General features: G+C 70.3%; 50 protein-coding genes and 1 tRNA gene (2 of these 51 running past the window's edge). 25 read left to right on the top strand and 26 right to left on the bottom strand.

From position 1 onward, the window contains the following. Together V5E28_RS26545 and V5E28_RS26540 are read right to left on the bottom strand one after the other, a co-directional pair. Positions 1-649: the 5' portion of an ABC transporter permease gene (locus V5E28_RS26545; protein WP_336210194.1), read on the bottom strand. Its footprint begins 89 nt before the window's first position; only the first 649 of its 738 coding nucleotides appear in the window; the start codon lies at positions 647-649; the stop codon falls past the left edge of the window. Next, entirely contained in the window at positions 646-1359 is a 714-nt protein-coding gene (locus V5E28_RS26540) for an ABC transporter ATP-binding protein (protein WP_336210193.1), read from the bottom strand. The genes V5E28_RS26545 and V5E28_RS26540 overlap by 4 nt, the downstream gene beginning before the upstream one ends. Before the next feature lie 183 nt (positions 1360-1542). Between V5E28_RS26540 and V5E28_RS26535 the strand changes: the two genes are divergently transcribed. From V5E28_RS26535 to V5E28_RS26525, 3 genes are all read left to right on the top strand, one after another. After that, positions 1543-2691 carry a sensor histidine kinase gene (locus V5E28_RS26535; protein ID WP_336210190.1) on the top strand — a complete coding sequence of 383 codons (1149 nt, stop codon included), beginning with the start codon at positions 1543-1545 and terminating at the stop codon, positions 2689-2691. Between the two features lie 3 nt (positions 2692-2694). Beyond that, entirely contained in the window at positions 2695-3333 is a 639-nt protein-coding gene (locus V5E28_RS26530; RefSeq protein ID WP_336210189.1) for a response regulator transcription factor, read from the top strand. 479 nt (positions 3334-3812) lie between these two features. Continuing rightward, the gene (locus tag V5E28_RS26525) at positions 3813-4595 is read left to right on the top strand and encodes an integrase core domain-containing protein (protein WP_336210186.1); all 783 of its coding nucleotides are present in this window, start codon (positions 3813-3815) and stop codon (positions 4593-4595) included. Positions 4596-4831: 236 nt separating this feature from the next. Here the strand turns inward: V5E28_RS26525 and V5E28_RS26520 are convergent. Beyond that, positions 4832-4905, bottom strand: a tRNA-Arg gene (locus V5E28_RS26520). Between the two features lie 205 nt (positions 4906-5110). Here V5E28_RS26520 and V5E28_RS26515 point away from each other — a divergent pair. From V5E28_RS26515 to V5E28_RS26500, 4 genes are all read left to right on the top strand, one after another. Next, the gene (locus tag V5E28_RS26515; protein ID WP_336210183.1) at positions 5111-5893 is read left to right on the top strand and encodes an aminoglycoside phosphotransferase family protein; all 783 of its coding nucleotides are present in this window, start codon (positions 5111-5113) and stop codon (positions 5891-5893) included. A gap of 12 nt (positions 5894-5905) precedes the next feature. After that, the gene (locus tag V5E28_RS26510; protein WP_336210180.1) at positions 5906-6868 is read left to right on the top strand and encodes a cobalamin biosynthesis protein; all 963 of its coding nucleotides are present in this window, start codon (positions 5906-5908) and stop codon (positions 6866-6868) included. Between the two features lie 285 nt (positions 6869-7153). Then, on the top strand, positions 7154-7768 hold the full coding sequence (locus V5E28_RS26505) for a dTDP-4-dehydrorhamnose 3,5-epimerase family protein (RefSeq protein WP_336210177.1): 615 nt from the start codon (positions 7154-7156) through the stop codon (positions 7766-7768). Positions 7769-8050: 282 nt separating this feature from the next. Beyond that, positions 8051-8584, top strand: coding sequence for a flavin reductase family protein (locus tag V5E28_RS26500; RefSeq protein ID WP_336210176.1), 534 nt, complete (start codon positions 8051-8053; stop codon positions 8582-8584). Between the two features lie 34 nt (positions 8585-8618). On the opposite strand, the gene V5E28_RS26495 is transcribed toward V5E28_RS26500, so the two are convergent. Genes V5E28_RS26495 through aztA form a run of 3 tightly spaced genes read right to left on the bottom strand, consistent with a single transcriptional unit; the run spans position 8619 to position 10086 of the window. After that, positions 8619-8804, bottom strand: a complete 186-nt coding sequence (locus V5E28_RS26495) for a hypothetical protein (RefSeq protein WP_336210173.1) — start codon at positions 8802-8804, stop codon at positions 8619-8621. A gap of 18 nt (positions 8805-8822) precedes the next feature. After that, entirely contained in the window at positions 8823-9410 is a 588-nt protein-coding gene (locus V5E28_RS26490; protein WP_336210171.1) for an ArsR/SmtB family transcription factor, read from the bottom strand. 4 nt (positions 9411-9414) lie between these two features. Continuing rightward, entirely contained in the window at positions 9415-10086 is a 672-nt protein-coding gene (aztA, locus tag V5E28_RS26485; RefSeq protein ID WP_336210169.1) for a zinc ABC transporter ATP-binding protein AztA, read from the bottom strand. Positions 10087-10138: 52 nt separating this feature from the next. Between aztA and aztB the strand changes: the two genes are divergently transcribed. The 4 genes from aztB to aztD are packed head-to-tail and all read left to right on the top strand — an operon-like array spanning position 10139 to position 14098. Further along, positions 10139-10954, top strand: coding sequence for a zinc ABC transporter permease AztB (gene aztB / locus V5E28_RS26480; protein WP_336210168.1), 816 nt, complete (start codon positions 10139-10141; stop codon positions 10952-10954). After that, positions 10954-12051, top strand: coding sequence for a hypothetical protein (locus V5E28_RS26475; protein ID WP_336210166.1), 1098 nt, complete (start codon positions 10954-10956; stop codon positions 12049-12051). The genes aztB and V5E28_RS26475 overlap by 1 nt, the downstream gene beginning before the upstream one ends. After that, the gene (gene aztC / locus V5E28_RS26470; RefSeq protein ID WP_442945869.1) at positions 12048-12938 is read left to right on the top strand and encodes a zinc ABC transporter substrate-binding protein AztC; all 891 of its coding nucleotides are present in this window, start codon (positions 12048-12050) and stop codon (positions 12936-12938) included. The genes V5E28_RS26475 and aztC overlap by 4 nt, the downstream gene beginning before the upstream one ends. An 11-nt stretch (positions 12939-12949) precedes the next feature. Continuing rightward, positions 12950-14098 (top strand): zinc metallochaperone AztD, encoded by a 1149-nt coding sequence (gene aztD / locus V5E28_RS26465; protein ID WP_336210163.1) that lies wholly within the window; start codon positions 12950-12952, stop codon positions 14096-14098. Between the two features lie 64 nt (positions 14099-14162). On the opposite strand, the gene V5E28_RS26460 is transcribed toward aztD, so the two are convergent. After that, positions 14163-15524: an MFS transporter gene (locus V5E28_RS26460; RefSeq protein ID WP_336210162.1), complete on the bottom strand. Its 1362-nt coding sequence runs from the start codon at positions 15522-15524 to the stop codon at positions 14163-14165. Positions 15525-15666: 142 nt separating this feature from the next. Here V5E28_RS26460 and V5E28_RS26455 point away from each other — a divergent pair, with 142 nt between their 5' ends. Then, complete coding sequence (locus V5E28_RS26455) at positions 15667-17160, top strand: cobyric acid synthase (RefSeq protein WP_336210160.1); 1494 nt, start codon at positions 15667-15669, stop codon at positions 17158-17160. On the opposite strand, the gene V5E28_RS26450 is transcribed toward V5E28_RS26455, so the two are convergent. The 3 genes from V5E28_RS26450 to V5E28_RS26440 are packed head-to-tail and all read right to left on the bottom strand — an operon-like array spanning position 17093 to position 19449. Beyond that, the gene (locus V5E28_RS26450) at positions 17093-18130 is read right to left on the bottom strand and encodes a 1-acyl-sn-glycerol-3-phosphate acyltransferase (RefSeq protein ID WP_336210157.1); all 1038 of its coding nucleotides are present in this window, start codon (positions 18128-18130) and stop codon (positions 17093-17095) included. The genes V5E28_RS26455 and V5E28_RS26450 overlap by 68 nt on opposite strands. Before the next feature lie 16 nt (positions 18131-18146). Then, positions 18147-18977, bottom strand: a complete 831-nt coding sequence (locus V5E28_RS26445; protein WP_336210154.1) for a patatin-like phospholipase family protein — start codon at positions 18975-18977, stop codon at positions 18147-18149. Positions 18978-18990: 13 nt separating this feature from the next. Further along, a complete protein-coding gene (locus V5E28_RS26440; RefSeq protein WP_336210152.1) occupies positions 18991-19449 on the bottom strand; it encodes an ArsR/SmtB family transcription factor in 459 nt (152 codons plus the stop codon). Positions 19450-19576: 127 nt separating this feature from the next. Between V5E28_RS26440 and V5E28_RS26435 the strand changes: the two genes are divergently transcribed. The 3 genes from V5E28_RS26435 (at position 19577) to V5E28_RS26425 (ending at position 22377) form a co-directional block, all read left to right on the top strand. Further along, positions 19577-20488: an ABC transporter ATP-binding protein gene (locus V5E28_RS26435; RefSeq protein WP_336210149.1), complete on the top strand. Its 912-nt coding sequence runs from the start codon at positions 19577-19579 to the stop codon at positions 20486-20488. Then, entirely contained in the window at positions 20466-21257 is a 792-nt protein-coding gene (locus V5E28_RS26430) for an ABC transporter permease subunit (RefSeq protein WP_336210148.1), read from the top strand. Before V5E28_RS26435 ends, V5E28_RS26430 begins: the two co-directional genes overlap by 23 nt. Positions 21258-21363: 106 nt before the next feature. Continuing rightward, complete coding sequence (locus tag V5E28_RS26425; protein WP_336210145.1) at positions 21364-22377, top strand: PucR family transcriptional regulator; 1014 nt, start codon at positions 21364-21366, stop codon at positions 22375-22377. Between the two features lie 3 nt (positions 22378-22380). Here V5E28_RS26425 and V5E28_RS26420 read toward each other — a convergent pair whose 3' ends face one another. The 4 genes from V5E28_RS26420 to V5E28_RS26405 form a co-directional block, all read right to left on the bottom strand. Continuing rightward, entirely contained in the window at positions 22381-22998 is a 618-nt protein-coding gene (locus V5E28_RS26420; protein WP_336210143.1) for a LysE family translocator, read from the bottom strand. Positions 22999-23016: 18 nt separating this feature from the next. Continuing rightward, positions 23017-23964, bottom strand: coding sequence for a quinone oxidoreductase family protein (locus V5E28_RS26415; RefSeq protein ID WP_336210141.1), 948 nt, complete (start codon positions 23962-23964; stop codon positions 23017-23019). A gap of 122 nt (positions 23965-24086) precedes the next feature. Beyond that, complete coding sequence (locus tag V5E28_RS26410) at positions 24087-25139, bottom strand: virginiamycin B lyase family protein (RefSeq protein ID WP_336210138.1); 1053 nt, start codon at positions 25137-25139, stop codon at positions 24087-24089. Beyond that, positions 25133-26779 (bottom strand): ABC-F family ATP-binding cassette domain-containing protein, encoded by a 1647-nt coding sequence (locus V5E28_RS26405; protein ID WP_336210255.1) that lies wholly within the window; start codon positions 26777-26779, stop codon positions 25133-25135. Before V5E28_RS26405 ends, V5E28_RS26410 begins: the two co-directional genes overlap by 7 nt. A gap of 136 nt (positions 26780-26915) precedes the next feature. Between V5E28_RS26405 and V5E28_RS26400 the strand changes: the two genes are divergently transcribed. From V5E28_RS26400 to V5E28_RS26390, 3 genes are all read left to right on the top strand, one after another. Further along, positions 26916-27503, top strand: a complete 588-nt coding sequence (locus V5E28_RS26400) for a TetR/AcrR family transcriptional regulator (protein ID WP_336210135.1) — start codon at positions 26916-26918, stop codon at positions 27501-27503. 369 nt (positions 27504-27872) lie between these two features. After that, positions 27873-35672 (top strand): polymorphic toxin-type HINT domain-containing protein, encoded by a 7800-nt coding sequence (locus tag V5E28_RS26395; RefSeq protein WP_336210134.1) that lies wholly within the window; start codon positions 27873-27875, stop codon positions 35670-35672. Continuing rightward, the gene (locus V5E28_RS26390) at positions 35657-36532 is read left to right on the top strand and encodes a hypothetical protein (protein WP_336210131.1); all 876 of its coding nucleotides are present in this window, start codon (positions 35657-35659) and stop codon (positions 36530-36532) included. The genes V5E28_RS26395 and V5E28_RS26390 overlap by 16 nt, the downstream gene beginning before the upstream one ends. Before the next feature lie 651 nt (positions 36533-37183). Here V5E28_RS26390 and V5E28_RS26385 read toward each other — a convergent pair. From V5E28_RS26385 to V5E28_RS26350, 8 genes are all read right to left on the bottom strand, one after another. Then, the gene (locus tag V5E28_RS26385) at positions 37184-38809 is read right to left on the bottom strand and encodes a serine/threonine-protein kinase (protein ID WP_336210129.1); all 1626 of its coding nucleotides are present in this window, start codon (positions 38807-38809) and stop codon (positions 37184-37186) included. A gap of 11 nt (positions 38810-38820) precedes the next feature. Next, positions 38821-39333 (bottom strand): RloB family protein, encoded by a 513-nt coding sequence (locus V5E28_RS26380; protein ID WP_336210128.1) that lies wholly within the window; start codon positions 39331-39333, stop codon positions 38821-38823. Beyond that, entirely contained in the window at positions 39317-40606 is a 1290-nt protein-coding gene (locus V5E28_RS26375) for an AAA family ATPase (protein WP_336210127.1), read from the bottom strand. Before V5E28_RS26375 ends, V5E28_RS26380 begins: the two co-directional genes overlap by 17 nt. A 106-nt stretch (positions 40607-40712) precedes the next feature. Further along, entirely contained in the window at positions 40713-41342 is a 630-nt protein-coding gene (locus V5E28_RS26370; protein WP_336210125.1) for an HAD family hydrolase, read from the bottom strand. Continuing rightward, positions 41332-42411, bottom strand: a complete 1080-nt coding sequence (locus V5E28_RS26365; protein WP_336210122.1) for an ABC transporter ATP-binding protein — start codon at positions 42409-42411, stop codon at positions 41332-41334. Before V5E28_RS26365 ends, V5E28_RS26370 begins: the two co-directional genes overlap by 11 nt. After that, complete coding sequence (locus V5E28_RS26360; protein WP_336210120.1) at positions 42408-43259, bottom strand: ABC transporter permease; 852 nt, start codon at positions 43257-43259, stop codon at positions 42408-42410. The genes V5E28_RS26365 and V5E28_RS26360 overlap by 4 nt, the downstream gene beginning before the upstream one ends. After that, positions 43247-44068, bottom strand: a complete 822-nt coding sequence (locus V5E28_RS26355; RefSeq protein WP_336210118.1) for an ABC transporter permease — start codon at positions 44066-44068, stop codon at positions 43247-43249. Before V5E28_RS26355 ends, V5E28_RS26360 begins: the two co-directional genes overlap by 13 nt. Further along, positions 44065-45216, bottom strand: a complete 1152-nt coding sequence (locus V5E28_RS26350; RefSeq protein WP_336210117.1) for an ABC transporter substrate-binding protein — start codon at positions 45214-45216, stop codon at positions 44065-44067. Before V5E28_RS26350 ends, V5E28_RS26355 begins: the two co-directional genes overlap by 4 nt. Before the next feature lie 109 nt (positions 45217-45325). On the opposite strand from V5E28_RS26350, the gene V5E28_RS26345 reads away from it, so the two are divergent. The 3 genes from V5E28_RS26345 to V5E28_RS26335 all read left to right on the top strand — a co-directional run bounded on the left by V5E28_RS26345 (position 45326) and on the right by V5E28_RS26335 (position 50049). After that, a complete protein-coding gene (locus V5E28_RS26345) occupies positions 45326-46072 on the top strand; it encodes a GntR family transcriptional regulator (RefSeq protein WP_336210116.1) in 747 nt (248 codons plus the stop codon). A gap of 78 nt (positions 46073-46150) precedes the next feature. Further along, positions 46151-46417, top strand: a complete 267-nt coding sequence (locus V5E28_RS26340; protein WP_336210113.1) for a DUF6504 family protein — start codon at positions 46151-46153, stop codon at positions 46415-46417. After that, positions 46417-50049, top strand: coding sequence for a DNA polymerase III subunit alpha (locus V5E28_RS26335; RefSeq protein WP_336210253.1), 3633 nt, complete (start codon positions 46417-46419; stop codon positions 50047-50049). Before V5E28_RS26340 ends, V5E28_RS26335 begins: the two co-directional genes overlap by 1 nt. A 7-nt stretch (positions 50050-50056) precedes the next feature. Here the strand turns inward: V5E28_RS26335 and V5E28_RS26330 are convergent, their stop codons facing one another. Both V5E28_RS26330 and V5E28_RS26325 read right to left on the bottom strand, forming a co-directional pair. Continuing rightward, a complete protein-coding gene (locus V5E28_RS26330) occupies positions 50057-50761 on the bottom strand; it encodes a DUF4328 domain-containing protein (RefSeq protein WP_336210110.1) in 705 nt (234 codons plus the stop codon). 67 nt (positions 50762-50828) lie between these two features. Continuing rightward, entirely contained in the window at positions 50829-51476 is a 648-nt protein-coding gene (locus V5E28_RS26325) for a response regulator transcription factor (protein ID WP_336210109.1), read from the bottom strand. Positions 51477-51566: 90 nt separating this feature from the next. Between V5E28_RS26325 and V5E28_RS26320 the strand changes: the two genes are divergently transcribed. Further along, on the top strand, positions 51567-52244 hold the full coding sequence (locus V5E28_RS26320; protein ID WP_336210106.1) for an ABC transporter ATP-binding protein: 678 nt from the start codon (positions 51567-51569) through the stop codon (positions 52242-52244). After that, positions 52241-54178 (top strand): FtsX-like permease family protein, encoded by a 1938-nt coding sequence (locus V5E28_RS26315; RefSeq protein WP_336210103.1) that lies wholly within the window; start codon positions 52241-52243, stop codon positions 54176-54178. The genes V5E28_RS26320 and V5E28_RS26315 overlap by 4 nt, the downstream gene beginning before the upstream one ends. Positions 54179-54187: 9 nt before the next feature. Here the strand turns inward: V5E28_RS26315 and V5E28_RS26310 are convergent, their stop codons facing one another. After that, complete coding sequence (locus V5E28_RS26310) at positions 54188-55189, bottom strand: LLM class F420-dependent oxidoreductase (RefSeq protein ID WP_336210101.1); 1002 nt, start codon at positions 55187-55189, stop codon at positions 54188-54190. Positions 55190-55260: 71 nt separating this feature from the next. Here V5E28_RS26310 and V5E28_RS26305 point away from each other — a divergent pair, with 71 nt between their 5' ends. Then, positions 55261-56700: a sulfatase family protein gene (locus tag V5E28_RS26305; RefSeq protein WP_336210099.1), complete on the top strand. Its 1440-nt coding sequence runs from the start codon at positions 55261-55263 to the stop codon at positions 56698-56700. A gap of 4 nt (positions 56701-56704) precedes the next feature. Here V5E28_RS26305 and V5E28_RS26300 read toward each other — a convergent pair whose 3' ends face one another. Next, positions 56705-57412 (bottom strand): FadR/GntR family transcriptional regulator, encoded by a 708-nt coding sequence (locus tag V5E28_RS26300; protein WP_336210097.1) that lies wholly within the window; start codon positions 57410-57412, stop codon positions 56705-56707. Between the two features lie 94 nt (positions 57413-57506). Between V5E28_RS26300 and V5E28_RS26295 the strand changes: the two genes are divergently transcribed. Further along, positions 57507-57671: the start of a (Fe-S)-binding protein gene (locus V5E28_RS26295; RefSeq protein ID WP_336210094.1), read on the top strand. Its footprint extends 567 nt past the window's final position; the window shows 165 of its 732 coding nt (coding positions 1-165); the start codon lies at positions 57507-57509; its stop codon lies beyond the right edge, outside the window.

Below are 57671 nucleotides of genomic sequence, written 5' to 3'. Positions count from 1 at the left end.
CGGCGTCGCCGGTGAACCCGCCGTTCATCAGGGGGTTGGTAGTGAGGTTGAGGTCGAGCCAGCCCGCCAGGATCGCGCCCATGTCACCGAGCCGGGCGACAGCGCTCCACAGGGCCGTGCCGGCCAGACAGATCACGATCGCCGCCGGCGCGTTCAACAACACCAGACCCATGCCGAGGCCCTGGCCGGTCACCAGCACCATCGTCGCGATCCAGCCCAACACCTTGGCGGGCGCGACGGTCCACGTGGCCTCGACGCCGTGAACCGCAGCGGCGACGGCGGTCATGGGCAGGGCCGCCAGCAGTGCGAACACGCAGGCCGCCACGGTGACCGCCAGCGGCGGCAGGCACTTGGCCGCCAGCACCCGCCCGCGCCGGGGCTCCAGGGCGAACGTGGTCAGCGCGGTGCGATGCCGCCATTCACCGGTCACCGTGAGAATGGCCAGCACGGGCAGAAGCGTCCCGAGCGGGATGGCGGCGGTCCCGGCCAGGGTGAACCAGCGCGGCTCCGACGTGAGGCTCCGGGCGACGACGGCCACGAGCGCCAGCCCGATCGCGCTCACCGCGAGGATGAGACCGCTGCGCGTGTCGAACAGCTTGCGGGTCTCGACCCGCAGCAGCCTGGTGAACGGAATGTCGGTAGGGGTCATGCGGCGCTCCTGTCGGCTTGCGCGGTCAGTTCGAGGAAGGTCCGCTCCAGGCCGCCACCGCGGGCGAGCTCGGCGACGGTGCCCCGGGCGAGCACGCGGCCGCGTCCGATCATCACGATCTGGTCGGCGACCTGCTCCACCTCGTGCAGCAGGTGTGAGCTGAGCAGCACCGCGCATCCGGAGTCGGCCAGGCTGCGCAGCAGCCCGCGCATCCACTGGATGCCCTGCGGGTCGAGGCCGTTGGCGGGCTCGTCCAGGACGAGCGCCTCGGGCCGGCCGAGCAGCGCGTGGGCGATGCCGAGCCGCTGCCGCATGCCCAGCGAATAGCCGCCGACGGCCCGCCTGCCCTCCTGGCCGGTCAGCCCGACCAGCTCCAGGCTCTCTCCGACGCGCGAGCGGGGCAGGCCCAGCATCATCGCCCCCAGCGTCAGGACCTCCCGCCCGCTGCGCCCCGGATGCAGGGCACCGACGTCGAGCAGCGTGCCGACGCGGCGGCCAGGACAGGCGAGTTCGGTGTACGGTCGCCCGAACACGGTGGCCGACCCCGACGTCGGTCGCGAGAGCCCGATCAGGATGCGCAGAGCCGTCGATTTTCCCGCGCCGTTGGGTCCGAGGAACCCGGTGACGCTGCCTGCCCCGACGGTGAAGGACACCTCGTCGAGGGCTTGCACTCCTCTGTATGTCTTGCTGACGTCATGAAATTCGATCACGGGCCCAGTTCACCGGATTCCTCGTCGCAGGTCATCGGACCCAGGTCGACGGCCACCGCAGGAGAAATGGACTCAGGGCTACCCGTTTTAGCCCCTGGTCGTTAGGAGCGGTCCCGGCGCATCCCTAGGCTGTCGGGCGTGAATGAGCCAGGGGTGGATGAGTGGGGTGTCGATGAGTCGGGCGTGAAAGGAAAGAGCCGGGGCGAGGCTCTGCGTTACCTCTGCGCCACTGTGCCTGCGCTGTTCGTCGGCGGGATCTCGATCCTGTCAGCCGTGAACCGCGAGGTCGCCCCCGGCCTCGCCCAGACTGCGCTGGACTTGGCCCTGTTCGGGGTCGGTCTGGGGTTGATGCGATGGCGGCACCGCTTCCCCTGGCAGGTCGCGCTGGCGACCGCACTCCTGACCCTCTACTCGACCACCGCGGCCGGCCCCGCCTACGTCACCTACGTCTCTGTGTGCACGCATCGCCGTTGGCGCCAGATCGTCCCGGTCGCTCTCGCCGCGTGGCTGTGCCCGGCGGCGCAGATCCTGTGGTCGGACGCCGACCGGCTCAGGGTCGCCTCCGTCACGAGCGTCACCATCGTGACCGGCAGCGTGATCGTCGGCGGGCTGACCCTCTTCGGCCTCTACCTGCGCGCGCGGCGCGACCTGGCCGCCTCGCGGCGACAGGCCGCGCTCGAGGCGCAGGCGCACCGCGTCGAGCAGGCCAGACTGACCGAACGGGTCAAGATCGCCCACGAGATGCACGACGTGCTGGCACACCGGATCTCTCTGCTGGCCATGCTCGCGGGCGGCCTGTCGCACCGCACCGACCTCACCGCTGAGCAGACTCGCGAGGCGGCCCAGGCGATTCAGGAGAACGCACACCAGTCGCTCAACGAGCTGCGCGCCGTACTCGGCACGCTGCGGCGCGACGGCGGCGTCGAGGACCCGCAGCCGAACCTGGCCGACCTCGACGCCCTGTTCGACGAAGTACGCGTGGCCGGGCAGCAGGTCGAGGTGGCCGATACTGTCGAGGGGCGCGAGCTGCTGCCGGCGCAGACAGGGCGGCACGCGTACCGGATCGTGCAGGAGGCGCTGACCAACGCGCGCAAGCACGCGCCGGGCACCCGAGCGAGAGCCGAGCTCGGCGGACGGCCTGGCCAAGGGTTACGGATCCGGATGAGCAACCCGGCTCCATACGCCGGATCGTCCGGCCCCGGCCCCGGCCCCGGCGGGCGGCTGGGCCTGGTCGGGCTGGCCGAGCGTGCCCGGATGGCCGGGGGCACCCTGAGCCATGCGGTCCAGGACGGACACTTCGTTCTTGACGTACGACTGCCGTGGGAGGCTTGATCCGTGATCAGAGTGGTGATCGTGGACGACGACCCGATGGTACGCACGGGGCTGCGCCTCATCCTCGGCGGCGAGCCCGACCTGGACCTCGTCGGCGACGCCGGAGACGGCAGGCAGGCCATGACCGTGGTCCGCGATATGCGGCCCGACGTCGTCCTGATGGATATCCGGATGCCGGGCCAGGATGGGCTCATGACCACCGAGCTGCTGCTCGATCGGCCGTCGCCGCCGCGTATTTTGGTGCTGACCACGTTTGACGCCGACGACATGGTGCTGCGCGCGCTGCGGCTCGGCGCGCACGGCTTCCTGCTGAAGGACACGCCGCCGGCGAAGATGATCGAGGCTGTGCGCGCGGTGGCCAGGGGCGAGCCGGTCCTGTCGCCGAGCGTCGCCCACCAGGTGATCGCGGCGGCCACCGGCCGGTACAAGCCGCAGGCCGTCAAGGAGCTGGACCAGCTTACCGAGCGCGAGCGCGAGGTGGCGATCGAGGTGGCCAAGGGCAGCTCGAACCCCGAGATCGCCACGAACCTGTCGGTGAGCGTGGCCACGGTGAAGGCCAACATCACCCGCATCTTCGCCAAACTCGGCACCGACAGCCGCGTGGACGTGGCGAACAGGGTACGCGACGCTGGCCTCCTGTAGTCCGAAATCAGTCGGTGGCTGAGCAGGCAGCAGTGCACCCCGGCGTACGGCAGTGCGTCGAGGTTAGTGATCAGGCCGCCTCGGTCAGCTGATGGGTTCGAGGATGACGCGATAGCTGGTGTCTGAGAACCGCCTTGCCTGCTGTCCGTATCGCCGCAGGTCAGCACCAAATCCGTTGGATCTTTTGATCAGACTACTGGGACCCCGAACAGCGAAGACGTGATCCGCTTCGAACGCCCACCATCCGTTTGTGCTTTCCCTGACCGTCCAGCAGCATTTCCGATGACCGTCTGGCCACCTCCTGATGTCCGCCCATCCACAGATCATCCTGTCCGTCCACACCAATGACCGATCGCGACAAAGAGATCGAGATCCTCGCGCTCTGGCATCAGCTGATGGTCTTACAGCGGCAGGTGGCCAAATCCATATTCACTCCGGAGGACCGATTACTGCTCTCAGGACTGCTCCACCATCTGCCGATGGACAAGCTGCGGCGGTTGGTGCTGCTGGTCCGCCCGGACACCCTCATGCGCTGGCATCGCGACCTGCTCAGGCGCCGGCACGCGGTGGCGAGCGCACCTCGGCGGCCGGGGCGTCCACGCACCGTCCGATCCATCCGGGCTCTGGTGTGGCGGCTCGCACGGGAGAACCCCTCCTGGGGCTACCGGCGTATCCACGGCGAACTGGCCGCACTTGGTATCAAGATCGCCGCCTCCACCGTGTGGGAGATCTTGAAAGAGCAGGGCATCGCTCCGTCCCCACAACGCTCCCACACCGGTTGGGCCGACTTCCTACGCGACCAAGCCGACGCACTCCTGGCATGTGACTTCTTCGAGGTCCGCACCCTGACCGGGGCGCGACTCTACGCCTTCGCCGTCATCGAGCACGCCACCCGCCGCATCCGAATCCTCGGCACCACCGCCCACCCCACCGGCCAATGGGTCACCCAACTCGGCCGCAACCTCCTGATGGACCTGCACGAGGCGGGCACCACCGCTAGGTTCCTCATCCGCGACCGGGACGCCAAGTTCACCGCGGCCTTCGACGCCGTACTGACCGACGCCGCAATACAGGTCGTCACCACAGGTATCCGCATCCCGCGCATGAACTCGATCATGGAGCGCTGGATCCAGACCTGCCGTCGCGAACTGCTGGACCGCACCCTGATCTGGAACCAACCTCATCTACTCCACGCCCTGCGAGAGTTTGAGACGTTCTACAACGAACATCGACCACACCGGACCCTCGGACAGCGCCACTGAGATCAAATTCGCTTGCTGTGCACGCCGACTCGGAGCGAGGTAGTCACGGTCATGGTGACACCCCCCACGGCAAGCCAGCCCTCCACGTGATCCGGAGCAGGCGCGGAAGCGTGGGGAGGCATTGGGGAGACAGATCCGCAAACGATCACCGTCAGCCGTGGACAGCCGGACATAGCAAACCCCCGCTCGACCACAAAACTGCAGGTCAGGCGGAGGCTGCCCCTGGTCACGGCAAGCGCGCCCTGCAGGATTCGAACCTGCGACCGTCGGATTAGAAGTCCGGTGCTCTATCCAGCTGAGCTAAGGGCGCTCCCGCCTTATTGTGCATGATCCGGCGACTTGTCATGCACACGTTTCGCCCGTGTCAGCCAACGAGCCTGATCGTGTCGCGTCCGGGGGACGTCTCGGTGATCTTGGCTTGGGGCGTGCGGGGCCGGATGGCGTCGGTCACCGAGACGGATCTGTGAGCTAAAAGGCCAGGCGGGAGGGGGCGGTTAGGTCTAATCTGTCATGTCATGTTCGCGACGCTCCTGCATGAAATACCTCTGCAGGGCGGGGATGTGACGGACGGGGTGGTGCGTGTCGGTGACACGGTGCGCAGGCCGGCCGGTCAGTCGACGCCCGCCGTGCACGCCCTGCTCCGCCATCTTGAGGCGGCCGGATTCACGGGGGCGCCGCGGGTCGTCGGGATGGATTCGCTGGGCCGGGAGATCCTGACGTTCGTACCGGGGTCTGCCGGGGTGAGCGTGGCGAGTGTCACGGGTGAGGCTCTGGCTGGGGTGGCGGGGCTGTTGCGGGGGTTCCATGACGCCACCGCGGGGTTCCCGCTGGTGGGGCATCAGTGGGCGAGCGGGTCGAACGATGACGCGCCACCTCAGGTGATCGGGCATTGTGATCTGACGCCGGACAACGTGGTTTTTCGCGACGGGGTGCCGCTGGCGATGATCGACTTCGATCTGGCCCGGCCGACGACGCGGCTGTTCGACGTCGTCACCACGCTGAGGCACTGGGCGCCCATCGCCGACCCGGTCGATCGGCATCCGCTGCTGCGCGACGTTCCGGTGGGGGAGCGGCTGCGGTTGTTCTGCGACGAGTACGGGGTTCCGCCCCGGGATCGGCGTCGGCTGCTCGAGCTGGCGAGGCTCCGGTTCCACCGGTCGTACGAGGTCATGCGCGCGAGGGCGGCGACCGGAGGCAACTGGGCGAGAATGTGGGCGGGCGGCGCCGGGGAGCGCATTCGCCGGGCTTCGGCCTGGCTCGACGCCCACGAGGACCGGCTGCACGGTCATCTGGTGTGAGGAGCGGCTGGTTTGCGTAAGCGGGGGTTGACGGTGAAGGGCTGGTCCGAGCGTGCCGCCGGGATCGCGCTCGGGGTGGCGCTGGACGCCGCCGTGGGCGATCCCCGCAGAGGGCATCCGGTCGCGCTGTTCGGGAGCGCCGCGGTCAGGCTGGAGAACCGGCTCTACGGCGACGCGAAGGCGAACGGGGTCGCGCACGTGGCGATCTGCGTGGCGGGTGCGGTGGGCGCCGGCGTCCTGGCCGGACGGGCCCCGGGAGCCGCCGTCCGTACGGCGCTGACAGCGGCCGCGACCTGGGCCGTGCTCGGGGGCACCACGCTGGCCCGGGAGGGCACCCGCATGGCGGAGGCGCTGGAGGCGGGCGATCTGGATGCGGCGCGGAGGCGGCTGCCGCACCTGTGCGGGCGCGACCCTTCGATGCTGGAGGCTCCGGAGCTGGCCAGGGCGACGGTGGAGTCGCTGGCGGAGAACACCTCCGACGCGGTCGTGGCCCCGCTGTTCTGGGGAGTGGTGGCGGGCGTGCCCGGGCTGCTCGCCTATCGGGTGGTGAACACGCTGGACGCCATGGTGGGGCACCGGTCACCGCGCTATCTGCGGTTCGGGTGGGGGGCGGCCCGGCTGGACGATGTGGCCAACTACCTGCCGGCCAGGGTCACCGGGCTGATCACCGTGCTGGCCGGGCCGGACCGGAAGGGGGCGATGGCCGTACTGGTGAGAGACGGGGGGCGTCACCCGAGCCCCAACGCGGGACGGTGTGAGGCGGCGTTCGCGGGCGCGCTGGGCGTGACGCTGGGCGGCACCAACGTGTACGGCGGCAGGACCGAGCAGCGGCCGACCATGGGGGACGGGCCCAAGCCGGAGGTGCGCGACATCCGGCGGGCGGTCCGGCTGACCAGGGCCGTGAGTCTGCTCGCGGCCGGCGCGGCGGTCGCGGCGGCGTGGGCGGTCACCAGGCGTCGTTCCTCCGCGGGGTGACTGGGCGTCGTTCCTCCGCGGGGTGACCGGGCGTTGTTCCTCCATGCGGTGACTGGGCGTCGTCTCTCCGCGGGGTGAGCTGGCGCCTCAGGTCGGCGCGGTAAAGGGGGCGTCGTTCCTTCTGCGGGGCGGCGGTGGTCAGCGGCGTGCGTGCCTTCGCGGTCGGCGGCTCTCGTGGCCGCCGAGATCGCCGCCCAGCCCTCGCCGGCGGAGGTGCTGACCCTTCTGGAGAAGCTGGGCGGCTCATGAGGCTCATCCGGACGACTTTCGGAGCGTGGTAGGGACATGTTCCACTCGACAGCGGTGGTCGAAACGGCGGTGCCGGGCGCCTACCGGGTGACGCCGGACCGGCATCCGGACCTGCGCGGGCACTTCGCCGAGGCGTTCCGGGCGGACGCGCTCAGCGAGGTGATCGGATACCCGTTCGCCGTGAGGCAGGCGAGTTACTCGGTCAGCCGCCGGCACACGCTGCGCGGCATCCACGGGACCACGCTCCCGCCCGGCCAGGCCAAGCTGGTCACGTGCGTGCGCGGCGCGGTCATGGACGTCGTCGTGGACCTGAGGGTGGGCTCCCCGACCTTCGGCGCCTTCGACGTGACCTACCAGGACGAGGAGTCCGGCATCGCCGTCTATCTGGCCGACGGCCTGGGGCACGCGTTCCAGGCGCTGACCGATGACGCCCGCATGAGCTATCTCTGCTCCGAGGCGTACGTGCCCGGCACGATGATCGTCGTCGACGCGCTCGATCCGGACCTGGGCATTCCCTGGAAGCAGGACGGGGCGCCGATCCGGTCGGACAAGGATGCCGCCGCCCCCCGCCTGACGGCGGCGGCATCCCGCGGGCTGCTCCCCACGTGGGAGGAGTGCCTGGCGCACTACGCGGCGCTCAAGGCTCAGTAGCCGTACTGCTCCAGGATGTCGCCGAACTGCTCGCGGAACCTGGCCAGGTTTCGCTCGGTGAACCGCTCCTGCCAGCCGCCGGTGCGGCCCCGGTAGAAGCTCCACGAGGTTCGGGTTGTAGATGCGGTCGGCGACCGCCTCCGCGTCGCGGTCGGAGCCCACGTGGCGCAGAACCCGGTTCACGGCGTCGATCTGCCGCTCACGGGATCCGCCGCCGCGCGGGCCGACCAGGTCCTCGTAGCGCACTGAGGAGTTCTGGGGACCGATCCGCGAGGCGGAGACATGGACGAGCAGTCCCTTGCCCAGCATTTCCGCGGTTTCATGAGCGACTACGTCACCGGCGTCACGGTCGTCACCACCCTGGACGCGCAGAACCGGCCGCACGGGCTGACCTGCACCTCCCTGGTGAGCGTGACGCTCGCCCCGCCCACGCTGCTGGTGTGCCTGGACGTGCGCAGCGGGACGCGGGCCGCGATCGGCGACCGGGGCGTGTTCGCGGTGAACCTGCTGCGCGAGGACGGGCAGCGGGTGGCCGAGCTGTTCGCCGGCCCGGAGCCGGACCGGTTCGGGCGGGTGAGCTGGCGCCCATCGCCGCGCACCGGGCTGCCCTGGCTGGCCGCCGACGCGCACGCCATGGCCGAGTGCCGGGTGACGCAGACGGCGGTGGTCGGCGACCACGCCGTGGTCTTCGGCACGGTGGTCCACGTGGAGCGGGCTCCGGGCCATCCGCTCCTGTACGGCATGCGCGCCTTCTGCGGAGTCCGGGGCGGGGAGGAGGCCGCGCTGGCCCCGGCGGCGCGCCGGGCTCCGGCATGACCGGAGCCGGGCCGATCGCCGGCGGCCGGAAGGATCAGGTTCGCTGGAGATCGGCTCGGTGGACCAGCCGCAGGCCGGTCTCGACGAGGATCCAGCCGAGCCGCCGGCGCACCGCCGCGGTCCGGGCGGGGCGTTCGCGGGTGAGCCGCCAGTGGCGGGCCGCGGCCCGCAGATCGTCGGCGCGGATGCGTTCGAGCTGGAGATGGAGGTCCGGGTGCACGTCGCGCACTCCTCACGTTCATGGGCGGGTGGGGAATCCGTACAGATGCAGGACGATGTTCTCGCGGCCCTCGGTGTCGCCGGCCTGCGCGGCGGCGGTGCTGTAGGCATCCCAGCGCTTGAGTAGCTCGCCGAGCTCGCCCTGGAGCCGGCGCAGCTCCTCGGCGGTGAGCCGGGGCAGATACTGGGAGTTGAAGGCCGCGGTGCGCCACTCCTGCTCCCAGGTCGACTGCTCGTCGAGGAAGCGCTCGTAGAGCTCGTTGTGCTCGTGGAAGGCGACGCGGGTGAAGGACGCGAACGCGGCGGCCCGCTCGGGGGCGTCGCGGAAATCCTGGTCCCGGACGCTGTAGCCGCTCCGGTCGACCTCCCACCAGCGTTCGCGACCGTCGGCGCTGCGCGGCTCGGCCTCCGAGATGACGCCGTGGGCGGCGAGTTTGCGCAGGTGGTAGCTGACCAGCGAGACCGCCTCGTCCACCTGGTCGGCGAGCTGTGAGGCGGTGGCGGCGCCCGCGTGGAACAGCGCCCGGTAGAGCTTCAGGCGCAGCGGATGCGCCAGCGCCTTGAGTGTGTCGAGGTCGGTGATCCGGCGGTGTTCTTCGATGGCCACACTCTCACCGTAGATAGGAAAGTAGATTTGCGCAACTATTCTTTCCTATCTCGGCGGGGGAGCCCTCGGCGACCAGGCGGCCGTCCTCCAGGGCGATGCAGTGGTCGGCCTCCCGGGCCGCGCCCGGGTCGTGGGTGGCGTGCACGACCGTGACGCCGCCCGCCGCCAGCTCCCTGACCACGGTCGCGATGTGGCTCCTGGCCTCGGCGTCCAGACCGGTCGCGGGCTCGTCCAGCAGGAGCAGATCCGACTCCTGCGCCAGCCCCTGGGCGACCAGGGCGCGCTGACGCTGGCCGCCCGACAGCTGGCCCAGGGGGCGTGCGGCCAGTCCGAGGATGTCCATGCGGTCCAGGCAGGCGTCGACGACGGCCCAGTCATGTCTGGTCAGCCGCCGCCACGGGCCGCGGTGCGCCCAGCGGCCCATGGCTACGGCGGCGCGCACGGTGATCGGCAGGCTGTCGGGCGCCTCGCTGCGCTGCACCACGTACGCCGGCCGGCTGGGCCGTTCGACCGTGCCCGAGGTCGCCGGGATCACGCCTGCCAGCACGCCGAGCAGCGTCGACTTGCCGGACCCGTTCGGGCCGACGACGGCCGTCACGCCTGGGCGCGGAATCCTGGCCGTGACCTGCCGCAACACCGTGCGCCCCGGGTATCCCGCCACCAGTTCCACGATCATTTTCGGCTCCTGGTTTGAGAACGATAACGGTTTTCATTGTAAGGTGTCGGTCATGGAATGGTTCGCGGACCCCTTCGAGGTGTCCTTCGTACGGCAGGCGCTGTGGGCGGCGGTTCTCGTGTCCCTCCTCTGCGCCCTGGCCGGCACGTGGGTGGTGATGCGCGGCATGGCCTTCCTGGGTGACGCCATGTCGCACGGGATGCTGCCGGGGGTGGCGCTGGCCGCGTTGCTCGGCGCCAGCCCGGTGCTCGGCGCGCTGGCGGCGGCGGTGGCGATGGCGGCGGGCGTGACCGCGCTCGGCAGGTTGCGCCGGATGTCCCAGGACACGGCGATCGGCCTGCTGTTCGCCGGGATGCTCGCGCTGGGCGTGATCATCGTGTCGCGCTCGGACTCGTTCGCGGTGGACCTCACCGGCTTCCTGTTCGGCGACGTGCTCGCGGTGCGCGACCGCGATCTCGGCCATCTCGCGGCGGCCCTGGCCGTGGCGGCGCTGGTGTCGCTGCTCGGACACCGGATGTTCGTCGCGCTCGCCTTCGACCCGCGCAAGGCGCGCACGCTGGGGATGCGGCCCCGGCTGGCGCACGCGCTGCTGCTCGGGCTGGTCACGCTCGCGATCGTCGCGTCGTTCCACGTGGTGGGCACGCTCCTGGTGTTCGGCCTGCTCATCGCGCCCCCGGCCGCGATGGCGCTGTGGGCGCGGCGGATCCCGGTGATCATGGCGGGGGCGGCGCTGCTCGGCGTGGGCGCGGCGGTGGCGGGGCTGCTCGTGTCCTGGCATCTCGGCACGGCCGCGGGGGCGACGATCGCGGCCGTGGCGGTGGCGCTGTTCTTCGTGTCCGCGCTCGCGTCCCGGCTGCGAGCCCGGTGATGCGGTTCTGGATCGCGGCCGCGGCGCTGGCGCTGTCCGGTTGCGCCGCACCGGAGGCCGCACCGGTGGACGAGCCGCCGCACGGCTACGTGGAGGGCGCCGAGGAGACGGCCGAGCCGCAGCACCGCCTGGTCCTGGCCGACGCCGGCACCGGCGCGGCGCACGTGCTCGACCTGGCCACCGGGCAGGTCACCGGCCTGGGCGGGACCGGGCCCGTCGAGAGCGCCCACGGCGACGGGCGCTTCGCCTACCTCCGGCAAGGCGGCGGCCTGCGGATCGTCGACTCCGGCGGCTGGACCGTCGACCACGGCGACCACCTCCACTACTACCGGGCGACGCCCCGCGACGTGGGCGCGGTCCCCGGCCGCCGGGCGTACGGCGATTCGGCCGTGACGGCGGTGTCCGGCGACGGCGGCACCCTGCTGCTCGACCGGGCGCGACTGGAGCGCGGGGAGATCGCCCGGACGGCGGCGATCCCGTACGACCCGGTCCTGCCGCACGGGGAGCGGCTGCTCGTCCCCGCGAACGGCACCGTCGTCACCAGGACCGGCGCCCCTGCCGGCCGGATCGGCCGGTCCTGCCCGGAGCCCGGCGACGGCGTCGTCACCCGGCGGGGCGCGGTCTTCGGCTGCGCCGACGGCGCCCTCCTGGTCGGCCGGGACGGCGCGGAGAAGATCCCCTACCCGGACGGTGTCCGGCCCGGCGCCTTCCACGGCCGCCCCGGCAGCACGGTGCTGGCGGCGACGGCCGGGGAGCGGGGCGTGCTGGTGCTCGACGTCACCGAGAAGACGGCGGAGCTCTTGGACACCGGCCCCGTCACCGCCGTGAACGCCGCCGGCCCCGGCGCGCCCGTGCTCGCCCTGACCGCCGACGGCGTGCTGCACGCTTGGGACCCGGAGTCGGGCGAGCGCCTGGCCAGGACCTCGCTGCTGCCGGCGGCCGGCTCCTCGGTCATCCAGCTCGACACCGCCCGCGCCTACGTCAACGACCCGGCGGCGAAGGCCGTGCACGAGATCGACTACAACGACGGCCTGCGCCGCGCCCGCACCTTCGACCTGGGCTTCACGCCCACGCACATGGTGGAGACCGGCCGATGAGAATCCTGCTGATCGTCCTGGCGATGCTGCTGGCCGGATGCGCGGGCGGCGGTGAGCGGCGCCCCGAGGTGGTCGTGACCACCGACATCCTCGGCGACGTCACCCGCATGATCGCGGGCGCCGAGGCTGAGGTGACCGTGCTGATGAAGCCCGGCGCCGACCCGCACTCCTTCGGCGTCTCCGCCCAGCAGGCCGCCCGGCTGGAGCGCGCGTCGCTCGTCGTGCACAACGGCCTCGGCCTGGAGGAGGGCGTCCTCCGCCACGTCGAGGCCGCCCGCGACGCCGGGGTGCCGGCGCTGGCCGCGGCTGAGGCCGCCGGCCCGATCCCGTACGCGGGCGGCGACCGGCCGGACCCGCACTTCTGGACCGACCCGCACCGCATGGCCGAAGCCGTCGACGCGATCGCCCGGCAGGTCGAGCGCATCGACGGCGTGGACGCGGCGGCCGTCCGCGCCAACGCCGCCGCCTACCGGCGGCAGGTCGAGCTGCTGGACGCCTGGATGGAGCGGCGCCTGGCGCCGATACCGACCGCCCGGCGCAAGCTCGTCACCAACCACCACGTCTTCGGCTACTTCGCCGAGAGGTACGGCTTCGAGATCGTCGGAGCCGTGATCCCGGGCGGCGCCGCCCTCGCCTCGCCGAGCGCCGCCGACCTCAAGGAGCTCGCCGACGCCGTCCGCGAGCACGAGGTGCCCGCGATCTTCGCCGACTCCTCCCAGCCCGACCGGCTGGTCCGGGTCCTGGCCGCCGAGGCCGGGGTGCGGGTGGAGGTCGTGGCCCTGTTCACCGAGTCGCTGAGCGCGGCGGGCGAGGGCGCCGACACCTACCTGCGGATGATGCGCGCCAACACCGACGCCATGGCCTCCGGCCTCGGCGCGACCCCCTGAAAGGAAATGAGATGAACCGTAAGCTCCCCCTCCTCCTGGCCGCGGCGCTCCTGGCGAGCGCCTGCGCCGCCCAGACGGCCGCCGCCCCCGGCACTGTGAGCACCCCCGCGCCGGTCGACGACCCGCTCGTCGCGACGTACGACGGCGGCCTGTACGTCCTCGACGGCGAGACGCTGGCCGTGGCCGCGGACATCCCGCTGCCGGGCTTCAACCGGGTCAACCCGGCGGGTGACGACCGGCATGTGATGGTGTCGACCTCGACCGGGTTCCGGGTGCTCGACGCGGTCAAGCCCGAGTTGCGGGCCGACGAGTTCAAGGGGGCCAAGCCCGGCCACGTCGTCCGGCACGCGGGCAAGACCGTGCTGTTCTCCGACGGCACCGGGCAGGTGACCGTGTTCGACCCGGCCGGGCTGGCCGGCGGCCTGCCGCGGGGAGAGGTCTACCAGGCGGCCGCGCCGCACCACGGGGTCGCCATCCAGCTGGAGAACGGTGAGCTGGTCGTGACCCTCGGCACCGAGGAGAAGCGCAGCGGCATCATCGTGCTGGACCGGGGCCGTAAGGAGATCGCCCGTAGTGAGAGCTGCCCCGGCGTGCACGGGGAGGCCACGGCCCGCGACGAGGCCGTGGTGATCGGATGCGAGGGCGGCGTCCTGATCTACAAGGACGGGAAGATCACCAAGGTGGCGAGCCCCGACGAGTACGGGCGCGTCGGCAACCAGGCGGGGTCCGATGGGTCGCCCGTCGTCCTGGGCGACTACAAGAAGGACCGGGACGCCGAGCTGGAGCGGCCCGAGCAGGTGTCGCTCATCGACACCGAGTCCGGGCGGATGCGGCTGGTGGACATCGGGACGAGCTACACCTTCCGCTCGCTGGCGCGGGGGCCGCACGGGGAGGCGCTCGTGCTGGGCACGGACGGGGCCATCCACGTGCTCGACCCGGAGAAGGCGAAGGTCGTCAGGACCGTCCCGGTGCTCGGCGAGTGGCGGGAGCCGCTCGACTGGCAGCAGCCCCGGCCGGCCCTCTTCGTGCGCGGGCACGTGGCCTATGTGACCGATCCGGCGGGCAGGCGGGTGCACGCGGTGGACGTCGAGTCGGGGAAGCGGCTGCGGACGGCGCCCCTGCCCGGGGTGCCCAACGAGATCAGCGGCGTCGGGCACTGACCCGGTCCCCGGACGACGACGGGCGCCCCGCACCGGGATGGTGCGGGGCGCCCGGCCGGGTGGGTTACGAGTTTCTGGCCGCGTCGAGCACCTTCCCGGCGTCGCGCTCGAAGGAGCCCCGGGCGCCGAGGGTGAGCAGGCCGCCGACGACCATGGGGATGATCAGGATGTACATGCCGCCCAGGAGCGAGCCCGTCCGGTCCGAGGCGATGCCGACGACCAGCGAGCCGAAGGCGCCGCAGCCCGTGATGAGGAGCTGGAGGACGGCGAAGCCGAGGCCGCGGACGCCGGCCGGCACCACGTCCGCCAGGCACGCGGTCATGTTCGGGATCGCGATCGACATGGACGTGCTGGCGAGGAGGATGAGGGCGGCCATCGGATACAGCGACCCCATCGACAGGGCGACGCCCAGGATCAGCGAGCCCAGCGTGATGCCGCCGCCACCGGCGAGGAGACGGCCGCCCTTGCGGGTGCCGTGCCACTTGCGGCCCAGCCAGGAGCCGATCAGGGTGCCGGCCACCGGGCCGATGATGGTGATCAGCCCGGACAGGGAGCCGGCGGCGCCGGTCCCGACGCCGTAGTTGCGGACCATGAGCGACGGGAGCCAGTAGAAGACCCCGGCCAGGCCCAGGGTGAGCAGGCCGAGCCCGACGCAGACGAAGACCAGCGACGGGATGGAGAGCACCTGGCGCAGCTGGGCGCCGAACGACACCTTCGCGGCGCCGGGCGCCTCGGTGGTCGGGACGGTGTCCGGGGCGGGAGCGGGCACCGGCTCGGCTGCGACGGTGTCGGTAGTGGTGGCGGACTGGGCCACGATCCTGTCCAGCTCGCCCCGGCCGGGTTCCTTGAGGAGCCAGACGAGCAGGGCGGTGAGGACGCCCGGCACCACCATGATGAAGAAGGCGTTGCGCCATCCGTACGCCTCGCCGAGCACGCCGCCCAGCAGTGTGCCGACACCGCCCAGGTACGTCGTGACACGGGTCAGGCCGTACGCCTTGGCCCGGGTGACCGGCGGGTAGTAGTCGGCGAGCAGGCTGCCGGCGGCGGGGTTGTCGATGTTCTCGGCGGCGGCGAGCAGCACCCGCATCAGGTAGAACATCGCGAAGCCGGTCGCCAGGCCGGTGCCGAGCGTGGCGATGGCCCAGATGAAGACCACCACTGCGATGATCTTCGTACGGCTGCGGCGGTCGGCCAGATATCCGGCCGGGATCGCCACGATGGCGCCGGCCAGGGCGGCGGCCGTGGGGATCGAGCCGGCGACGGTGTCGCTGAATCCCCATTCCTTCTGTACGAGCGGGAGCACGCCCGATAGCAGGTTGGCTTCCATGCGGTCGACGAGGCCGACGACGAAGAGCACCACCAGTGGTGCCCAGCCGAACGGCGCCCGGGTTGCCGCGTCGATCCTGCCGGTCCGAGGCGAACCCATCGTTCCGAGCATGCCCCACCTTTCAAGTAGCGAAATCTAGAATCGCGTTCTAGGCGATCGTTCTAGTAAGAGTGGCAGAAGTCACAGGATTCGTAAATGGGTGATTTCATCCGGATTACCTGACCCCGCTACGGTGGGCACCGTGAAGGGGGCACTGCTCGTCGCGGGCACCACATCAGACGCGGGCAAGAGCGTGGTCACCGCCGGGATCTGCCGCTGGCTGGCCAGGCGGGGCGTCCGGGTGGCGCCGTTCAAGGCGCAGAACATGTCGCTGAACTCGTACGTGACCGCCGACGGCGCCGAGATCGGCCGTGCCCAGGCCATGCAGGCGCAGGCCGCCGGCCTGGAGCCCGTCGCCGACATGAACCCGATCCTGCTCAAGCCCGGCAGCGACCGCCGCAGCCAGGTCGTGCTGATGGGCCGCCCGATCGCCGACGTCGACGCGATGGCGTACGGCGCGCTGAAGGACATGCTGCGCGAGGCGGCGCTCGGAGCGCTGCAGCGGCTGAGAAGCCGCTACGACGTGGTCGTCTGCGAGGGCGCGGGCAGCCCCGCCGAGATCAACCTGCGCCCCGGCGACATCGCCAACATGGGCCTGGCCCGGGCCGCGAACCTGCCGGTGATCGTGGTCGGCGACATCGACAGGGGCGGGGTGTTCGCGGCCTTCTACGGCACGGTCGGCCTGCTGGACGCCGACGATCAGGCGCTCGTCTCCGGGTTCGTGGTCAACAAGTTCCGCGGCGCCAAAGAGCTGCTCGAACCCGGCCTCGACCAGCTCAGGGAGCTGACGGGCCGGCCGGTGTACGGCGTCCTGCCGTGGCTCGACGGCCTCTGGCTGGACGTCGAGGACTCCCTCGCCCTGGACGGCAGGGCCGTCCCCACGCGCAGGCCGTACGGCAGGCAGACGCTGCGGGTGGCCGCGGTGCGGCTGCCGCGCATCTCCAACTTCACCGACCTGGACGCGCTGGCGGCCGAACCCGGAGTCGTGGTGCGGTTCGTGACGGACCCGGCCGAGTTGGACGATGCCGACCTCGTCGTGCTGCCCGGCTCCCGGGCCACCGTGGACGACCTGGCCTGGCTGCGCGGCAACGGGCTGGCGGCGGCGCTGAGCTCACGGACCGGGCCGGTCCTGGGCATCTGCGGCGGCTTCCAGATGCTCGGCCGCGAGATCGTCGACGAGGTGGAGTCGGGCGCGGGCCGGGTGGACGGGCTCGGCCTGCTGCCGGCCCGGGTCGAGTTCGGCGCCGAGAAGATCCTCGCCCGGCCCACCGGCCACGCCTACGGGCATCCGGTGCGCGCCTACGAGATCCACCACGGCCGGGTGCGCGTCGAGGGCGGCGAGCCGTTCCTGGACGGATGCCGTTGGGCGAACGTCTGGGGCACCACCTGGCACGGCGCGCTGGAGAACGACGACTTCCGCCGCGCCTTCCTGGCGGACGTGGCGCGGGAGGCCGGCCGCGACTTCGTGCCCGATCCCAGCGGCGACTTCGCCCGGCTGCGCGAGGAGCGCCTCGACGCCCTCGGCGACCTGGTCGAACAGCACCTCGACACCGCGGCGCTGCTCGACCTCATCCAACACGGCCCGCCCGAGGTGCCGCTTCTGCCGCCCGGTGCTCCGCGATCCACCCGTCGATGACCTCCCACTGGTCGTACAGCCAGCGGGTCAGCTCCTCGCGCCCGCGCGGCACCTGATCGGCCGGAACCCGCCACCACTGCGCGGTGATGTGCGCGCTGAACGGGAGCTTGCGCCACACATCGCCCACCGTCACCAGGTCGTCCAGGCCCGTGTGCGCCACGAACACCACGTCGGCCGACGGGCAGGCCTCGATCGCCGCGATGGAGCCGCCCGGCCGGGGCGGCAACAGGTGGTCCATGCCGCGGGCCCGGGACGCCTCCTCCGTCAGCCCCTTCTCCTCCAGCCGCCGGATCGCCAGCCTGCGGCGGCGCGGCGTGAAGTTGCCGCCCTCAGGGAAGATCACCAGGGCGTCGCGCTCCTCCATGGTGGACGCCAGGCGCCTGATCTCCTCGATGATCCCGCTCTGTCCCGTCCTGCGGGGCACGAAGGCGTTCGGCAGCCGGTTGATCACCACGTCCAGCGACGGGTCGAGCTGCAGCGCCGCCTTCATCACGATCCTGGGCCGCCTGCCGTACAGCGCCATCAGATGATAGATCAGCAGGAACGAGTCGCCGGGACCGGCGTGCCGGGAGAGCACCAGCACCGGGCAGGCCAGCCGCGCCGCGAGCTCCTCCTCGGTGGGCGGTGGCTCGCGGATGTCCACGGTCAACCGGAAGATCCGCACGGCCGCGCCGTACACCTTGCCGAGGAACCACTCGATCAGGCCGTAGTGCCGCTCCTGGTGCCTGGCGCGGCCGAAGGCACCCGCCACCCACAGGCCGAGGCAGGCGCCGAGCACCGCGGACTCGAGCGTCAGCCACGACACCGCGAACCAGACGAACCGCAGCCCCCTGCGCTGCGGCGGCGGCAGGCGCAGCGACGCGGCGGCCGTCACGACCAGCCACAACGGCAGGGTGATGATCATGAACACGGCCGCCACGATCACCAGCGGAGCGAGGATGAGGCGGCGCAGGATGCGTGGGGGCAGCACGTCGGCCTCCCTGGGGTCAGGGCTTCAATCCTCCTCCTGTCCGCAGATAACGGGAAGAAGCCTCATAAGCCCGCTCGATGTAGCGCGAGATCTGCGAGGAATCGCGGTAACGCAGCGGCGAGACCGGCCCGGCCGACCCCGCGGGCAGCACGTGCACCTCGACGTCCGACGGCAGCGTGGCCATCTCCTCGGTGAACCGGTGCCTGCGCGCGATCTCGAAAGCCACCATGCCCACCTCCCACGGCCGCCTCGGCGGCGCGAGAGGCTGCTCGATCCTGCCCACGTGCAGCACGAACACCCGCCTCGCCCCGAGCTGTACGGCGCGGCCGACGGGGATGCTGTGCACCAGGCCGCCGTCGAAGAAGTGCTCGCCGTCGATGACCACCGGCGGCAGCAGGCCCGGCACCGCGCACGAGGCCAGCACCGCGTCCACCAGCGGCCCCTCGGTGAACCAGCGCGCCCCCGCCCGCTCGACCGACGCCGCCACACACTGGAACGGCACCGTGAGGTCCTCGATCCGCGAGACCGGCACCAGCTCCTCCAGCACCGAGCGCAGCGGCGTGACCGGATGCAGGTGCGTGCCCGTCCTGGCGAGCGTCGACAGCCGTGCCATCCACGAGCCGGAGAAGGCCGAACGCACCACGTCCGAGCGCCACAGCGAGCCCAGCCTGCGCACCGCGTCGCCGGGGGAGGCGGCGAGCACCACTCCGTTGAGCGCCCCGATGGAGGTGCCCACCACCAGGTCGGCCTCGATGCCGGCCTCGCCGAGCGCCTGCAGCATGCCGACCTCGTGCGCGCCGAGCAGGCCGCCGCCACCGAGCACGAACGCCGTCTCCACCAGGCTCACCCTGCCAGCTTTTCTACGTCGGGTGGACCACATCCGTGGCCGCGGCGGCCAGGGAGAGCACCGGGAAGATCGCCCGTGACGGCACCCGGTAGACGCCCCGCTCCGGCTGCTCCACCAGCCCGGCCGAGGTCAGCGTCTTGAGGTGGTGGTAGAGCTGCCCCTGCGAGGCCAGGCCGAGCTCGGCCAGCAGCTCGGCGATGGGCCGGGGACCCGCCACGAGCAGTTGCAGGATCCGCAGCCTGGCCGGATGCCCAGCCGCCGCCAGCACGGCGGCCAGCGGCCCGGGCGGCTGCTCGACCAGCCAGCCCGGAGGGCGGACCACCGACCACTGCCACTGGTAGCCGCCCAGCCTGGCCTCCCCGCCATAGGCGAAGCGCCCGGTGTCGTCGGCGACCTCGGCCTGCGCCGGCGTGCCCTCCAGAGTGGCGACGCGGGCCTCCAGCTCGCGCAGGCGTTCCTCGATGTTGCTCACACGAGCACCGTACCCAGAACCCCGGAATTCCGGAGTAACGGGTTTGCCGGAGTCCGGAAGGGAAACGGCCCCGTGACTGCCGGACCTGCCCGCTGACGCCGCGCCCGCCAGGCGGGACCATGCGGCCATGACAGCAGTGGTGCAGGCCGAAGGGCTGACCAAGTACTACGGCAAGCGCCGGGGGCTGGAGGATCTCACCCTGGAGATCCAGCCAGGCGAGATCTTCGGCTACCTGGGACCCAACGGTTCGGGCAAGACCACCACGATCCGCCTCCTCCTCGACGTGATCAGGCCCACGCGGGGGCACGTGCGCGTCCTCGGCGCCGGCTCGCGGGAGGCCGCGGTGCGCGGCAGGATCGGCTACCTGCCGGGCGAGCTCGCCCTCGAAGGCAGGGAACGGGCCCGGGACTACCTGGACTTCCTCGGCAGGGTGCGCGGCGGTGTGCCACCAGCCCGCGTGGACGCGCTGGCCGAGCGGCTCAACGCCGACCTGTCCGTGCCGATGCGCAAGCTCTCCAAGGGCAACAAGCAGAAGATCGGGCTGATCCAGGCGTTCATGCACGAGCCGGAGCTCCTCATCCTCGACGAGCCCACCGGCGGCCTCGACCCGCTGGTCCAGCAGGAGTTCCTGGCCATGGTGCGGGAAGTGCGCGCCGCCGGCCGCACCGTGCTCATGTCCTCGCACGTGCTGGCCGAGGTGGAGCACGTCTCCGACCGGGTCGGCATCGTACGGGCCGGCCGCCTGATCGCCGTCGAGCACGTGGCCGCGCTACGGGAGAAGGCGATGCGCCGGGTGGAGCTCCACTTCGACGCCCCCGTGCCGCCCGAGGCCTTCCAAGGCCTGCCCGGCGTGCGGGACCTGCGCGTCGAGGGCGCCGCCCTGCGATGCACGATCGACGGCAGGCCCGACGCGCTGATCAAGGCGGCGGCCCGCTTCACCGTGGTGCACCTGGTCAGCGCCGAGCCCGACCTCGAGGAGATCTTCCTCACCTACTACAGCGACGAGGAGCGGCACGATGATCGCCAAGAGCCTGCGTGACTTCCGGCGGGCCCTCATCGGGTGGACGATCGGCATCAGCGCCTTCATGACGCTGTACCTCGGCGTCTACGGCAGCATCAAGCAGAATCCCGACGTCTACGGCCAGCAGGCGCTGGCCAAGTTCCCCGGCGCGCTCAAAGATCTCATGGGCGGGCTGCAGGACTTCACCAGCGGGCCCGGTTACCTGCAGTCGGTCGTCTACCAGCTCTTCGTCCCGATGCTGTTCATCGTGTGCGCGATGCTCGTCGCCAACCGGGCCATCGCCCAGCCCGAAGAGGCCGGCACGCTGGAGCTCGTCGTCACCCTGCCCATCGACCGCAAGCGGTTCGTCCTGGACCGCTTCGCCGCCCTCGCCCTCGGCCTGCTCGCGACGGCCGGCGTGACGCTGATCGTCACCTGGGTCGTGGCCGAAGCCGTCGGCATGGGCGTCGGCTTCGACCGGATCCTGGCCGCCCACACCGGGGTGTTCCTGCTCGCGCTCTTCTTCGGCACCCTCACGCTGGCCGTCGGCGCGGCGACCGGGCGCAGAGCCGCCGCCATGGCGGTCGTCGGCGTGTGGGCGGTGCTCGGCTACGTCGTCGTCACCGTCGGCAGGAGCGTGGAGGCCATCGCCTGGCTCAAGTGGATCTCCCCGTTCCACTACTACGCCGAGGGCCAGCCCCTCTACCAGGGGCTTCCGGTCGGGGACTACCTTGTGCTGGCGGGCGCGACCGCCGTGCTCGCCCTCACCGCGGTCCTCGCCTTCGACAGACGCGACGTAGGAGTCTGACCGTGCCCGCCTCTACGTCCGCCGAGGAGTCCGACCGTGCTCGCCTTCCACGTCCGCTGACCAGTCCGACCGTGCTCGCCTTCCACGTCCGCTGAGGAGTCCGACCGTGCTTCCCGAGACGCCCGCTGAGCTGCTCGGCGGGCATCTCAGCACGCTGCGGCAGGCCGCCCGCACCGGCCGCCTGCCCGAGCGGGCCGAGGTCGACGCCTACCGGGCCGCCGGCACCCGCGCCGCCGAACTCGGCCTCCCGCTGCGAGCGCTCGTCGACGCCGCCCTCGCCGCCGCCGACGGACTGGCCGGCCCCGCCGTGCTCCCCGCACTGCGCAAGGCGGTCTCCGCCCTCATGGAGGGCTACGACCAGGCCCAGCTCGCGGCGATCCGGGGGGCGGACGCCGAGCGCAGGCAGTTCGTCGACGACCTGCTCCAGGGCCGGGCCGAACGCCTGGCCGAACGCGCCGAGCACTTCGGCCTCCGGCTGGCCGAGTCCTACATCGTCGCCGTCGCACGCGGCCTCAAGGACGTCGACCACGACCGCATCGAACGCGACCTGATCGCCAGGTTCGGCTCACACAACATCCTCCTCGCCGTCCGCGAGGGCCTGCTCGTCTGCGTGGTCCCGGCCACGCTCCCCGCCGCCGTGGGGGAGTTCACCCACCATGTACGGTCCCGCTTCCCGCCAGGCTGGCGCGTCGGCGTCGGCCGGCCCCAGCGCGGCCCGGGCGGCGTGGTCGCCTCCTACCGGGAAGCGGCCGGCGCCCTGGACCTGGCCGACCGGCTCGGCCTCAGGCACGACGTGGTCAAGGCCGCCGACCTGCTGGTCTTCCCCGTGCTGCTGCGCGACAGAAGCGCCATGGAAGACCTGGTGGCCAGCGTGCTGAGCCCTCTGCTGGAGGCGCGTGGCGGCCACGAGCCCTTACTCGAAACCCTGGAAGCCGTCTTCGCCGCCCAGGGCAACCAGACGGCCGCCGCCCGCGCGCTCGGCATCAGCACCCGCGCCGTCACCTACCGTCTGCAGCGCATCCGCCGCCTGACGGGCTTCTCCCCGGACGAGCCCACCCAGCGCTTCACCCTGGAAACCGCCGTCCTCGGCGCCCGCCTGCTGGACTGGCCCTGGGAGTGAGCGTCAATCGACGGCCAGGCGCACGCCGAACCCCACGATCACGACCCCGGTGACCCGGTCGAGGAGCCGGCGGACGAACGGCGTGCGCAGCGCCTTGCTCATCAGCGCCGCGAACCCGATCAGAGCGGCGCTCCACAGCAGGCCCTCGCTCACATGCACGCCCGCCAGCAGCAGGCCCATCACGGCATGCGGCGCGTCCTGCGGGATGAACTGCGGCAGCATCGCCACGTAGAACGCCCCCACCTTGGGGTTGAGCAGATTGGTGACCAGCCCGCGCCGGAACCCGGTGCGGAACCGGACCTCCTGCTCACCCGGCTCCTCACCGTGAGCGTCCCCGCGGACCAGCAGCATGCGCAACCCCATCCACACCAGGTACGCGGCGCCGGCCCAGCGCAGGACGTCGTAGGCGAGCTGTGAGGCCGCCAGCAACGTGGACAGCCCCACGGCCGTCAGCAGCCCCCAGGCGAGCGTCCCGAGCTGGATGCCCAGCACCACACCCCACGCGGGCCGCCTCCCGGCCACCAGCGACGTCCGCAGGATCAGAGCCGTGTCCAGACCGGGAGTGATGGTGAGCAGGGCGACCACTATGGCGAAAGACCCGATGGATGCCGCTATGTCCATGCCTGGAGCGTAACGGGACTACGGGATGAGCAGCAGCTTGCCCGTCGTGCGGCGGGCCGCGAGATCCTCCTGAGCCCGGGCGGCCTCAGCCAGCGGGTAGCGGTGGGAGACGTTGACCCTCAGCTGACCGGAGGCGATCCAGCCGAACAGATCCGAGGCCCGCCACAGCAGCTCGTCCCGGTCCGCGACGTAGTCCACCAGGGTCGGCCTGGTGAGGAACAGGGAGCCGGCCCGGTTGAGCCGCTGCGGATCCACGGGCGGCACCGGCCCGCTCGCCGCGCCGTACAGGGCCATGAGCCCCCGCCTGCGGAGCGCTTCGAGGCCGCCGTCGAACGTCGTGGCGCCCACACCGTCGTAGACGACGTCAACCGTGCCGCGCAACGCCTCGGCGAAGTCGTCGTAGCGCAGCACCTCGTCCGCGCCGGCCTCGCGCGCCAGCTTCTCCTTCGCGTCGGTGGACGTCGTACCGATCACCTTGGCGCCCCTGAGCTTGGCCAGCTGGGTGAGCAACTGCCCCATCCCGCCGGCCGCGGCGTGCACGAGCACCGTGTCACCCGGCTTCACCTCGTGCGTGGAGTGCGTGAGGTAGTGGGCGGTCATGCCCTGGAGCATCACAGCGGCGGCCAGCTCGGCAGGCACCCCGTCGGGCACCGGCACCACCCGCGCGGCCGGCACGACGGCCTTCTCCGCATAGCTGCCCATGACGCCCGCCCACGCCACCGTGTCACCCACGGCCACGTCCCGCACGCCGGACCCGACGGCGGACACCACACCCGCCCCCTCGGACCCGATCACGCTGGGCAGCGGCAGCGGATAGGCCCCCGAGCGGTGGTAGACGTCGATGAAGTTCACCCCGCTCGCCGCGACATCGACCACCACCTCCCCGTCTCCCGGCGCCGGATCCGGACGCTCGACGTACTCGAGCACTTCTGGGCCGCCCTGGGCGGCTATGACGATGGCATGCATGCTCCTAGTCAACCGCGCCCCCGCCGAAGGCCGCCGCCGGGGGCTCGACAACCGACCGCCATGGGAGCCCCTCGGTGGCTGCGACTACTGCCGGAACGTTCCGGCGGTCGCGCCTGCTACGGCTAGACCTCGATTCTGGCCAGCGCGCCTGCCTCCAAGGCGACCCAGATCGCCCCGTCGGGCCCCACTGTCAGGCCGTGCGGCTCGGCGGCGACCGTGTGGGACGCCGGAGCCTGCTCGGAAGCACGCTCGGCTGCCGCAGCCTCGTCTCCGGCTGACGTCGCAGGCTCCGGTGAGGTGACGGGCACGTCAGGCAGGTCGAACTCCTCGATGGCCCCGTCGACGGTGATGCGGCCGACACGGCCGACTGCCCACTTGGTGAACCAGAGGGCGCCATCCGGGCCCGTCACGATGGCGTGGGGCCGGGCAGCGCGGTCCGGCAGGGGATATTCGGTGATCTTCCCCGTCGGGTCGATCCGCCCGACCTGGCCGGCGCCGATCTCGACGAACCAGAGCGCCCCATCGGGCCCCGCCGTGATGTGCACGGGCGCGGCGCCCGCCGTCGGCAGGGGATGGATCGTCACCCCGCCCGACAGCGAGATCCGCCCGATGGCGTCGCCCTGGTTGAGCGTGAACCAGAGGGCGTCGTCGGGTCCGGCGGCGATGCCCGACGGCATGCCGCCCGGCACCGGCACCTCGAACTCGGTGAGCTCCCCGCCCGCCCCGATCCGCCCGATCCGGTCGGTCTGCAAGCACGTGAACCACATCGCACCGTCGGCGCCGGCCACGATCCCGTACGGCGAGGACGCCTCGAACGCCGTCACCTCGCAGAACGCAGACGACCGCCCCAACGTGCTCGCATCTGTGGACGTGCTCGTGTCCTCGGGCATGGCCGTCTTCAGAGACGCGGTCGTCTCCCCGAAGGCGGTCGCTTCCCTGGACGGTGTGATCCGCCCGACCCGGCCGCCCTGGAACTCGGTGAACCACATCGCCCCGTCCGCTCCCGGCGTGATCACCGTCGGCCCGCCGTCAGCGGGGTCGAGCTGGTGAACGGCCGGCTCCTCACCGGGAACGAGCCGGCCGACACGCCCCTGGTGCACCAGCGTGAACCACAGCGCGCCATCGGGACCGGTCGCGATGCCGTACGGCGCGCCGGCGGAAATCCTGGTCAACATATGCGTCCCTCCGAAATCTCAAGCTCGGCGCCCCTGAAGCGCCGTCGCAGCGCACGGTCGTGCGACACGATGACGAGCGCCCCGGGGTAGCCGTCGAGCGCCTGCTCCAACTCTTCGACCAGGGCAAGCGACAGATGGTTGGTCGGCTCGTCGAGCAGCAGCAGATCGTGCTCGCCCGCCAGGAGACCGGCCAGGGCGAGCCTGCGCTGCTGCCCCACGGACAGGGCGCCCACCTTGAGGTCGAGCGTCTCCGGCCGGAACAGCCCTGTCGCCAGCAGCGCGCTCCTGCGCTCATGGCGGGGGCCGTGGTCGTAGGCGTCCAGAACGTGCAGGCCCGGGTCGTAGACGACCTCCTGCGGCAGGTGACCCACCCGGCCGCGGGCCCGCTCCGCGATCGCCCGCAGCAGCGTGGACTTGCCCGCGCCGTTGGCGCCGCGGACCAGCAGCCGCTCACCCGCTGCGATCGTCAGCCGTCGCACCTCGAGCCGATCACCGACCCGGACGTCGTGCAGCTCAGCCAGCGTGCCTCTCGTCGATGCCGCGCCCCGGCCGGAAGCACTGTAAGTCAACGCGGTGATCCGGCCGTGGATGCCGTCCGCGGACTTCTCAGGCCGGCCGTAGGTGCCGTCCGTGGTCACCGCGGTCCGGCCGTAAGGACTGTCCGTGGTCACCGCGGTCCGGCTGAACGTGTCTTCGGTGGACGTCGTGGCCTGGCCGAAGGTGCCGCGGAAGCGCAGCGGCTGTGGCGGCTCCGGCACCGGATCCTCCTCCAGCCGGCGAAGCCGCTCCTGGGCGTTGCGCACGCGGCCTGCGATCGAACTCTGCACCCGCCCGGCGTTGCGGTCGTAGGCCATCTTGTTGTTGTCTCTCATGGCCCGGCCGACCGCGACGCGGTGTGCGGTGGTCGCGGCGTACTCGCGCACCTGGCGCACCTCCTCGCGCCAGGCGGCGTGGGCCTGCTCGTGCCGCGCCCGAGCGGCCGCCTTCGCCGCCAGGAAGCCGGAGTAACCTCCGCCGAAGCGGGTGGTCGTGCCGCCCTCGACCTCCAGGATCGACGTGGCCACCCGGTCAAGGAAGATCCGGTCGTGGGACACGACGGCGACCGTGCCACGGTGGTCGCGCAGCCGCTCCTCCAGCCAGGTCAGCGCGGACTCGTCAAGGTGGTTGGTGGGCTCGTCGAGCAGCAACGTCTCCGGCGAGGCGGCCAGCAGGCAGGCCAGGCCTAGGCGGGCCTGCTCGCCGCCCGACAGGCTGGACAGCACCCGGTCGCGCCCGACGTGGGTCAGGCCGAGCCCGTGGAGCGACTTGTCGACCCGGGCATCGGCTCCGTAGCCGCCATGGGTCTCGAAGGCAGTGACAAGATCACCGTACTCCTCCATCCGATCGTCGGTGAGCGCGGACTCCAGCTCGCGCATCCTGCGCTGCATGGCCCGTACGTCGGCCAGCGCCGCGTCGACCGCCTGCTGGACCGTATGGCCGAGGGGCAGGTCGAGCGTCTGGCCGAGGTAGCCGGCGTCGGCGGGCACCACGACCTCGCCGTCGTCCGGTCGCTCGGCCCCGGCGAGCAGCCGGAGCAGCGTGGACTTGCCCGAGCCGTTCTCGCCGACGATGCCCAACCGCTCGCCCTGCCGGACGGACATGGACACGTCGACCAGCACCCGCTGCCGGCCGTACGACTTGGAAACACTTCGGAGGATCGTCAGGATGGAACTCCAATCGCAACTGATGTAGCTTTAGCTTCGCACACTCCGAGCCTTAACGCAACTGGAGTAGTTTTTGGAGACGAGCAAGCGGCCCGGCGGGCGCAGCGCGCGGGTCCGCGACGCCGTACGGCAGGCCACGCTGGCCGAGCTGGCCGAGCACGGCATGCGCGGCCTGACCGTGGAGAACGTCGCCGAGCGATCGGGCGTCCACAAGACGACGGTCTACCGGCGATGGGGGAACGTCGAAGGGCTTATTTCCGACGCGCTGGAGATGGCCCAGGTGGAGCCGTGGCCGATCCCCGACACCGGCACGGTCGAGGAGGACCTGCGCGGGGTGGTCAGGCTGGTGCAGAGCGGGTTCGACGATCCGGAGCTGGGGCCGGTCTCGTCGGCGTTCGTGGCGGCGGCCATGCAGAGTCCCGAGGCCGCCCGGGCGCTGCACGACTTCTTCGAGGCTCGTCACGATCAGTCGGCGGAGGTGGTGCGGCGGGCCGTCACGCGCGGCGAACTGCCCGTCACCGTGGATGTGCGGGAGGTGATCCGGGTGGCGGTGGCGCCGATCTACTACCGGCTGTTCGTCGCGCACGAGCCGGTCACCGAGCGCGACGCAGAGCGCGCGGCGGACGCGGCGCTGGCCGCCGCGCGGGCTGGGGTGTTGTGAACATGGGCGATCGCGAGGGATAGCGGAGGGTTACGCACCCGATAGGGCTGTTATCCATTTTGTGATGATCGACCCTCTTGTCGGGAAGGTCGGAATTTCTTACGTTGATCGTCAGATCGATGATCAGCTCCGAGCTGCGCGGGGAGCGGTGCTTTCCCCGCGGCGGAGGGCTACGGCTTACGCCTTGGCGGGCGTCCTTCGTGGTTCGGAGTGTGGTGGCGTATGCGCCGGTTCTCGTCGTGGGTTCGGTCGCCGCGTTTGATCCTTTTGCTGCTCGCTGCCTTGCTGCCTGGGGTGTTGTCCCTTTCGGTGGGTCCTGTTCAAGCCCAAGGAAGTGCGCAGGCTGCGGAGCTTCTCGCTGTGGGGACCATGGGCGTTCCGAAGCAGATGGCCGGAACGGCGGCTGGGCTGCCGGCGCTGGTGGGCACATCGGTCACTCAGGCATCCAGCGGGACGCAGGACGTTCACGATGTGCCCGTGCGTGGCGCGTTGCGGCTGGAGAAGCGACCGGCGGCTGAGACCGCCACGTTGGAGACCACAGGGGCGAGGCTTTCCTCGGGAGTCGAGCGCGCGGAGCAGCGCGATCAGCAATCGACGACGAGTGTCGGTACTCCGCTGATCGAGGACGTCTACCCCGAGCATGGAGCGCTGGTGGGGACCACGCCGTTGCTGGCTGTGCAGACGATGAGTCTGGGCGGCGGGACACCGGCGGGCTTCAATTTCTTCTTCCATGTGTGTGAGGTGCCGGAGGAGGACGACGGGTTCGAGTTTCCGGACCCCACGAATCCTCCTCCGATTCCGGAGTGTGTGGAGTCGGGAAGGCGTGCGGGGCAGGAGACCTGGCGGGTGCCCGCGGGCGAGTTGACGTGGGGTAAGCAGTACGAGTGGTGGGTCCGCGTTGTCGATCAGGCTGGTGGTGGCTCGGCGCAGACGGACAAGCGGTCGTTCACCACCGGGGCGCGTCAGCCCGCGACGGGAGCGCATCTGGGTGAGCGTGGCAGCGGGGGGCAGGAGTTCGCGCCGATTTCCGGCAACTACACCACCACGGTCACCGATGCGCAGGTTGCGGCGGTGGGTCCGCCGCTTTCGGTGACGCGTACCTACAACAGTCTTGAGTCGCGCACCGACGGGATCTTCGGCGCCGGGTGGTCGTCCCTGTGGGACATGAAGATCGTGGCGGAGCGTTCGGGGGCGGAGGTGGCCGGGCTGCTGGTCTTCTACCCCGACGGTCGCCGGGTGCGGTTCGCGAGCAAGGGCGACGGCGGTTACCAGCCGCCGCCGGGGATGCATGCCGTGCTGTCGGATGTGGACGGTGGCGGCTGGCTGCTGATGGACAAATCGTCGACCAGCTTCACCTTCAACGCCTCGGGCCGCCTGGTGCAGATCTCTGATGCTCGGGGGCGCGCACAGACGCTGACGTACGGGAGTGACGGCAAGCTCAGCAAGGCAACCGCCGTTGGTGGCCGCTCGTTGCACTTCACCTGGTCCGGCCCGCGGGTGGCGACAGTGTCCACCGATCCGGTGGACGGCGAGAGCCTCACCTGGACCTACGGCTACGAGGGTGACAACCTGACCCAGGTCTGCGCGCCGGTCGCGGCACCGAACTGCACCAGCTACACCTACGCGGACGGATCCCGCTACCGCAGTATCGTGCAGGATTCCGAGCCGGTCGGATACTGGCGTCTCGGAGAGGAGCAGTTCGAGTCGGCGGCCAACGAAGGCAGCGACGGGCGGGCGGGTTCCTACACAGATGTCACCGTGGGGCAGCCCGGTGCGCTGGAGGGCAGTGCCGACACGGCCGCCGGCTTTACGAAATCGACGGTCGAACTGCCGATGTACCTGCTGGCCCGGCTGCGGGATCGAGTGGCGATCGAAGGCTGGTTCAAGACCACGCAGAGCGGCATGATCTTCTCCGCTGCGCCATCCGGCAATGCGTTCGGGGCGGCGCAGCCGGTTCTGTACGTGGGGACCGACGGACGTCTGCGCGGCCAGCTGGGGGATATCAGAAACAGTGCCGGCTCGTGGGTGTATGCGCCGATCACCACCGCAGATCCGGTCAACGACGATCAGTGGCACCATGTGGCCCTCAACGTCGAGGGAACGCGGCAGCAGCTTTTCCTGGACGGCCAAGCCGTGGGTGAAGTCAACGGCGATTTCTACCATGAATATCGAGCGCGGGCTTTCATCGGCAGCGGCCAGCGGGCCAATTCGTGGTCCACCATTCCTGGCGGGCCCAACGCCTCTGGCGTCTTCGCGTTCAAGGGTTCGATCGACGAGTTCGCCATCTACGACAAGCCGCTGACCAGCGCAGAAATCCAGGCCCACCACGCGGCCCGCGCGAAAGTGGCCAACAAGCTGACCGGAACGACCCTCCCGTCCGAACGAGTCTGGGCCTCCAACACCTACGACCCGGCGACCGATCGCCTCAAGACGCACACCGACCAGCACGGCGGCACCTGGCAGATCGGCGAGCCGGACACGGACTGGATCAACAAGGTCACGACCGTCACGGTGACCGACCCGCGAAATGGCACGGTGAAGTCCGGCTACGACGGATGGCGCAACTACCGCGTGGTGTACGAGGAAGACCAGCACAGCTTCAAGACCGAATACGCCTACGACACCGGCGGATTCCCGGCCAAGACGACCGACCGTAATGGCAACGTCTGGCGGCGGTGGAATGACAAGCGCGGCAACGCGATCAGAGACAAGTCCTGCCGCACGGGCAGCAACTGCCAGACGAACTACGCCTCCTATTACCTCAACGAGGACGACGAGTTCGATCCGCGCAACGACCGCCAGCTCACCTATCGCGACGCGCGCTCGTCCAGCGGGACCGACAACACCTACGCCACCACCTACGAGTACAACGCGCACGGTGAGCCGACCAAGCAGACCGGCCCGGCCACTCTGGACTTCCCCACCGGCCGCTTCGCCTCGGTCACCTACACCGACGGCAGCGAGCCGGCGGTCGGCGGCGGCACAACGCCCGCCGGCCTGCCGAAGACCGCCACCGACGCCAGAGCCAACTCCTGGAGGTACCGCTACAACGCCTCCGGCGACCTGGCCGAACAGAGCGCGCCTGAAGGCCTGCGCACCGAGGTGGAGCGTGACCCGCTGGGCCGGGTGACGGGTATGACAGAGGTGTTGGGGGCTCACCCGGCGGGGGTGAAGACGATCTTCACCTATGACGCTCTCAATCGTTTGACGACCCAGACGGAGCCAGGTGTCAAGAACGAGGTCTCGGGTGTCACCCACACCAAGCGTGTGACGTACGTCTACGACCCGGACGGTAACCGGCTCAGCGAGACCGTCGCCGACCTCACCGGAGGCGACGCCGAGCGGGCCACCGTCTACACCTACGACGACCACGGCAGGGCCGAGACGGTCACCGATCCCGAGGGCGGTGTGGTCCGTCAATCCTGGAACACCCGCGGTCAGCCGGCTTCGACCACCGATGCCCGTGGCGCGCTGATCGAGCACGCCTACAGCAAGCGCGGTGAACTCATCACGCGCACTTTGAAGGGCTGGACCGGTAGCCCGGTGGCGCCGCAGCCGGCCACGGACGTGGTGCTCGAGGCGTTCACCTACGATTCTGGCGGTCGTCTGGCGACCCGGACCGACGCGATGGGCCGCAAGACCTCCTTCACCTACTACGCCGACGACCTGCCGGCTCAGAAGATCGCCGATCAGGTCAAGCTGAACGGCTCCACCACCGCCAAGAACGTGATCCTCGAAGACCACACCTTCGATGCGGCCGGAAACCGCACCAAGCTGATCACCGGCGGCGGCACGACCACCACCGAGTACGTCTACGACGCGGCCGGCCTGCTCTCCTCGCAGACGCTCGACCCCGGCGTGCTCAGGCGCAAGACCGCATTCACCTACGACGCCAACGGCAACATCGTCAAGACCACCCGGACCGGCGCGGGCAGCACCCGCTCCGAGGTCACCGAGTTCACCTACAACAAGGAGAACCAGGCCACCAAGCAGAGCGTCGAGAACGGTGAGCAGGACCTGATCTCCACCACCGCCTACGACGAGCGCGGCCTGGCCATCGCGGTCACCGACCCACGCGGCAACGCCGAAGGCGCGACCAAGGCCGACTTCACCTCCACCATGCGCCACGACCTGCTGGGCCGCGTCGTGCAGGTGAGCGGCCCGCAGGTGCAGGTGGACAAGGCGGGCACGGCCGGGGCTGCGCAGCCGAAAGCCGCGTTCGGTTACGACACCCTGGGCGTCCAGACGCACGAGAGCGACGCCGAAGGCCGTACCGTCACCTCGGTCTTCGACAAGGCCGGACGTCTGACCAGTCAGATCGCCCCCAGCTACACGCCGCCGGGCGGCACCGCCGTCACCCCCACCACCAGTCATGCCTACGACCCGGCCGGACAGCTCATCTCGACCACCGACCCGCGTGGCTTCACCACCACGTTCGAGTACGACAAGCTCGGTCGCCAGGTCCGCGTGACCGACCCGGCGCCGGACGGGCAGACCCCGGGCCGCTGGGTCGCCGAGTACGACCTGGTGGGGGAGAAGCTGGCCGGCCTCGACCCGACCGGTGCCCGAGTCGAGGCCACCTACGACGACCTCGGCCGGCAGATCACCGCGACGGAGATCGAGCGCAAACCCACGGCCACGGTCGCCACCACCACCCTGACCTACAACGACGCCGGGCATCTCCTCAAGGCGGTCGCGCCGGGCAACAAGAGCACCGAGCACACGGTGAACGCCGCCGGGGAGGTCACCTCCACGACCGACCCGATGATCAACAAGTCCACCGTGACGTACGACCTGGCGGGCAGAGCGGTAACGGCCACCGATCCGCGGAACAACGCCACCACGCTGGAGTATGACCTGGCCGGCCGCCAGATCGGTGCCAAGGACCTGGACTCCGCCGGCACCGTGCTGCGCACCAGCACCTCCACCTACGACCTGGCGGGCAACCAGATCACCGCTACTTCGCCCGAAGGCCACCTCACCCGGCAGACCTACGACGCCCTCAACCGGGTCACCTCGCTGATCGAGCCGGTCTCAAGTAGTGAGTCGATCACCACCGGGTTCGGCTACGACGCCACCGGCGCGCGCACCCGCCTGACCGACGGCCGGGGCAACGCCACCTGGTCCACCTACAACAGCCTCGGCCTGATCGAGACTCTCACCGAACCCGCCACCGCCGCCCATCCGGCTGCCGCCGACCGTACCTGGACCTCCGTCTACGACGCGGCGGGCAACTCGGTCGCCACCTTGCAGCCAGGCGGGGTACGCATCGACCGCGAGTTCGACCACCTGGGCCGCCTCGCCGAGGAGACCGGCGGCGGAGGCGGAGCCGCCAGCGCCGAGCGGACCTTCGGCTACGACCCGGCCGGCCGCACCACCGCCATCGGCGACCTCACCGTCGACTACAACGACCGCGGCCTGCCGCTGAGCATCCTGAAGGGCACCACCCAGCAGAGCGCCTACGCCTACGACCTGCTGGGCAACCCCACCCAGCGCGTCGACGCCGCCGGCACCGCGACCTTCACCTGGGACAAAGCCAGCCGCCTGGACACCGCCACCGACCCGGTCACCGGCCGCAAGCTCACCTACGGCTACGACAAGGCCAGCAACCTCGCCTCGCTGACCGCCGTCCAGGGCACCACCACGACCGACACCCAGTCGTTCACCTACGACGACCTCGACCGGCCGCACACCCACACCCTGAACAAGGGCGCCGGCACCGGCACCCAGCTAGCGAAGATCACCTACGGGTGGGACAAGGACGACAACCTCACCACCAAGACCACCGCCGGCACTGCCGGGGCGGGCGCCAACACCTACGGCTACGACCACGCCGGACGCCTCACCTCCTGGACCGCCCCCGGCGGGGCGAGCACCGCCTACGAATGGGACGCGGCCGGCAACCGCACCAAAGCCGGCGACAAGACCTACGCCTACGACGAGCGCAACCGGATGACCAGCGGCGACGGCAGCACCTACACCTACACCCCGCGCGGCACCCTGGCGACCGAGGCCAAGAACGGCACCACCACCCAGCTCACCTTCGACGCCTTCGACCGGCTCATCGCCGACGGCGACAGCGTCTACAGCTACGACGCCCTCGACCGTCTCACCTCCCGCATCAGAGGCGTCAACAAGCAGACCTTCGCCTACTCAGGCCTCAGCAACAATCTCGCCGCCATCATCGACACACTCGGCGGCCTCCAGGCCCGCTACGGCCGCGACGCCTTCGGCGCCCTGCTCGGCCAGCAGGAGGGCGCCAACCCCGCCCACGCTACCCTGACCGACCTGCACGGCGACCTCGTAGCCACCTACAGCACCACCGCCCTGGCCACCACCACCGCCTACGACCCCTTCGGCGCGATCACCGACCAGACCGGCGTCAAGACCAACCTCGGCTACCAAGGCGCATACACCGACCCCGACACCGGCAAGGCCAACATGCACGCCCGCTGGTACCAGCCCGGCACCGGCACCTTCACCAGCCGCGACACCATGACCCTGTCGCCCAACCCGTCGGTCCAGGCCAACCGCTACACCTACGCCAACGCCTCACCCATGACCGGCACCGACCCCACCGGCCACGCGACGGTCACCGGCACCCCCGGCAGCGGCGGCCACCTCGACTGGAACTCCGGAACCGACTGGTCGTCGTACAACGGGGGCGGCAGCTGCGACTGGTCAGCCTGTAGTGATCCCGTTCCCTACGAAAACCTCTACTCCTGGGGCGAGCAGAACAGGGGCGACCCCGGCCGGATCGCCGAACTCGACCCTCAGTGGTATTTCGAGAATTTCATCCTGGACAATTACATCCTGGGTGATCACACGGCCAAGCCTGAGGATTGGGACAAGGCAAGCCTAAAGAAGCGCGCAGCGTACCGGGCGGCCTTCGAAATGGGCCTCACCGGCGAAGAACTCGCGGCCCTGTGGCAATTCCTTACTTCTGGCGGACGGTCATCAGCAGGAGCGTCGGTTCCTGACGCGCCTGGACTCTTGGATAAGCAGGCGTGTGAGAGAGCTAGGGGTAAGAAGGAATGTGCAGCCATGCAAAAGGCTGCAGATAATCTCGTCATGTCGCGGAAATTCATGCAAGGCTGCCTCGTTGAACCCGCGTCAGTATCTCTCTGTGGAGAATGGCAGGCAAAACTCGGCATCTCCGATGAGGAGAAACGTCTTTTAGTTCAGATGAGGGCGCGGAAAAGTGGTTCCGACAATTGGGTCTCTACCATTCTGTCCGGCGCAGTCGACTTCATCTTTGCAGATGCCATGGCCTGTCAGCAGGGAGATTATTCTTCCTGTTTCATGATGCTAGGTAGCTTTGTGCCGGGAGGCGGGGTCGCCTCAAAAGGCGTCAGCAAGGCGCTCGGGCAACTCGGGAAAATATCTCCGAAGGTTGACGACGCAGCCAAACTCGGAAAGCGGCTGTGTAATAGCTTTGTAGCCGGAACCTTAGTATTGATGGCAGACGGAAGCCATAAGTCGATCGAGAAGATAGTGGTCGGGGACAAGGTGTCGGCCACTGACCCGCTCACAGACGAAACGGCAGCCCAGGAGGTTGCTCATCTCATAGTTGGCACCGGAACCAAGGACCTCGTCGAGATTACGGTGACATCGGACAGTGCCAGGGATGAGCACGGCTCATCCCTGATAGCAACAGCAGAGCATCCCTTCTGGGTTCCAGCGCTTCGGAAGTGGGTCGACGCCGTTGATCTTCAACCTGGGCAGTGGCTCCAGACTTCTGCTGGAACCTGGGTGCGAGTCGACTCCGTCCGCCGACAGACGGCAGCTCAGCGCGTTCACAACCTCTCGGTGGCCGATGTTCACACCTACTATGTAAGCGCTGGAGCAACCGACCTTCTCGTTCACAACGATAATATAAACTGCATATCGAACAAGGCGGCTGACGATATCGCTAGAGCTCTCGGGTATACCAAGAAGAAGGGGGAGAGATCCGTCACCGGAGCTTACATATGGGAAAACAAGAAGGCGAAAGCCGGACAGCCGCGCTATATTACCTGGGATAAGACTGGACATAAGGGGGGTATATTCAAGGGGGCTAATTTTGAAAAGCCGTTCCGAACGACCACTGACGCTGGCCGTGATGGAACCTATGATCTGCTTATCTCGGACAACGGCCATCTATTGGGACTGAAATGGATAGCGAAGTAACGGAAGAACTGGTCGTGGGGCCAGCAGATGATGCTGTTGCAGAGCGCCTTGCCGACGCGCCCGGATGGGAGGAGTACTCCGCAAGGCTGCGTGACACCCTATGGAAGGTTGTGAAGACAACCGGCGTGGAGTCGCTGGAGGTTGCTGATCTGCGGGTTCCTGAGCCATTGCCGACTAGACACTCATCGCTTCGAAATGGAGTGGAGCTCGACCTGGCTGGAGCGATCAAAATGGTTGTTGACATGCTGGCAGGAGTGTCGCCGTACTGTGATTTCACCGCGCCCGGCCTTCATATTGCCATAGGTTACAACGGCTATGTAAATATCTACATGACCCGTGGCAGTGCCGACAAACTGGCCGACCTGGGCAGAGAAGCGCTGCGCCTGCAATGGTGCAATCGGGTGCCGGACTTCCCGGACGATATCCAAATAGTTGAAGCCTCCGCAGATGACAGTTTCTGGACGTCGATCAGATCGGCTGCGGAGACGGCTGTGGTATTGCTGTGCGAGCGTTGGGCGCACGGCGATTACGGGTGCAATTGGTTTCTGCTAAATCCGGATAATATCGACGAAATCTGCCAGTCGGTTCAACCTCGATCCCTGCTGTGCGTTGCAATTGATCCGGACCTGCATCTCAATCCGGCTCTTAAGGAAGAAGACTTCACCGCCTTCAGGGCTCCGCTCACCCCGGGCCGGTTGACGTACGCTGCCCACCATTGGGGAGTCGATGATCTTCAGGAGTTGGTTGACCAAGGCATGAATTTCATGGTGGCTACCTCCGATTTGCGAGAACTGTCCGCCGTCGTTCCTGACGCAGATGGGGTGGTTCGAGGAGTCTGGATGGCCTGCACCCAGGCCTGATCGTCCTGTTTCTCGTTCTGTGTGGCGCGTGGTGTCGCCCGAGCTGCTCGGGTGGGCGGCGGCTTCCACGGGGCCGCGGTGCGGTGAGGTTCCTCCTTCCCAGGGTGTTGGGGCGGGTTCGGGCTGGTCAGGTACACCGGCGCAGAGGCGTTGCCGACAGGTGAGGAAGGCGTGCTTCCACGGCCAAGCTGGTGCTGATCTTGAGGATGCGCTGGTGGGCGTGTTCAGATGCCATAGGCAGTAGCGCAGGGTTTGCGGCTCGGCGCGGGCCCGGTGTGGTCGTCATGCAGGCGGAGCGGTCGCGTCCAGGCGTCCAGGTCGGCGGCGAGGTTGGCCGCCTGGACCGGGGGAACCGGTTCCCGCCGACGAAGTGATGATCGTGACTTCTTTGGGGCAGCCCAAGCCCGTATGGATCGAGTTCGGGAACGGGCACAAGAACGCGGGGTCAAACCCACGGCACTCATCCGTGAATGGGGAGACGCCGTCCTTGCTGGACCAGAAACTGTGGTCCAGATCAGTGTGATCATGGCTGCGGTGAGCGAATACCAGCACAAGCGTGCTTCCTGGCGTCTCCACCCGCACGCTGTTTGACCGCATCTCCCGCGAACAATCCGCCCACCCGCGCTCGGTGAGATGAGCTCGAACGGGGTTCTACGGCTGCACCTTCGGTCCTCGCAGCTCGAAGTCGTCCCATGTGGTCTTAAGTACCGACTGGCTGTCCTTGGGTGTGCGGGCGAACAACCCCACCCCGCCGTTGCCGATGCCGTTGGGGTCTTCGGCCTGCTGGACGCGGTCCCCGTTCACCCACATGGTCAGCCGCATCGCGGAGCCCGTCTGCTCGCAGGCGGCCTCGATCCTGATCTTCCCCTTCAGCTCGCCCACCTTCGCGGGCTGGGTGAGGGTGCCGCCGGAGCCGTCGACGATACGGCGGATGCGGGCGTTGCCGGCGGTGTCGAGGCCGAACTCGTAGTAGCTCTTGTCGTCGGACGCGTGGCAGTAGACGCCGTACTCGCCGTTGCCTGTGACCTGCTTGATCTCGGCTGTCACGGCGATGAGCACGGTCTCGGGCAGCATCGGCGTGGGTGTGGCGGACGGGTCGGGGGTGGTGGTGGGCTTTTCGAGGAGGAACGGGATGGCCGCCTGCCCCCAGCGCTCCTCGTAGTCCTTCTCCACGTCGAGCCCGTAGGTGCCGTCGGTGCGGTAGCCGTAGCTGGTGCTGGCCTCCGGGTCGTAGGTGCCCGGCCAGCCGCCGGTGGTCTGGGTGAAGTCCTCCCGATAGAGGACGGTGAGGTCGGGAGGGCCGCTGGGCGACAGTGTCGCCCACGCCGTCGCCGCGATGGCCACGACGACGGCCGCCGCCACCGCGATCCCCGCGTAGAGCCTGCCCCGGTGCTTGCGGGGACCGTACGGCGCGGCGCCGGTCAGCGGGGTGGTCGCCTTCTGCCACGCCACCTGGACCGTGTGCGCCGCCTGCTCGGGGGCGGCCGAGCGGCCCACGAGGTGGTCGAGGAGCTGCTGCGCGGTGGGGCGCATGGCCGGGTCCTTGTACAGCGCCGCCTTGACCAGCTCGCGCAGGCCCGGCTCGACGTCGTCGAGGTTCGGCTCGGTGTTGAGCACCTGGTAGACGATCGCCGGCAGCGTCTCGCCGCCGAACGGCGAGCGCCCGCTGGCGGCGTACGCGATCAGGCACCCCCACGAGAACACGTCGCACGCGGGCGACACCGGGTCGCCGCGCAGCACCTCGGGCGCCATGTAGCGGGGCGTGCCGATGAGCTCGCCGGTGCCTGTGACGCCGCCCAGGGTGTCCAGGGCGCGCGCGATGCCGAAGTCGATCACCCTGGGCCCGACGGGGGAGAGCAGCACGTTGGACGGCTTCAGGTCGCGGTGCACCACGCCGGCGCCGTGGATCGCGGTGAGGGCGGTGGCCACGCTGACGGCCAGCGCGTCCAGGCTGGACCCACGAAGCGGCCCTGACTGCTGTACGGCCTGCTCCAGGTTGGGGCCGGGCACGTACTCGGTGACGACGCAGAGCTGGTCGCCGTCGAGCGTCGCCTCCAGCACCGCGGCCGTGCAGAACCGGCGCACCCGCCGGGCGGCGTCGGCCTCCCTGCGAAAACGCATGCGGAACTGCTCGTGCTGGCTGAGCTCCGGATTGATCACCTTGATCGCGACCTGTTGCCCGGAGGGGTCTTCGGCGAGATGCACCGTGCCCATCCCACCCCGGCCCAGCACTCGCAGCAGCCTGTAGCGCCCGATGTGGGATGTTTCACCGCTCACGGCGCGCTAGCTTACCGATTTCTGCCCGACTGGCGTATGACCTCCACGATCAGCCAGGCATTGGTGGACGGATTCCGCCCCTTGCGATTGGGCTCGCAGTGATCAGGGTCCGCCCGCTGGGCGCGTTCGCGGGCGATCTCATGGCTGGCGAAGGGGAAGTCACGCCCCAGGCGCTTGTCGTAGTCCTTGATGTGTTTTCTGAGTTTGCGGCTGATCTGATGGGAGTCGCACGCGGCCGTGCATGTCTCGAAGTGATACAGGATCCACAGTTCGAAGCACGGACGGGAGATCGCAAGATTCACCTGTCCCTTGCGGGCGGCGGCCATGGCCTGGTCCAGCGTGTCGTGGTCGTCCACGTCGACCACACACCAAACTTCGTCGTAGGCGAGGTTGGCGTCTCGCTGACCCCGCGCCTCCTTCTCCTTCCTGTCGCGCTCGCGGACGGCGTACGCCACCAGGGAGGCCGGGTCACGGCCCAGGCCGGTGGGACGGTCAAGGCGCGGGGGGCTACGCCTGGGGCTCACTTGTCGCGCCGCTCCCTTCCCGGAAGACTTCGCGGATGCTGTCGAAGTTGAGGTACGGAACCGCGCCGTAGCGGCCCTGAAGGTAGCCGCGTTCGACGTTCTCGTCGCGCCTTGGGTGGAATTCGGCGAGTGAGTAGAGGCTGGTCGAGCCGGAGTCGTCCTTCTCGGTGAACCAGACCTCGTCCCTGGCCATGATCTCGTCTTCGAGCATCGAGCCCAGCAGTGTCGTGTCGTGCGACGCGAAGATCAGCTGGGCCCTGCGCTTGTTGATCAACGGGTCCTTGAACATCCGGATGAGGCTTGAACTGAGGAGCGGGTGCAGGCTCGAGTCGATCTCGTCAGTGACGAGCACGCCATCTCCTCGCAGGCTGAGGAGTGCGTGGCCGAGCAGGGAGAGCCAGGCTCTGGTGCCCGCGCTCTCCTCCTCCAGACTGAGCGACACGCCGCCAGACGATCTACGCAGCACAACTCGTGCGCGGAGCGCTCTGAGCGCCGCTTCGGACGACGAATCGGCGAGATCGTCTGGAGAGGGTCCGGCGAACTCGTCCAGCATCGGATCGTTCGGCCTCTCCATGATCTCGGCCCGCTCCACGCCGAGATCCGCGAGTTGCAGCAGCTTGTTGAGAGCTGGTGCGAAATCCGTCTCGTTCAGCAGGAACTTCGTGAGGTGGAGGCGGAGCTTTTCGTCTTCCTCGCCATGCTGTGCGAACATCACCTTCCCGATCAGAGCCGCGTACAGGGCGCCGAGCAGGTGGTGGTTGTTGGACGCCGCGGCGGACAGGTAGAGCGAGTTGGGCCGGGTAAGGCGGCGAATGCGCTGGTTTTCCCCGGTGAGAGCGCGGCCGAAGGTGATGTCATCGACGCCCGACCGTTCGAACAGCTTCTTCTTCCGGCCGTGCGGGAACGCATAGAGCCACTCGCCCAGGACATGCGTGTCGTCGACTTCGAAGCCATAGGAGTAACGCTGCTCCTCGTGCAGGAAGTCCAGCTCGAAGAACGACGCGGCTGTCCTTCCGGCCTCCGACAGTTTGAACGGCTGCCGGGGCACTCCGCCAACCGGCTCCCACTGGGTGTGGGACGACCGGATTGCGCTGATCATCCACATCAACGCGCTGAGGACGTTGGACTTACCGGAGGCGTTCGCCCCGTAGATGCCTGCGACCCGGACGGTGCCAAGTTCTCCGCTCTCACCTCGGCGAGGCACGGCGACGAGGGAAAGTGTCTGCTCATCACGGATGGACCGATGGTTGGCCACTCTGAAGCGCAACAGCACGACGATCCTCTTCCCGCCCGCTAGCCTGCAGTCAGGCTACACTTTCGACGCCGCTTAGGAAGAGTTTCTCCGTGTGAAGGCTTGAAAACGCATGATGGGCCCGAGTTCAGCGCTCGCGGATCTGGCGTAAGGAAGGCAGGCCGTCCTCCGGGGTGACCGCGAGGACGCGGCAGCCCGCGGCGGTGGCGGCCGTGATGCCCGTCGGGCTGTCCTCTACGGCGACGCAGCGGCCCGGGTCGGCGCCGAGCCGGCGCGCCGCCTCCAGGTACGGGTCCGGGTACGGCTTGCCGCGTGCGGTGTCCTCGGCCGCGACGACGTGGTCGAAGCGGTGTCCCAGCCTCGGCAGCACCAGATCGACGATGCTGCGGGGGGAGGCGCTCACCAGCGCGGTGGGCAGGCGGGCGGCGCTGAGCTGGTGCAGCAGGTCCGGTGCGCCCGGCATGACCCGGGCGCTCCGCTCGACGCGCCGGGCGAACGACTCCGTGAGGAGCCGGATCAGATCGGTGGTGGACTCCGCGGGCCGAGAGGGGGGCCGGGCGGACAGGAGGTGGGCGGCGGTGTCCTCGACCGTGTGGCCGAGGACGTGCGGCGTGTCGGCGGGGCCCAACTCGAAGCCGAGCGTGCGGGCCACCGACGCCGTGGCCTGCCACCAGAGCGGCTCGGTGTCCACCAGGGTGCCGTCCATGTCGAACAGCACGGCCTGGAGGGCCTCGCCGGTAGGCAGGTCAGACGGCATCTGCGGGTTCGATGACGGGAACGGGGACGGTGACCGTGCGGGGGGCCACCAGGACCGGGCGTTCGACCAGGCGCACGGTGACCCGGGTGCCGGGCGTGAGCCGTACCGCCTCGTGGCCGGGCACGTCGGCGAGGACCTCGCCGCCTTCCAGGGCCAGCCGGAGGCGGACGGACGCGCCGCGGAACGAGGCCACCAGCACCTCGGCCGCGCCGTCCTCGGCGGGAGTCACCTGTACGGCCTCGGGCCGGATGAGGACGTCCACGTCGGAGTCGGCCGGGGCGGGCCCGTCGATGGGCAGGGTGCGTCCGAGCACCGTGACGGAGCCGGTGCCTGAGACCCGCCCGGCGAGGTGGTTCATGGTGCCGACGAACTCGGCCACGAACGGCGTGGCCGGCCGGTCGTACACCTCGGCGGGCGCCCCGACCTGCTCCAGGCGGCCGTCGCGCAGCACCGCGACCCGGTCGGCGATCGACAGGGCCTCCTCCTGGTCGTGGGTGACGAAGATGGTGGTGATGCCGAGGTCGAGCTGGAGGCGGCGGATCTCCTCGCGCAGCGCGACCCGTACCTTGGCGTCCAGCGCGGACAGCGGCTCGTCGAGCAGCAGCACGCGCGGCTCGAGGGCGAGGGCGCGGGCCAGGGCGACGCGCTGCTGCTGGCCGCCGGAGAGCTGGTGCGGGAAGCGGTCGGCGTGTGCCGGCAGTCCGACCAGCTCCAGCAGCTCGTCCGCCTTCGCGCGCCGCACCGCGACCGGCACGCGGCGGACCCGCAGGCCGAAGGCGACGTTGTCGCGGGCGTTGAGGTTGGGGAAGAGCGAGTAGGACTGGAAGACCATGCCGGCGTCGCGCTTGTTGGCGGGGACGTCGGTGATGTCCTTGCCGTCGACGAGCACGGCCCCGGAGTCGGGCCGTTCGAAGCCGGCCACGCACCGCAGCGCGGTCGTCTTGCCGCAGCCTGACGGGCCGAGCAGCGCCACGAACTCGCCGGGCTCGATGGTCAGGTCGAGGCCGTCCAGCGCGACCGTCTTGCCGAAGATCCGCCGCAGGTCGCGGAACTCCACCTTGGACGTCATTTCTTCTCCCTACCGAAGGCGCTGGAGACCGCGAGCAGCAGCAGCCAGATGAGCAGCAGGCTGAGGATCGAGACCGCGACCGACACCTGGCCCCGGGAGCCGGAGATGGTCACGATCCACACCGCGAACGGCTGGTAGCCGAGCAGCCTGGCCACGGTGAACTCGCCGAAGACCAGGGCGAGCGTGAGGAACGAGGCGCTGGCCAGGGCCGAGCGCAGGTTGGGCACGACCACGCGCAGCAGCACGTGCGGCCACGACGCCCCCAGGTTGCGGGCGGCCTCGACCAGCGTCCGCACGTCCATGGTGCGCAGCCCGGCGTCCAGCGACCGGTAGACGAACGGCAGCACCAGGACGACGTACGCCAGCACGAGCACGATCGGGAAGGCCGGGTCCTGGACCGCGATCAGCGTGGCCCAGAACGGCGTCGGGGCCAGCACCTCGGCCCCGGTGCGCAGCGAGGTGCCGAGCCCGGCCACGAACGTGATCGGCGGCACGACCAGCGGCAGGGTGCACAGCACCTCCATCACCGGCCGCAGCCGCGGCGCGCTGAGCCGTACGGCGAGCATCGCCGGCAGCGTCAGCAGCAGGACCAGCGCGATGGTCGCCAGGCCGAGTCCCAGGGAGAGCGCCAGGCTGGAGGCGAAGCCCTCGGCCGTGAGCAGCTCGCCGTAGGCCTCGAACGACACTCCCATGGTGGGGGTGTAGATCGTGTACCAGAGCGAGGCGCCGAGCGGCACCAGGAAGTAGAGCCCGGCCAGCAGCAGCACCACGGCCCGCCAGGCGCGCGGCCGGGCGGTCCGGGGCGAGGCGGTCACCAGCGGCTGCTCCAGGCCCGTCACCGCAGCCATCGGGTGCTCCTCCTCTGCAGCGGCAGGTATACGGCCATCACCAGGCCGGCGATGACGATCATGTTGAGGCTGAGGGCGAGCGCGACGTTCTCCTGGCCGATGAGCACGTCACTGGTCAGCGCGTTCGCGATCTTGAGCGTGACCAGGGGTACGACGGTGCCCGCGCCCATGGCCGCCGCCGTGGCGTAGGCGGCGAACGCCCCGCCGAACAGCAGCACCACGCCGCCGAGCAGGGCAGGCGTCAGCACGGGCAGACCGACGTAACGCCAGTAGTGCCAGGAGGTGGCGCCGTTGTTGGCCGCCGCCTCCCGCCACTGCGGCCGCAGCCCGTCCAGCGCCGGTGCCATGACCAGCACCATCAGCGGGACCGAGAAGTACAGGTAGACCACGACCAGGCCCCAGAAGGTGTAGAGGGCGCCCGACGGCAGCCCCAGCAGCCCGCTGACCACCCCGGAGTTGCCCAGCGTTGCCACCCAGAAGAAGGCCAGCGGGACGCCGCCGAAGTTGGCCAGCACGCCGGAGGCCGTCAGCACCGAGTGGCGCAGCGCCGCGAACCTGGAGGTGACCACCGCGTAGGCGAGGAACGTGCCGAGCACGGCCCCCAGCAGCGCCACCACGGCCGACACCTGGACGCTGCCGGCGATCGAGGTGAGGTTGCCGCCCTCCAGGCTCTGCCGCATGTTGGCCAGGGTCGGCCGGCCCTGCGAGGTGAAGGCGCCCACCAGCAGGGCCGCCAGCGGCAGGCCGAAGACGAACGCGTAGAAGGCGAGCAGGGGCAGCGCGCCGAGCCACCCCCTGGACCGCGTCATCCGGAGATCGCGGCGTCCCAGCCGCCGGCCAGCTTGGCCTTGGCCGCGTCGACCTGCTCGGTCGTGGGGAACGTGGGCGTGCCCTCGACCTCGGGCAGGGCCTCGGCGGCGGCCTTGTCGACCGTGCCGTCGGACTCCATCACGGGCAGCAGGACCGGCCTGGCGAAGCCCTTCAGGTAGAGGTTCTGGCCCTCGGGGCTGTAGAGGAACTCCTGCCACAGGCGGGCGGCCGCCGGGTGCGGGGCGTCCTTGTTGACGGCCTGGGCGTACATCTGGAAGTACTTGCCGTCGCTCGGCACGTTCACCTTCCAGTCGATGCCCTTGGCGGTCATCTGCGGGGCGTAGGCGGCGTTGTTGTAGTCCCAGTCGATGCTGATCTGGGTCTCGCCCTTCTCGATCGTCGCCGGGGTGGTCTCGACCGGGTTGAAGTTGCCCGCGTCCTTCAGCTTCTTGAAGAAGTCGATGCCCGGCTGGATGTCGTCGAAGGAGCCGCCGCTGGCGATCGAGGCGGCGTAGACGCCGGCGAAGGCCGAGCCCGACTTGGTCGGGTTGCCGTTCAGCGCGACCTTGCCCTTGTACTCCGGCTTGAGCAGGTCGGCGAAGCTCGTCGGGCAGGTGGTGATCTTCTTGGCGTCGCAGCCGATCGAGATGTAGCCGCCGTAGTCGTTGGTCCAGAGCCCGGTGGGCTCCTTCTGGCCCTCGGGGATCTTGTCGAACGTCTGCACCTTGTACGGCGCGAACAGGCCCTCGGTGGCGCCGCTGATCGCGAATGACTGGCCGAGGTCGAGCACGTCGGGGGCCCGGTCCTGGCCCTTGCGGGTCTTGACGGCGTTGATCTCGTCGGCGCTGGCGGCGTCGGGATCCTCGCTCTCGATCTTGATGCCGTACTTGGCCTCGAAGGTCTTGATGATCTCGCCGTAGTTGGCCCAGTCGGGCGGGAGCGCGATGACGTGGAGGTTGCCCTCCTTCTTGGCCGCCTCGACGAGCTTGTCGAGCCCGCCGAAGTCGGCGGCGGAGGTGGCGGTGCGCGCGTTCACGCCGCCTTCCGAGGCCGAGGGCTGCTGGGTTCCTGGCGCGGCGCCGCACGCCGCGGTGATGACAGTCAGGGCGGCGATGACGCCTGCCACACGAGCGCGAGGTGTGAACACGTGGCCTCCACTCCGGGGGTGTGGAAAGAATTTAGGGGAACTTGTACAAACAAGCGAGCACCAGTAAGTCGCATAAACATTGCTCTTTCGTGAACTGGGAGGGGCGCGGATGGTTGCGCGCTATGAACGGATCGCCGATGACCTGCGCGAGGAGATCCTCGCCGGTGTCCACCCGGTCGGCGCGCAGCTGCCCTCGGAGGCGGAGCTGGCCGCACGCCACCGCGCGGCCAGGGGCACCGTGCGGCAGGCGGTCGCCGTGCTCGTCGCCGAGGGACTGGTGGGATCGAGGCAGGGGGCCAGGCGCATCGTGCTCGGCAACGCGCGCAGCCAGAGCTTCGCCGAGCTGCACAGCTTCGCCCAGTGGGCGCGCGCCAACGGCTACCGCTTCGGCGGCCAGGTGATCCTCCAGCGCCGCAGGCCGCCGAGCGCGGTCGAGGCCGCCAGGCTCGGCGCCGAGGAGGTGCTCGACGTGCTGCGGATCCGGTCGCTGGAGGGCGAGCCGGTGCTGGTGGAGCGGACGGCGTACGCGAGCTGGATCGCCGCCGCGGTCGAGGCGCTGCCGCCGGACTGCGAGTCGGTCACCGAGGCGCTCTACGACTCGTCCGGGCTGGTGTTCGCCTACGGCGAGCACCTCATCGACGCGGTCCCGGCGGGCGCGCAGGACGCCCGGCTGCTCGGGATCCGGCGCGGCAGCCCGCTGCTGCGCCAGCGCCGCGTCACCACCACCTACGAGGGCCGGCCGGTGGAGTGCTCCGACGACCGCTACCGGGCGGGCAGCGTGGCCTTCAGCATCCGCAACTCGTTGGTCGCCAACCCGCTCGTAAGGCGGGCCGGCGACTTGCACTTCGGCGCTTGAGAACATATGTTCGATTCATAGCGCCCGCCTTCCCCCGGGTGGCTCAGCATACGAACCAGAGCCGCGGGGAGAAGCGTCTTGAGCAGACTCTATGGCGATCCGATAGAGGTGTGGACCAGGGACGGGGAGCCGACCCAGTTCGTCTGGCGTGACCGCCTCTATCTCGTCCGCCGCGTCCTCGACCACTGGGTGGTCGCGCGCGAGTGGTGGAAGACCAGCGAGGTCGACCCCGGTGAGCGCAGGTTCTGGCGGGTCGAGGCGAGCCCGGGGCGCGAGGTCGGCTCGTACGAGTTGAGGTTCGACACCGCCAGCGGAGGCTGGCTGCTCATGCGGGCGTGGGATTGATGGCGCCGCCGTTCCCGCACCTCAACGTGAGCTCCGCCTACTCGATGCGCTACGGCACCGCCTTCCCGAAGGCGCTGGTGGAGCGGGCGGCCGAGCACGGGATGGACATCCTGGCGCTGACGGACCGCGACGGGCTCTACGGCTCGATCAAGCACGCCCAGGCCTGCGCCGAGGCGGGGATCGCGCCGGTGTTCGGGGTGAACTTCGCGCTCGGCGACACGGTCTCCGGCACGGTCTCCGGCACGGTCTCCGGCACGGTCTCCGACGACCGGCGGCGGCCCAGGACCGGTCCCGGCGCCCAGGACCGGGTCACCGTGCTGGCCCGCTCGCGCGGCTGGTCCCGCCTGGCCCGCCTGGTCACGGCCGCCCACTACGCGGGCGAGCGCGGCGAGCCGCGGGTGACCCGCGAGCTGATCGGCGACTGGGACGACGCCGGTGACGGCGGGCTGGTGGTGCTCCTCGGCCCTCGCTCCGACGTGGGACGCGCGGTGGCGGCCAGGCGTGACGACCGGGCCAGGATGCTGCTCGGCCTGTGGCGCTCGGTGCTGCCGGGGGTGGCGGTGGAGCTGGTCGACCAGTACGGCTTCCACGACGCCACCACGGCCCTGCGCATGCTGTCCCTGGCCGAGGCCACGGGCGTGCCGGCCGTGCTGACCAATGCCGTCCGCTACCTGGATCCCGCCGACCACCAGGTCGGCGACGTGCTCGACGCGGCGCGCCAGCTCGTCCCGCTGCATCCGCGCCACCTGGAGCGCACCACCTCGCACGCCTACCTCAAGAGCGGCAAGGAGATGTGGCAGGTGGCCGCCAAGATCTGCGGCTCCGACCAGGACAGGGCCGCCAGGCTGCTGCACACCACGCGGCAGATCGCGGAGGCCTGCGCGCTGGAGGCGACGGAGCTGCTCGCGCTGCGCAAGAGCCCGCCGGACCTGCACCTGCCGGAGATCGGCCGCGACCCGGTGCCGTTGTTGCGCCACCGGGTCGAGGACGGGCTGGCCGTGCGCGGTCTGGAGCGCTCCCGGGACGCCAGGGAGCGCCTCGGCGCCGAGATGGACATCATCGAAAAGAAGCGCCTGTCCGGATATTTCATAGCCGTTGCTGGCATCACCGACATGATCAGGGAGATGGGCATCCGCTGCGCGATCCGCGGCTCCGGAGCGGGCAGCCTGGTCAACTACCTCATCGGCATCGGCGAGGTGAACCCGCTGGACCACGGCCTGCTCATGGAGCGCTTCCTGTCGGAGGGCCGCATCGGGCTGCCGGACATCGACGTGGACGTGGAGTCCGCGCGCCGGCTCGACTGCTACAAGGCGATCTTCGACCGCTACGGCGAGTCGCGGGTGGCCTGCGTGTCCATGATGGAGACCTACCGGGCCCGCAGCGCCATCCGCGACGTGGCCGGCGCCATGGGACTGCCGCCGCACGAGATCGACGCGATCGCCAAGGCGTTCCCGCACATCAGGGCCAGGCAGATCACCGCCTCGCTGAGCGACCTGCCCGAGCTGCGCGAGAGCCGGCTCGGCGAGGCCGGGCTGGAGCGGGTGTTCCGGCTGGCGGAGAAGCTCGACGGGCTGCCCAGGCACATCGCGCTGCACCCGTGCGGGGTGCTGATCGGCAACTCCGGGCTGCGCGACCGCACCCCCGTCGAACGCAGCCTGCTGGAGTTCCCGATGTCGCAGTTCGACAAGGACGACGTGGAGGAGGCCGGGCTGCTCAAGCTCGACGTGCTCGGCGTGCGGATGCAGTCGGCGCTGGCCTACGCGCTGACCGAGATCGAGCGGGTGGACGACGTCGTGGTCGAGCTCGACAGCCAGAGCGGCGCCGACCCCGGCGTCCAGTACGTCCCGCACGACGACCAGGCGACGTACGACATGATCTGCACCGGCCGGACCCTCGGCTGCTTCCAGATCGAGTCGCCGGGCCAGCGCGAGCTGGTCGCCAAGCTGGAGCCGCGCACGATGCACGACCTGATCGTGGACATCTCCCTGTTCAGGCCGGGGCCGGTCAACTCCGACATGGTCACCCCCTACCTGGAGGCCAGGCACGGGTGGCGCAAGCCGTACTACCCGCACGAGCGGCTGCGCGGCCCGCTGAAGGAGACGCACGGCGTGGTGGTCTTCCACGAGCAGGTGCTCAGGATCATCGAGGTGATGACGGGCAGGGACCTGTCGTTCGCCGAGACGCTGCGGCGCACCCTCGGCACCCCGGAGGGCCGCGACCGGGTGCGCAACCACTTCGTGCCGCTGGCCAGGGCGAACGGGTTCGACGACCAGGCCGTGGAACGGGCCTGGAAGGTGCTCGACGCGTTCGGCGGGTTCGGGTTCTGCAAGGCGCACGCGGCGGCGTTCGCGCTGCCCACCTACCAGTCGGCCTGGCTCAAGCGGCACCACGCGGCGGCGTTCTTCGCCGGAGTGCTGACGCACGATCCCGGCATGTACCCGCCGCGCGTCATCATCGACGAGGCCAGGCAGTGCGGGGTGGAGATCCTCCCGCTCGACGTGAACAAGTCGGCCAAGGACTGGCGGGTGGAGCGCCTGGGCCCGCGCGTGCGGCTCCGCGTCGACCCCGACGGCGGAGGCGACCTGCCCAGACGGCTCAAGGACTTCAGGATCGAGGAGATCGGCAAGGGATACGCGCTGCGCGTGCCGTTCTCGGCGATCAAGGGCGTGAGCGAGGCCGAGGTGGAGCGCATGGTGGCGGGCCAGCCGTACACCTCGCTGGCGGACTTCTGGGACCGGGCCCGCCCCTCCCGGCCCACCCTGGAGCGGATCGTCCAGGTCGGCGGCCTGGACGCGCTGCACGACCTGCACCCCGGCGGCCCCCGCTGGCGGCCCGGCGAGCTGACCCGGCGCGACCTGATCGCCCAGGTCGGCGTGCTGGAGCGGGCCTCCGCGATCGGCGTCCAGTCGGGGCCGCGCAAGTCCAGGCGCTACACCCCGCGCCCCGCCGCCGCCCCCGACCGCAGGCTCGCCGCCGTGCAGCTCCCTCTGGGCTTCGCCGAGCACATCGCGCCCGGCGAGCTGCCGGAGATGACGGAGACGGAGATGGTCGAGGCCGAGCTGGAGATCCTCGGCATGGACATCAGCCGTCACGTCATCAGCTTCCACGACGAACTGCTCGACGTGCTCGGCGTGGTGCGCTCCAAGGACCTCCTCGCCCGGCGCAACGGCGCCGAAGTGCTGGTGGCGGGGGTCAAGGTGGCCACCCAGACGCCGGCCATCCGCTCCGGCCAGCGCATCATCTTCGCCACCCTCGACGACTCGACCGGTCCGGTGGACCTGACCTTCTTCGAGTCGGTGCAGGGCAGGTGCGCGTCGACGGTGTTCGGCTCGTGGCTCATGGCCGTCAGGGGAGTGGTCCGGCGCACCGGCACCCGGGCGGTCTCCATCCGCGCGCTCGACTGCTGGAACCTGGTGGACCTCGACGCGGTGTGGCGCTCGCACGGCGTCGAGGCGGTCCGCGCCGTCCTCGCCGAGACTCCGCAGGACGGCGGCGACGTGGGCGGGCGCACGATCGAGTACGCCAACGGCTTCAGGCTCTCGCCCTACGCCGACCTCGGCCCCGCCATCACCACCCCGGCCCGCGCCCTCTGGCATGCCAGCCAGGGCAGCTCGGGCCCCACGGCGGCCTGAGGAAAGGCTAGGTCGCGCGCTCCAGCGGGGAGATGCCGGGCTGGGAGACGGGAGCCAGCGTGGAGAGGGGCTCCGGCTCCGGGGCCGGGAGGTCCGCGGCGGCGGCCGCCGCCCGCTGAAGGTGGGTGATCTCGCGTACGGTGGCCGCGCACAGCAGGGCGGCCACGGCCGAGCAGGCCAGCTCCATCGGCCCGATTCCGGTCAGGTCGCCCTGGCCGGAGTCGAGCGGGAGCATGATCACGATCATCGCCAGCACCGCCAGCCAGCTCACCCACCACGCCCCCAGCAGCACGAGCCAGCGTCCCCGCCGGCCCGGCGGCGGGAGAGCGCCGCGCCAGACGTCGTCGGCCAGCATGGCGGGCGCGACCAGGTTGAAGCCGGGGATCAGCCAGGCGGCGGCCACCGGCGCGGAGGGCGCCGAAGGGGCGTTGGCCTGCCTGGCGCGCACGAGCCAGGTGACGTAGGCGGCGGCAGCGGCGACGCCGGCGCCCGCGGCCAGCATCATCAGCACGGCGAACACCGTCACCGCGCCGACGACGGCCTCGGCGTCGGCGCCCTGCGGGCGGCCGCCGAACTCGGCGAGCTGCGCCGCGAGGCGGCGCCCGCGCACCTGCTCGAAGATCACGAGGGCGCCCAGGGAGAGGACCTGCGCGGCCAGCGTCACGTAGACGGCAGAGGCGGCTTTGATGGGCGGTGCCTGGGCAAAGCGCACGATGTTCTCCCCCCGGGCCATGCGCTGAGGTTCTGTTTCACTTGTATCCCGCAGGCACCCCTGTTAATCAGGTGACAACGCCCGATTCCCAGGCCCAGGCAGCGACCTCCACCCTGTTCCTGAGGCCGAGTTTGGCCTGGACGCTGCCGAGGTGCGTCTTGACCGTCGACAGCGACACGAACAGCTCGGCGGCCACCTCCTGGTTGGTGCGCCCCCTGGCGACCAGGCGGACCACGTCGAGCTCGCGGTCCGTCAACGGCTCGGGCAGCGGCGCGGTGCGGCGCCTGGGCTGCGCCAGGTGCTGCAGCAGCCGGACGGTCACCGAGGGCGACACCAGCGACTCCCCGTCGGCCGCCGCCTTGACCGCCTCCACCAGCAGCGTGGGCCCGCTGTCCTTGAGCAGGAAGCCGGTCGCGCCGGCACGCAGCGCGCCGTACACGTACTCGTCCAGGTCGAAGGTGGTGACGATGACGACCCGCATCGGGTTCTCGACGCCGGGCCCGGCCAGGGCGCGGGTCGCCTCCAGCCCGTCGAGCCTGGGCATCCTGATGTCGAGCAGGCACACGTCCGGCCGCAGCCGCCTGGCCTCGGACACCGCCTCGGCGCCGTCGGCGACGGCCGCCACGACCTCCATATCCGGTTGGGCATCCAGAATCATCTGAAAGCCGGTACGCACGAGTTGCTGGTCGTCGGCGATGAGCACCCGAATAGTCACGGCCCAACTCTAGGATCAGCCGTTCGGCCGAGGCGTAACCGGTCACAAGGCCGATCCGCCCGGCCCCGCCCGCGCGGCAGGCTCTGCGGCATGAACGACGTGCTTGTTGGACAGGCCCTGACCAAGCGGTTCGGGCAGACGGTCGCCCTGGGGGGCGTGGACATCGCGGTGCCGGCCGGAGAGGCCGTGGCGATCATGGGGCCGAGCGGTTCCGGCAAGTCCACCCTGCTCCACTGCCTGGCAGGGATCATGAAACCGGACGGGGGCGAGGTCCGCCTGCTCGGCCAGCGCATCGACGGCATGCGCGAGCGCGAGCGCAGCGCGCTGCGCCGCACCCGGTTCGGGTTCGTGTTCCAGTTCGGGCAGCTCCTGCCGGAGCTGCCCGCCGAGGAGAACGTGGCGCTCCCGCTCATGCTCGGCGGCGTCTCCCGCCCCCAGGCCGTACGCCAGTCGCGCGAGTGGTTCGGGCCCCTCGGCCTGGCGGGCATGGAGACCAGGCGGCCGGGCGAGCTGTCCGGTGGCCAGGCGCAGCGGGTCGCCATCGCCAGGGCGCTGGTGACCAGACCGGCGGTGGTGTTCGCCGACGAGCCGACGGGCGCGCTCGACCAGACGACGGGCCACGAGACGATGCGGCTGCTGGTCGAGGCGACCAAGCACAACGGCGCCTGCTTGATCGTGGTGACCCACGACCCGAACGTGGCCGCCTGGTGCGACCGGACGGTCGAGGTCCGCGACGGCATGCTGCTGACGGGCGGGGTGCGCGCGTGAACCTCGACCTGACGTGGCGGCTGCTCAGGGGAGGCGGCCGCAGGGGCATGCTGGGCACCTGGCTCACGCTGGTGGCGGTCGCCGTGTCCACGACGCTGCTGCTGTTCGCCGTGACGGCCAACTTCGCCTTCCAGGCCAGGGCCGACAGGGGAGCCTGGCGCAATCCCGTCGAGGCCGCCTCCGGCAAGGCCGTCGCCGTCCAGGCGACGCGCCACGACCACGTGCGCGGCAAGGAGATCACCATCGTCGACCTGGCCGCGCTCGGCGGCGCGGCGCCCGCGCCGCCCGGCCTGGCCCGCTTCCCCGCCCCGGGTGAGGCGTGGCTCTCGCCCGAGCTGGCCGAGCTGGCCGGGCGGCTGCCTGCCGACCAGCTCGCCGGCCGCTTCCCCGCCCGCAGGGGCGTCCTGGGTGACGAGGCGCTGATCTACCCGGGCGAGCTGGTCGCCGTCGTCGGCCACCGGCCCGACTCGCCGGTGATGACGGCGGCACGCGGCACCGACTGGATCATGGGCAGGTCGCCGACGAAGGTGGCCGATCTGGGAGGAAGGGTCTCGGAGGACTCCGGGGTCTATCAAGTCCTGACGCTCATCGCGAGCGTGCTCATGGTGGTGCCGCTGCTGGTGTTCGGCGGGGCCGCGGCCAGGCTCACCGTCGCCAGGCGGGATCAGCGGCTGGCCGCGCTGCGGCTGGTCGGCGCGACACCCGGGCAGGTGGTCGGGATGACCGTGGCCGAGGCGGTCATCGTGGCGTTCGCCGGCACGCTCGCCGGGACGGCGGCCTACGCGCTGGCACTGCCGCTGCTGACGCGCATCCAGATGGCCGGCGGCCCCTGGTTCGCCGGGGACCTGTGGCCACATCCGCTGGTGCTGGCCGCGATCCTGCTCGCGGTCCCGCTGCTGGTGGGGCTGTCGGCGGTGGTCGGCCTCCGGCGGGTCGTGGTCAGCCCGCTCGGGGTGGCCAAGCGGGAGACCCCGCCCGCCCTGCGCTTCGTCCGGGTGCTCGCACTGCTGGCGGTGCTGGCCGTGTTCCCGCTGCTGAGCCTCGACACCAGCGCGGCCGTCGTCGCGGTGGCGCTCGGCCTGGCGTTCCTGTGCGTCAATCTCGCCGGTCCGTGGGTGGTCGGCGTCATCGGCCGGGTCACCGCCGCCGGCGCCCGCAGGCCGGCCCGGCTACTCGCCGGCCGCAGGCTGGTGGACGATCCGCGCTCGGCCTGGCGCACGGTGAGCGGCGTGGCCATGACCGGCTTCATCGCCGGTTTCCTCGGACTGCTCAGCCCCGGCGTGTTCGCCGGAGACACGGCCCCGGGCGAGCTGCGCCTGTCCGTCCCCGAGGGCAGGCCCTCGGCGGTCGCCGAGCAGGCACGCGAGCGGATCGAGGACGCGGGCCTCACCGCCACCGTGACGCACGCCGAGAAGCTCGTCACCGTGACCCTGAACGACCACTCCGACCCGGCGACCGTCGACAGGGGCCGCACCGCCCTGGCCGGGCTGGTCCCCGGTCACACCCCCACCACGGAGGCCGACGACCAGAGCTCCGGCCTGCAACTCCTCGCCGACGTCCGCCTGGGCACGATCGTGGTGCTGACGGTGTCCTTCCTGGTGGCGATCGCCAGCGCGGGGATCACCGCGGCCTCCTCGATCCTGGACAGACGGCAGACCTACGGGCTGTTGCGCCTGGCGGGCACGCCGCTGGAGGTCCTCGACCGGGCCCGCCGGGCCGAGACGCTGATCCCGCTCGCGGTGATGGGCGGCGGCGCGATCGCGGCGGGCGCGTTCTGCGCGACGCCGTTCATGCTCGGCGCGCCCGACGTCAGCGGGCTGATCACGCTGCTGGCCTGCGTCGCGATCGGCTTCGCCGGGGTGGTCGGGGCGGGCGCCCTGAGCAGGCCCCTGCTGAGGTCGGTCACCGCCGACCCCGCCCCGCGCCCCGACTAGCCGGAACGGTCAGCCCAGGACCAGGTCGCGGACGGTGCGCAGGGTCGGCTCGTCGCGGGGGCCCATGACGAGCAGCGAGGTGACGGGAGACTTGTGCCAGAGCTCCAGGCGCTCCTTGATCCGGCCCGGCGGGCCGACCAGGGAGATGCCGTCGGCGAGCTCGTCGGGGATGGCGCGGAACGCCTCGTCCCTGCGGCCCGCCAGGTAGAGCGACTGGATGTGCTCGGCCGCCTCGGCGTAGCCCATCCTGCCGATGATGTCGGCGTGGAAGTTGCGGTGCTTGGCGCCCATGCCGCCGATGTAGAGGGTGAGCATCATCTTGACGCCGTCCAGGGCGGACCGGACGTCGTCGGAGATGACGACCATGACCATGGCGGCGATGTCGAAGTCGGGACTCCGCGAGGCCAGGGACTCGCCGTACATCTCCTCGATCTTCGAGGGGAAGGCGAACAGCGGGAGCCAGCCCTGGGCGAGCTCGGCGGCCAGGGCGACGTTCTCGGGGCCCTCGGCGCCGAGGTAGACGGGGATGTCCCGGCGGAGCGGGTGGGTGATGAGCTTGAGCGGCTTGCCCAGGCCGCCCGGGAGCGGCAGCGGGTGGTGGGGGCCCTCGTTGGTCACGGGCTCCTCGCGGCGCCAGACCTTGCGCATGATCTCGACGTACTCGCGCGTCCTGGCCAGCGGCCTGGCGAACGGCTGGCCGTACCAGCCCTCGACGACCTGGGGGCCGGAGGCGCCGACGCCGAGCAGCAGGCGGCCGCCCGTGAGGTGGTCGAGGGTCATCGCGGTCATGGCCGTGGTGACCGGCGGCCGGGCCGACATCTGGGCGATGGAGGTGCCCAGTTTGATGCGCGAGGTGCGCGCGCCGTACCAGGCGAGCGGGGTGAAAACGTCACTGCCGTAGGCCTCGGCGGTCCACACCGAGTCGTAGCCGAGCCGCTCGGCGGCGAGCACCGAGTCGGTCGCGTCGTCGGCGTTGCGCTGCCAGTAACCGAGATTCAGACCGAGCTTCAATCGACACCTCCGGAATTAAGTTCTATTACCGCTGGGTGGGGGTCTGGTGTCAATCCGGGATATTCGGGGACGTGTGCTCTGTGTTCAAGGCTCAGTGGCGTCTCGCATGTGTCCTGCTGCTCCTGTCCACCACGGCCCAGCCCGCGGTGGCCTCGGAGGAGGCCCGGCCGAACATCGTGCTCATCATGGCCGACGACCTCGACTCCGGCGGCTTGTCCTATTTTCCGAACATCACCCGCCATCTGGTGGATCAGGGCACCTCATTCGAGCGCTTTTTCGTGACCAATTCTTGGTGCTGCCCGTCGCGTTCGTCGGTGCTGCGCTCCCAGTATGTCCACAGCCATGGTGTATGGACCAACACCCCGCCGGAAGGCGGCTTCGCCCGGTTCTATCAGCAAGGCTTGGAACGTTCCACCGTAGGGACCTGGATGCGCGATGCCGGATATCGCACCGCGCTGATGGGCAAGTACCTCAACCACTACCCGGGCGGCGTGGTCCCGGAGACCTACGTGCCGCCAGGCTGGGACGAGTGGGCCGTCCCGGTCAAGAATCTCTACCGGGAGTACGGCTACCGCCTCAACGAGAACGGGCGCGTGACCCGCTACGGCTGGGGAGAGCAGGACTACCTCTCGGACGTGCTGGCGGGCAGGGCCCGCGACTTCATCACGCGGAGCACGTCGCCGTTCTTCCTCTACCTCGCCCCGGTCGCGCCGCACCTGCCGGCCAACCCAGCCGTGCGGCACGCCGGCGCGTTCCCGGGGGCCAAGGCGCCGAGAACGCCGTCGTTCAACCGGCCGGACGTGAGCCGGGAGCCGCACTGGCTGCGCTCCAGGCCCCAGCTCGACGACAAGCAGATCGACCGGGTCGACCGGCTCTACCGCAACAGGATGCGGGCCACGCTCGGTGTGGACGATCTGGTCGGCTCCGTGGTGGACACGCTGGCCGAGACCGGCAAACTCGACAACACCTACATCTTCTTCACCTCCGACAACGGCTTCCATCTCGGCACCCACCGGCTCAGGCGTGGCAAGACCACGCCGTTCGAGGAAGCGATCAAGGTCCCGCTGGTCGTGCGCGGGCCGGGCGTGCCCAAGGCCGCGGAGACCGGGCAGATGGGCGCCACCGTGGACCTCGCGCCGACGATGGCCGAGCTCGGCGGGGCCGTCACGCCGAGCTTCGCGGAGGGCCGGTCGCTGACGCCGCTGCTGCGCGGCGAATGGCCGGCGAACTGGCGCAGGAACGTGCTGGTCGAGTTCGCCAGGCCGCTCAACCGGGCCTCGGCCGCCCAGACGCCGGTGCCTCCCTACCGGGCCGTGCGCACGCAGAGATACACCTATGTCAAATATCAGACGGGGGAGGAGCAGCTGTACGACCTGCTCACGGACCCCTACCAGCTCGACAACCTGGCCGCGACCGCCAGTCCGGCCCTGCTGGCGGACCTGCGGGGTCGTCTGGAGGCCATGCGCACCTGTGCGGGAGCCAGCTGCCGGGTGGCCGACTCCCGCGAGTGACCTTTCAGGGCATGGGCGGGAACAGGGAGGGATAGGCGTGAGCCAGGTGCTCGGTCACCGCGCGCGCGGCCTCTGCGGCGTCGCCCGCGCCGACGGCGGCCAGGATGCGCGCGTGGTCGGCCTGCAGGACGGACGTGTCACCCAGCCGGTCCACCGCCTCCACCGCGTAGCGCCGCATCGAGTCCCGCAGCGAGCGCATGATGGCGGCGATCAGCCGGTTGCCGGAGGCGTCGGCGAGTGCGCAGTGGAAGGCCGTGTCATGTTCGACGAACTCCTCCGCGGAGCTCGCCGAGGCCATCGCGGCCAGGGCGGCGGCCAGGGCCGAGGTGTCGGCGCGGGCGGTCGCCGCCCGATCGGCCGCCCAGCGCTCGATCATCAGCCTGGTGTCGATGACCTCGCGCAGCTCCAGGCTCGCCAGCCCCAGGTGCAGCCTGAGCAGGTCGGTCAGCGCCGTGTCCGGCCTGGAGGTGAGCACGGCGCCGGCGTCCGGCCCCCGCCCCACCTGCGAGGACACCACGCCGAGCGTCTCCAGCACACGCATCGCCTCGCGCACGGAGGAACGGCCGACGCCGAGTTGCTCGGCGAGCTGCCGCTCGGCCGGCAGCCGGTCGCCGGCCGTGAGGCCGTCCTCGACGATGCGGCGCTCGATCTGGGCGAGCACGTCCTCGAACGTGCGGGTCCTCTTGACGGGCCGCCAGCCGGTGTCGGTCAACGAGGTCTCCTTGGGCCGCAGGGGTGCGGTCCGATGATGGCATCCGCTATGGTCTGACCATACTGTGGTCAGACCATACCTCGGAAGGAGAGGCGTGCGAGTCGCCCTGTTCATCACGTGCGTGAACGACACGCTCTTCCCCGGCACCGGCAAGGCCGTCGTGTCGCTCCTGCGCCGCCTCGGCTGCGACGTCGATTTCCCCGCCGCGCAGACCTGCTGCGGGCAGATGCACGTCAACACGGGCTACCCCGAGGAGGGC

The organism is Nonomuraea sp. LPB2021202275-12-8, assembly GCF_037044575.1.
Taxonomy (GTDB): Bacteria; Actinomycetota; Actinomycetes; order Streptosporangiales; family Streptosporangiaceae; genus Nonomuraea.
The sequence above is the reverse complement of the archived record's forward strand: the minus strand, read 5'-3'. Positions and strand labels throughout refer to the sequence as shown.

What these genes read in the sequence shown, in the direction of transcription:
- V5E28_RS26525 (WP_336210186.1), top strand. Translation starts at nt 3,813, where the DNA reads ATGGACAAGCTGCGGCGGTTGGTGCTGCTGGTCCGCCCGGACACCCTC.
- V5E28_RS26515 (WP_336210183.1), top strand. Translation starts at nt 5,111, where the DNA reads ATGTTCGCGACGCTCCTGCATGAAATACCTCTGCAGGGCGGGGATGTG.
- V5E28_RS26505 (WP_336210177.1), top strand. Translation starts at nt 7,154, where the DNA reads ATGTTCCACTCGACAGCGGTGGTCGAAACGGCGGTGCCGGGCGCCTAC.
- V5E28_RS26500 (WP_336210176.1), top strand. Translation starts at nt 8,051, where the DNA reads ATGGACGAGCAGTCCCTTGCCCAGCATTTCCGCGGTTTCATGAGCGAC.
- aztA (WP_336210169.1), bottom strand. Translation starts at nt 10,086, where the DNA reads ATGATCGTGGAACTGGTGGCGGGATACCCGGGGCGCACGGTGTTGCGG.
- aztB (WP_336210168.1), top strand. Translation starts at nt 10,139, where the DNA reads ATGGAATGGTTCGCGGACCCCTTCGAGGTGTCCTTCGTACGGCAGGCG.
- V5E28_RS26475 (WP_336210166.1), top strand. Translation starts at nt 10,954, where the DNA reads ATGCGGTTCTGGATCGCGGCCGCGGCGCTGGCGCTGTCCGGTTGCGCC.
- aztC (WP_442945869.1), top strand. Translation starts at nt 12,048, where the DNA reads ATGAGAATCCTGCTGATCGTCCTGGCGATGCTGCTGGCCGGATGCGCG.
- aztD (WP_336210163.1), top strand. Translation starts at nt 12,950, where the DNA reads ATGAACCGTAAGCTCCCCCTCCTCCTGGCCGCGGCGCTCCTGGCGAGC.
- V5E28_RS26460 (WP_336210162.1), bottom strand. Translation starts at nt 15,524, where the DNA reads ATGGGTTCGCCTCGGACCGGCAGGATCGACGCGGCAACCCGGGCGCCG.
- V5E28_RS26435 (WP_336210149.1), top strand. Translation starts at nt 19,577, where the DNA reads ATGACAGCAGTGGTGCAGGCCGAAGGGCTGACCAAGTACTACGGCAAG.
- V5E28_RS26430 (WP_336210148.1), top strand. Translation starts at nt 20,466, where the DNA reads ATGATCGCCAAGAGCCTGCGTGACTTCCGGCGGGCCCTCATCGGGTGG.
- V5E28_RS26420 (WP_336210143.1), bottom strand. Translation starts at nt 22,998, where the DNA reads ATGGACATAGCGGCATCCATCGGGTCTTTCGCCATAGTGGTCGCCCTG.
- V5E28_RS26415 (WP_336210141.1), bottom strand. Translation starts at nt 23,964, where the DNA reads ATGCATGCCATCGTCATAGCCGCCCAGGGCGGCCCAGAAGTGCTCGAG.
- V5E28_RS26410 (WP_336210138.1), bottom strand. Translation starts at nt 25,139, where the DNA reads ATGTTGACCAGGATTTCCGCCGGCGCGCCGTACGGCATCGCGACCGGT.
- V5E28_RS26405 (WP_336210255.1), bottom strand. Translation starts at nt 26,779, where the DNA reads ATGTCCGTCCGGCAGGGCGAGCGGTTGGGCATCGTCGGCGAGAACGGC.
- V5E28_RS26395 (WP_336210134.1), top strand. Translation starts at nt 27,873, where the DNA reads ATGGGCGTTCCGAAGCAGATGGCCGGAACGGCGGCTGGGCTGCCGGCG.
- V5E28_RS26390 (WP_336210131.1), top strand. Translation starts at nt 35,657, where the DNA reads ATGGATAGCGAAGTAACGGAAGAACTGGTCGTGGGGCCAGCAGATGAT.
- V5E28_RS26370 (WP_336210125.1), bottom strand. Translation starts at nt 41,342, where the DNA reads ATGCCGTCTGACCTGCCTACCGGCGAGGCCCTCCAGGCCGTGCTGTTC.
- V5E28_RS26365 (WP_336210122.1), bottom strand. Translation starts at nt 42,411, where the DNA reads ATGACGTCCAAGGTGGAGTTCCGCGACCTGCGGCGGATCTTCGGCAAG.
- V5E28_RS26360 (WP_336210120.1), bottom strand. Translation starts at nt 43,259, where the DNA reads ATGGCTGCGGTGACGGGCCTGGAGCAGCCGCTGGTGACCGCCTCGCCC.
- V5E28_RS26355 (WP_336210118.1), bottom strand. Translation starts at nt 44,068, where the DNA reads ATGACGCGGTCCAGGGGGTGGCTCGGCGCGCTGCCCCTGCTCGCCTTC.
- V5E28_RS26345 (WP_336210116.1), top strand. Translation starts at nt 45,326, where the DNA reads ATGGTTGCGCGCTATGAACGGATCGCCGATGACCTGCGCGAGGAGATC.
- V5E28_RS26335 (WP_336210253.1), top strand. Translation starts at nt 46,417, where the DNA reads ATGGCGCCGCCGTTCCCGCACCTCAACGTGAGCTCCGCCTACTCGATG.
- V5E28_RS26320 (WP_336210106.1), top strand. Translation starts at nt 51,567, where the DNA reads ATGAACGACGTGCTTGTTGGACAGGCCCTGACCAAGCGGTTCGGGCAG.